At 72.6% G+C, this 54,004-nt stretch carries 55 protein-coding genes and 1 tRNA gene (1 of these 56 running past the window's edge); 30 read left to right on the forward strand and 26 right to left on the reverse strand.

Annotation, left to right across the window (positions count from 1 at the left end; translation table 11 throughout):
• Positions 1–224: 224 nt before the first annotated feature.
• Entirely contained in the window at positions 225–611 is a 387-nt protein-coding gene (locus U5911_RS15410; RefSeq protein WP_336037944.1) for a DUF5820 family protein, read from the forward strand.
• 56 nt (positions 612–667) lie between these two features.
• On the forward strand, positions 668–1,114 hold the full coding sequence (locus U5911_RS15415) for a UPF0179 family protein (protein WP_336037945.1): 447 nt from the start codon (positions 668–670) through the stop codon (positions 1,112–1,114).
• 56 nt (positions 1,115–1,170) lie between these two features.
• Here U5911_RS15415 and U5911_RS15420 read toward each other — a convergent pair whose 3' ends face one another.
• Complete coding sequence (locus tag U5911_RS15420; RefSeq protein ID WP_336037946.1) at positions 1,171–1,971, reverse strand: M14 family metallopeptidase; 801 nt, start codon at positions 1,969–1,971, stop codon at positions 1,171–1,173.
• A 129-nt stretch (positions 1,972–2,100) separates the two neighbouring features.
• Between U5911_RS15420 and U5911_RS15425 the strand changes: the two genes are divergently transcribed.
• From U5911_RS15425 to U5911_RS15450, 6 genes are all read left to right on the forward strand, one after another.
• A complete protein-coding gene (locus U5911_RS15425) occupies positions 2,101–2,583 on the forward strand; it encodes a DUF309 domain-containing protein (protein ID WP_336037947.1) in 483 nt (160 codons plus the stop codon).
• 40 nt (positions 2,584–2,623) lie between these two features.
• Positions 2,624–3,769: a galactonate dehydratase gene (gene dgoD, locus U5911_RS15430; RefSeq protein ID WP_336037948.1), complete on the forward strand. Its 1,146-nt coding sequence runs from the start codon at positions 2,624–2,626 to the stop codon at positions 3,767–3,769.
• A gap of 262 nt (positions 3,770–4,031) precedes the next feature.
• Positions 4,032–7,781, forward strand: a complete 3,750-nt coding sequence (locus tag U5911_RS15435) for an MMPL family transporter (protein WP_336037949.1) — start codon at positions 4,032–4,034, stop codon at positions 7,779–7,781.
• Positions 7,778–8,545, forward strand: coding sequence for a TrmB family transcriptional regulator (locus tag U5911_RS15440; RefSeq protein ID WP_336037950.1), 768 nt, complete (start codon positions 7,778–7,780; stop codon positions 8,543–8,545). The genes U5911_RS15435 and U5911_RS15440 overlap by 4 nt, the downstream gene beginning before the upstream one ends.
• Before the next feature lie 58 nt (positions 8,546–8,603).
• Positions 8,604–9,032, forward strand: a complete 429-nt coding sequence (locus U5911_RS15445; protein ID WP_336037951.1) for a GNAT family N-acetyltransferase — start codon at positions 8,604–8,606, stop codon at positions 9,030–9,032.
• Between the two features lie 65 nt (positions 9,033–9,097).
• On the forward strand, positions 9,098–10,048 hold the full coding sequence (locus U5911_RS15450; RefSeq protein WP_336037952.1) for an AAA family ATPase: 951 nt from the start codon (positions 9,098–9,100) through the stop codon (positions 10,046–10,048).
• Between the two features lie 42 nt (positions 10,049–10,090).
• Here U5911_RS15450 and U5911_RS15455 read toward each other — a convergent pair whose 3' ends face one another.
• The 6 genes from U5911_RS15455 to U5911_RS15480 form a co-directional block, all read right to left on the reverse strand.
• Positions 10,091–11,605 (reverse strand): DUF7519 family protein, encoded by a 1,515-nt coding sequence (locus tag U5911_RS15455; protein WP_336037953.1) that lies wholly within the window; start codon positions 11,603–11,605, stop codon positions 10,091–10,093.
• On the reverse strand, positions 11,602–13,059 hold the full coding sequence (locus U5911_RS15460) for a DUF58 domain-containing protein (protein WP_336037954.1): 1,458 nt from the start codon (positions 13,057–13,059) through the stop codon (positions 11,602–11,604). Before U5911_RS15460 ends, U5911_RS15455 begins: the two co-directional genes overlap by 4 nt.
• The gene (locus U5911_RS15465) at positions 13,056–13,697 is read right to left on the reverse strand and encodes a DUF7269 family protein (protein ID WP_336037955.1); all 642 of its coding nucleotides are present in this window, start codon (positions 13,695–13,697) and stop codon (positions 13,056–13,058) included. The genes U5911_RS15460 and U5911_RS15465 overlap by 4 nt, the downstream gene beginning before the upstream one ends.
• Positions 13,694–16,423: a transglutaminase domain-containing protein gene (locus tag U5911_RS15470; protein WP_336037956.1), complete on the reverse strand. Its 2,730-nt coding sequence runs from the start codon at positions 16,421–16,423 to the stop codon at positions 13,694–13,696. Before U5911_RS15470 ends, U5911_RS15465 begins: the two co-directional genes overlap by 4 nt.
• A 114-nt stretch (positions 16,424–16,537) precedes the next feature.
• Positions 16,538–16,759: a hypothetical protein gene (locus tag U5911_RS15475; protein ID WP_336037957.1), complete on the reverse strand. Its 222-nt coding sequence runs from the start codon at positions 16,757–16,759 to the stop codon at positions 16,538–16,540.
• Positions 16,760–17,350, reverse strand: a complete 591-nt coding sequence (locus U5911_RS15480) for an AsnC family transcriptional regulator (protein WP_336037958.1) — start codon at positions 17,348–17,350, stop codon at positions 16,760–16,762. It abuts the gene before it with no gap.
• 128 nt (positions 17,351–17,478) lie between these two features.
• Between U5911_RS15480 and U5911_RS15485 the strand changes: the two genes are divergently transcribed.
• Both U5911_RS15485 and msrA read left to right on the forward strand, forming a co-directional pair.
• A complete protein-coding gene (locus U5911_RS15485; protein ID WP_336037959.1) occupies positions 17,479–17,682 on the forward strand; it encodes a heavy-metal-associated domain-containing protein in 204 nt (67 codons plus the stop codon).
• A gap of 204 nt (positions 17,683–17,886) precedes the next feature.
• Positions 17,887–18,417, forward strand: a complete 531-nt coding sequence (gene msrA / locus U5911_RS15490; RefSeq protein ID WP_336037960.1) for a peptide-methionine (S)-S-oxide reductase MsrA — start codon at positions 17,887–17,889, stop codon at positions 18,415–18,417.
• A gap of 135 nt (positions 18,418–18,552) precedes the next feature.
• On the opposite strand, the gene U5911_RS15495 is transcribed toward msrA, so the two are convergent.
• Positions 18,553–20,868: a heavy metal translocating P-type ATPase gene (locus tag U5911_RS15495; RefSeq protein WP_336037961.1), complete on the reverse strand. Its 2,316-nt coding sequence runs from the start codon at positions 20,866–20,868 to the stop codon at positions 18,553–18,555.
• A gap of 172 nt (positions 20,869–21,040) precedes the next feature.
• Here U5911_RS15495 and U5911_RS15500 point away from each other — a divergent pair, with 172 nt between their 5' ends.
• The gene (locus U5911_RS15500) at positions 21,041–21,505 is read left to right on the forward strand and encodes a pyridoxamine 5'-phosphate oxidase family protein (protein WP_336037962.1); all 465 of its coding nucleotides are present in this window, start codon (positions 21,041–21,043) and stop codon (positions 21,503–21,505) included.
• A gap of 16 nt (positions 21,506–21,521) precedes the next feature.
• Here U5911_RS15500 and U5911_RS15505 read toward each other — a convergent pair whose 3' ends face one another.
• A complete protein-coding gene (locus tag U5911_RS15505) occupies positions 21,522–21,800 on the reverse strand; it encodes a DUF2249 domain-containing protein (RefSeq protein ID WP_336037963.1) in 279 nt (92 codons plus the stop codon).
• Between the two features lie 109 nt (positions 21,801–21,909).
• Here U5911_RS15505 and U5911_RS15510 point away from each other — a divergent pair, with 109 nt between their 5' ends.
• Positions 21,910–22,563: a helix-turn-helix domain-containing protein gene (locus U5911_RS15510; protein WP_336037964.1), complete on the forward strand. Its 654-nt coding sequence runs from the start codon at positions 21,910–21,912 to the stop codon at positions 22,561–22,563.
• Between the two features lie 136 nt (positions 22,564–22,699).
• The gene (locus U5911_RS15515; protein WP_336037965.1) at positions 22,700–24,022 is read left to right on the forward strand and encodes a hypothetical protein; all 1,323 of its coding nucleotides are present in this window, start codon (positions 22,700–22,702) and stop codon (positions 24,020–24,022) included.
• 32 nt (positions 24,023–24,054) lie between these two features.
• Here the strand turns inward: U5911_RS15515 and U5911_RS15520 are convergent, their stop codons facing one another.
• Together U5911_RS15520 and U5911_RS15525 are read right to left on the reverse strand one after the other, a co-directional pair.
• Positions 24,055–24,951: an ABC transporter substrate-binding protein gene (locus U5911_RS15520; RefSeq protein WP_336037966.1), complete on the reverse strand. Its 897-nt coding sequence runs from the start codon at positions 24,949–24,951 to the stop codon at positions 24,055–24,057.
• A gap of 95 nt (positions 24,952–25,046) precedes the next feature.
• Positions 25,047–25,355 carry a CGCGG family putative rSAM-modified RiPP protein gene (locus U5911_RS15525; RefSeq protein ID WP_336037967.1) on the reverse strand — a complete coding sequence of 103 codons (309 nt, stop codon included), beginning with the start codon at positions 25,353–25,355 and terminating at the stop codon, positions 25,047–25,049.
• A 209-nt stretch (positions 25,356–25,564) separates the two neighbouring features.
• On the opposite strand from U5911_RS15525, the gene nirK reads away from it, so the two are divergent.
• From nirK to U5911_RS15545, 4 genes are all read left to right on the forward strand, one after another.
• A complete protein-coding gene (gene nirK / locus U5911_RS15530) occupies positions 25,565–26,638 on the forward strand; it encodes a copper-containing nitrite reductase (protein ID WP_336037968.1) in 1,074 nt (357 codons plus the stop codon).
• 59 nt (positions 26,639–26,697) lie between these two features.
• Entirely contained in the window at positions 26,698–27,270 is a 573-nt protein-coding gene (locus U5911_RS15535) for a DUF7998 family protein (RefSeq protein WP_336037969.1), read from the forward strand.
• A gap of 2 nt (positions 27,271–27,272) precedes the next feature.
• A complete protein-coding gene (locus U5911_RS15540; protein ID WP_336037970.1) occupies positions 27,273–27,446 on the forward strand; it encodes a hypothetical protein in 174 nt (57 codons plus the stop codon).
• A 126-nt stretch (positions 27,447–27,572) separates the two neighbouring features.
• Complete coding sequence (locus U5911_RS15545) at positions 27,573–27,803, forward strand: DUF2249 domain-containing protein (RefSeq protein ID WP_336037971.1); 231 nt, start codon at positions 27,573–27,575, stop codon at positions 27,801–27,803.
• Positions 27,804–27,815: 12 nt separating this feature from the next.
• Here the strand turns inward: U5911_RS15545 and U5911_RS15550 are convergent, their stop codons facing one another.
• Together U5911_RS15550 and U5911_RS15555 are read right to left on the reverse strand one after the other, a co-directional pair.
• Positions 27,816–29,030 carry a TIGR04347 family pseudo-SAM/SPASM protein gene (locus U5911_RS15550; protein WP_336037972.1) on the reverse strand — a complete coding sequence of 405 codons (1,215 nt, stop codon included), beginning with the start codon at positions 29,028–29,030 and terminating at the stop codon, positions 27,816–27,818.
• Positions 29,027–29,335, reverse strand: coding sequence for an Htur_1727 family rSAM-partnered candidate RiPP (locus tag U5911_RS15555; protein WP_336037973.1), 309 nt, complete (start codon positions 29,333–29,335; stop codon positions 29,027–29,029). Before U5911_RS15555 ends, U5911_RS15550 begins: the two co-directional genes overlap by 4 nt.
• A gap of 152 nt (positions 29,336–29,487) precedes the next feature.
• Here U5911_RS15555 and U5911_RS15560 point away from each other — a divergent pair, with 152 nt between their 5' ends.
• Entirely contained in the window at positions 29,488–30,576 is a 1,089-nt protein-coding gene (locus tag U5911_RS15560) for a radical SAM protein (RefSeq protein WP_336037974.1), read from the forward strand.
• Between the two features lie 96 nt (positions 30,577–30,672).
• Here U5911_RS15560 and U5911_RS15565 read toward each other — a convergent pair whose 3' ends face one another.
• Positions 30,673–31,059, reverse strand: a complete 387-nt coding sequence (locus tag U5911_RS15565; protein WP_336037975.1) for a helix-turn-helix domain-containing protein — start codon at positions 31,057–31,059, stop codon at positions 30,673–30,675.
• Positions 31,060–31,198: 139 nt separating this feature from the next.
• Here U5911_RS15565 and U5911_RS15570 point away from each other — a divergent pair, with 139 nt between their 5' ends.
• Both U5911_RS15570 and U5911_RS15575 read left to right on the forward strand, forming a co-directional pair.
• Positions 31,199–32,356, forward strand: coding sequence for a multicopper oxidase domain-containing protein (locus U5911_RS15570; RefSeq protein ID WP_336037976.1), 1,158 nt, complete (start codon positions 31,199–31,201; stop codon positions 32,354–32,356).
• A 40-nt stretch (positions 32,357–32,396) separates the two neighbouring features.
• Positions 32,397–33,452 carry a halocyanin domain-containing protein gene (locus tag U5911_RS15575; RefSeq protein WP_336037977.1) on the forward strand — a complete coding sequence of 352 codons (1,056 nt, stop codon included), beginning with the start codon at positions 32,397–32,399 and terminating at the stop codon, positions 33,450–33,452.
• Positions 33,453–33,498: 46 nt separating this feature from the next.
• On the opposite strand, the gene U5911_RS15580 is transcribed toward U5911_RS15575, so the two are convergent.
• A complete protein-coding gene (locus U5911_RS15580; RefSeq protein ID WP_336037978.1) occupies positions 33,499–33,852 on the reverse strand; it encodes an SHOCT domain-containing protein in 354 nt (117 codons plus the stop codon).
• Positions 33,853–33,945: 93 nt separating this feature from the next.
• Here U5911_RS15580 and U5911_RS15585 point away from each other — a divergent pair, with 93 nt between their 5' ends.
• A complete protein-coding gene (locus U5911_RS15585) occupies positions 33,946–34,173 on the forward strand; it encodes a hypothetical protein (RefSeq protein WP_336037979.1) in 228 nt (75 codons plus the stop codon).
• A 131-nt stretch (positions 34,174–34,304) separates the two neighbouring features.
• Here U5911_RS15585 and sod read toward each other — a convergent pair whose 3' ends face one another.
• Positions 34,305–34,907, reverse strand: a complete 603-nt coding sequence (gene sod, locus U5911_RS15590; protein WP_336038089.1) for a superoxide dismutase — start codon at positions 34,905–34,907, stop codon at positions 34,305–34,307.
• A gap of 286 nt (positions 34,908–35,193) precedes the next feature.
• On the opposite strand from sod, the gene U5911_RS15595 reads away from it, so the two are divergent.
• From U5911_RS15595 to U5911_RS15605, 3 genes are all read left to right on the forward strand, one after another.
• On the forward strand, positions 35,194–36,339 hold the full coding sequence (locus U5911_RS15595) for an acyl-CoA dehydrogenase family protein (protein WP_336037980.1): 1,146 nt from the start codon (positions 35,194–35,196) through the stop codon (positions 36,337–36,339).
• Between the two features lie 121 nt (positions 36,340–36,460).
• Positions 36,461–36,880 (forward strand): OsmC family peroxiredoxin, encoded by a 420-nt coding sequence (locus U5911_RS15600; RefSeq protein WP_336037981.1) that lies wholly within the window; start codon positions 36,461–36,463, stop codon positions 36,878–36,880.
• A gap of 120 nt (positions 36,881–37,000) precedes the next feature.
• Positions 37,001–39,289, forward strand: coding sequence for a nitric-oxide reductase large subunit (locus tag U5911_RS15605; RefSeq protein WP_336037982.1), 2,289 nt, complete (start codon positions 37,001–37,003; stop codon positions 39,287–39,289).
• Between the two features lie 63 nt (positions 39,290–39,352).
• Here the strand turns inward: U5911_RS15605 and rdfA are convergent, their stop codons facing one another.
• Positions 39,353–39,970 carry a rod-determining factor RdfA gene (gene rdfA / locus U5911_RS15610; RefSeq protein WP_336037983.1) on the reverse strand — a complete coding sequence of 206 codons (618 nt, stop codon included), beginning with the start codon at positions 39,968–39,970 and terminating at the stop codon, positions 39,353–39,355.
• A 104-nt stretch (positions 39,971–40,074) separates the two neighbouring features.
• Between rdfA and U5911_RS15615 the strand changes: the two genes are divergently transcribed.
• The 5 genes from U5911_RS15615 to U5911_RS15635 all read left to right on the forward strand — a co-directional run bounded on the left by U5911_RS15615 (position 40,075) and on the right by U5911_RS15635 (position 43,389).
• A tRNA-Leu gene (locus tag U5911_RS15615) sits at positions 40,075–40,159 on the forward strand.
• 280 nt (positions 40,160–40,439) lie between these two features.
• On the forward strand, positions 40,440–40,811 hold the full coding sequence (locus U5911_RS15620; RefSeq protein WP_336037984.1) for a group I truncated hemoglobin: 372 nt from the start codon (positions 40,440–40,442) through the stop codon (positions 40,809–40,811).
• 62 nt (positions 40,812–40,873) lie between these two features.
• Positions 40,874–41,665, forward strand: coding sequence for an inositol monophosphatase family protein (locus tag U5911_RS15625; RefSeq protein WP_336037985.1), 792 nt, complete (start codon positions 40,874–40,876; stop codon positions 41,663–41,665).
• A 60-nt stretch (positions 41,666–41,725) separates the two neighbouring features.
• Positions 41,726–42,175: an Lrp/AsnC family transcriptional regulator gene (locus tag U5911_RS15630; protein WP_336037986.1), complete on the forward strand. Its 450-nt coding sequence runs from the start codon at positions 41,726–41,728 to the stop codon at positions 42,173–42,175.
• 74 nt (positions 42,176–42,249) lie between these two features.
• The gene (locus U5911_RS15635) at positions 42,250–43,389 is read left to right on the forward strand and encodes a DUF63 family protein (protein ID WP_336037987.1); all 1,140 of its coding nucleotides are present in this window, start codon (positions 42,250–42,252) and stop codon (positions 43,387–43,389) included.
• Between the two features lie 243 nt (positions 43,390–43,632).
• Here U5911_RS15635 and U5911_RS15640 read toward each other — a convergent pair whose 3' ends face one another.
• From U5911_RS15640 to U5911_RS15670, 7 genes are all read right to left on the reverse strand, one after another.
• Positions 43,633–45,279, reverse strand: a complete 1,647-nt coding sequence (locus tag U5911_RS15640) for a tRNA uridine(34) 5-carboxymethylaminomethyl modification radical SAM/GNAT enzyme Elp3 (RefSeq protein WP_336037988.1) — start codon at positions 45,277–45,279, stop codon at positions 43,633–43,635.
• A 49-nt stretch (positions 45,280–45,328) separates the two neighbouring features.
• A complete protein-coding gene (locus U5911_RS15645; protein WP_336037989.1) occupies positions 45,329–47,476 on the reverse strand; it encodes an OB-fold nucleic acid binding domain-containing protein in 2,148 nt (715 codons plus the stop codon).
• A gap of 187 nt (positions 47,477–47,663) precedes the next feature.
• A complete protein-coding gene (locus U5911_RS15650; RefSeq protein ID WP_418771551.1) occupies positions 47,664–47,900 on the reverse strand; it encodes a hypothetical protein in 237 nt (78 codons plus the stop codon).
• A 51-nt stretch (positions 47,901–47,951) separates the two neighbouring features.
• Positions 47,952–48,617: a YIP1 family protein gene (locus U5911_RS15655; RefSeq protein WP_336037991.1), complete on the reverse strand. Its 666-nt coding sequence runs from the start codon at positions 48,615–48,617 to the stop codon at positions 47,952–47,954.
• 49 nt (positions 48,618–48,666) lie between these two features.
• Positions 48,667–49,254, reverse strand: a complete 588-nt coding sequence (locus U5911_RS15660; RefSeq protein ID WP_336037992.1) for a thymidine kinase — start codon at positions 49,252–49,254, stop codon at positions 48,667–48,669.
• Positions 49,255–49,321: 67 nt separating this feature from the next.
• On the reverse strand, positions 49,322–49,897 hold the full coding sequence (locus U5911_RS15665; protein WP_336037993.1) for an NADPH-dependent FMN reductase: 576 nt from the start codon (positions 49,895–49,897) through the stop codon (positions 49,322–49,324).
• 942 nt (positions 49,898–50,839) lie between these two features.
• Positions 50,840–51,640, reverse strand: coding sequence for a TrmB family transcriptional regulator (locus U5911_RS15670; protein WP_336037994.1), 801 nt, complete (start codon positions 51,638–51,640; stop codon positions 50,840–50,842).
• A 390-nt stretch (positions 51,641–52,030) separates the two neighbouring features.
• Between U5911_RS15670 and U5911_RS15675 the strand changes: the two genes are divergently transcribed.
• Entirely contained in the window at positions 52,031–52,837 is an 807-nt protein-coding gene (locus tag U5911_RS15675) for a TrmB family transcriptional regulator (protein ID WP_336037995.1), read from the forward strand.
• A gap of 96 nt (positions 52,838–52,933) precedes the next feature.
• Here U5911_RS15675 and U5911_RS15680 read toward each other — a convergent pair whose 3' ends face one another.
• Both U5911_RS15680 and U5911_RS15685 read right to left on the reverse strand, forming a co-directional pair.
• Complete coding sequence (locus tag U5911_RS15680; RefSeq protein ID WP_336037996.1) at positions 52,934–53,284, reverse strand: hypothetical protein; 351 nt, start codon at positions 53,282–53,284, stop codon at positions 52,934–52,936.
• A gap of 107 nt (positions 53,285–53,391) precedes the next feature.
• Positions 53,392–54,004, reverse strand: the 3' portion of a protein-coding gene (locus tag U5911_RS15685; protein ID WP_336037997.1) for a universal stress protein. 233 nt of this gene lie beyond the right edge of the window; the window shows 613 of its 846 coding nt (coding positions 234–846); its start codon lies beyond the right edge, outside the window — the gene reads right to left on this strand; it ends in the stop codon at positions 53,392–53,394.

Raw genomic sequence — 54,004 nt, forward strand, 5'->3', positions numbered from 1 at the left:
GAGAACGCCAAATCGACGCGTCGGATAAGGCATCGCCTGGTGCGCGGTGAAAGTGAAACCTCGGTCCGGGGACGCCGGAGCTGTCGAATCTGGCGGCGACGCGCTCGCTCCCGGCGCGTCGTGCGTGCGGCGGTCGGCGTTCCACTTTCACTTGCAGACCGGTGGGGGACACAGCGGCGCCGCGAACCGGCAGGCCTTACGTCGCCGCGCCGTACCCTCCGACGATGACCGCGCGCGACGGCCTCCCCGAGGGCTGGCAGGTGTGGAACGACGACGAGAGCGGCACCATCCTCGTCTACCGGCCGGACGTCTTCGACACCCGGCAGTTCGACGCCGCCTGCCTGCCGACCATCCGCGTCACCCGGCGTCCGCCCAGCGAGCGCAAGCGCCGCCCGGGCTCGACGCCCTCGGGCTGGTTCGTCTCCCTCCGCCTCGAGCCCGAGGTCCGCGTGCGGAGCGCGGACGCCCACTTCGACACCCGGGACGCCGCCGAGGCGGGCGCCGTCGACCTCGCCGAGCGGTTCGCGGCCGGCGAGGTCGACTACCGCGGCGCCTACCAGCTCCCCCGCGAGGACTACCTCGACGAACTCGACGACCTGACCGGGGGGTGACCGCGGCGAGCCGAGGCGTCGGGACGCTTAACCGCGTCCGCGCCGAACGCCCGGCCATGGGAATCACGCTGCTCGGTTCGCGGCTCGCCGAACCGGGCACCGAGTTCGTCTACCGGGGCGAGTCGTCGGCCTGCGAGGGGTGTCCGTACCGCCAGCAGTGCCTGAACCTCGCGGAGGGCGTCCGCTACGAGGTGACCGACGTCCGCGAGGGCGGCCAGGTACTGGACTGCGCGGTCCACGACGAGGGCGTCGTCGCGGTGGACGTCGAACCCGCGGCCGTGACGGCGAACGTCCCCTCGAAGGGCGCGTACGCCGGCAGCAAGGGCAAGCTCGCGGGGCCGTGCCCGCACACGGAGTGCCCGAGCCACGAGTTCTGCGAGCCGCTGGGCGCGGACTTCGAGGAGGAGTACCAGATCCGGGAGGTCGTCGGCGACCCGCCCCACGACCACTGCGCGCTCGACCGCGAGTTGACGCTCGTGGAGTTCGCGGCCGGCGAGGAGTGACGGGCGGCGACGCGACCGCTCACAGCGCCACGCCTTGGTACGAGCTCTCGGCGCGCCTACCGCACCGCTTCCGCGTCGCCGAGGACGCCGAGCCGGTCGCCGCGGTAGCCGAACTGGCCGGGGTAGCCGTACGGCGAGAGGAGCACGGGGTAGAAGGGGTCGTCGGCGACCAGGGGGTCGCCGTCCGCGGCGGCGAACGTCTCGCCGGCGTCGACGCGCTCGAAGTTCTCCACGAACACCTCGTACTCGTCGGCGGGCGGCTTCGGGATGGCCTCGCCCATCTCGAAGACCGGGACCTCGCGCGCGACGGGGTCGCCGGGGAGCGCGCCGACGACGGTGAGGAACTCGCGGACGAGCCGCGAGGCGTTCTCGGCGGCGGTCTCGGTGCCCTGGAGGCCGGCCTCGGCCTCGACGATGTCGGCGTCCGACGCGAACAGCCGGCCCTCGCCGAACCCCCGGGTGTCGACGAGGGCGGCGACGGGGAGCGCGCGCACGACGTCCGCGACGCCGCCGTCCAGGCCCGCGGTGATGGCGAACGGGTCGGCGTGGGACTGCGTGGAGTGCAGCGACAGCACCGTACAGCCCTGGATCTCGTCGGCGAGGCGCCGGGAGAGCGCGCGCTCGTGGGCGCCCTCGGGGACGTCCTCGCCGATGGAGCGGTTGAGGTCGGCGTCGACGTACCGGACGCCGCGCTCGAGGGCGAGCTCGTTCGCGACGACCAGCTTGACGGGCCGGAGGACGTCGGGGTCCGCGTCGAGGAGGCGTTCGACGGCCCGCGCGCCGCAGGGCTCGTCGCCGTGCACGCCGCCGACGACTGCGACCTCCGGGTCGCCGTCACCCAGCTGTTCGACTCGCATCACGCTCCCGTAGCGCTCGCGGCTTCAAAGGGGTTGCCGTTGCGGAGGACGGGTGCCGCGGCCGCGAGCGAGCGGCGGACGCGCGGCCGACCGACGACGTTACGACCGGGGAGGCCGAAGGTGCCGGTGATGGACGACCACACCCGCGACCCGAGCGTCGCGCCGCCGCTCGGGAACCCGACCGGCTGGCACGCGGACCGGCGGGTGTGGGAGCACGCGACGCTGCGGCGCGCGACCGAGCACGGCGTCCGCCTGTACAACAGCGGGGAGTTCCACGCGAGCCACGACTGCTTCGAGGCCGAGTGGTACAACTACGGCAGCGGGACGACGGAGTCGGCGTTCCTGCACGGGATGGTGCAGGTGGCGGCGGGCGCGTACAAGCACTACGACTTCGAGGACGACGACGGGATGCGCAGCCTCTTCCGGACGGCGCTGCAGTACCTCGACGGCGTCCCCGGGGACTTCTACGGCGTGGACGTCGAGGACGTGCGCGCGACGCTGCGGGCGGCCCTGGAGGACCCGGACGCGCTGGACGGCTGGGGCGTCACGATCGACGACGCGGCGCCGACGGCGTACCCGGCGGACTACGAGTACGTCGACGACCTGGCGTGACCGGAACCACTATCGGCGGCGCGCGCCCTCGTAGGTGGCGATGCGCATCACCGACTACGAGCTGTTCCACGCGCCGCCGCGGTGGCTGTTCCTGAAGGTCACCACGAGCGACGGGACCGTCGGCTGGGGGGAGCCGGTGCTCGAGGGGCGCGCGCGGACGGTCGAGACGGCGGTCGAGGAGCTGTTCGAGCACCACCTGCTCGGGGCGGACCCGGGTCGGATCGAGGACCACTGGCAGGCGATGCACCGCGGCGGGTTCTACCGCGGCGGCCCCGTCCTGCTGTCGGCCATCGCGGGCGTCGACCAGGCGCTCTGGGACGTCAAGGGCAAGCAGTTCGGCGCGCCCGTCCACGAGCTGCTCGGCGGCGCCGTCCGCGACTCGGTCCGCGTCTACCAGTGGGTCGGCGGCGACCGGCCGGGCGACGTCGTCGACGCCGCCCGGGAGAAGGTCGACGCCGGGTTCACGGCGCTGAAGATGAACGCGACGGCGGAGCTGCGGCGCGTCGACACGCCGGCGGCGGTCGCCGAGGCGGCCGACCGGCTGGCGGCGGTCCGCGAGGCGGTCGGCGACGACGTGGACGTGGCCGTGGACTTCCACGGGCGCGCGTCGAAGTCGATGGCGGAGCGCCTGGTCGAGGCGCTGGCGCCGTACGAGCCGTTCTTCGTCGAGGAGCCGGTGCTGCCGGAGCACAACGACGCGCTGCCGGCGGTCGCGGCGCGGACGTCGACGCCGCTGGCGACGGGCGAGCGCATGTACTCGCGGTGGGACTTCAAGGAGGTGCTCGAGCAGGGGTGCGTCGACGTCGTCCAGCCGGACGTCTCGCACGCCGGCGGCATCACGGAGGTGCGGAAGATCGCGGCGATGGCGGCGGCCTACGACGTGGCGCTGGCGCCGCACTGTCCGCTCGGGCCGGTGGCGCTGGCGGCCTGCCTGCAGGTGGACGCCGTCGCGCCGAACGCGCTCGTCCAGGAGCAGAGCCTCGACATCCACTACAACGAGACCCGGGACGTCCGCGACTACCTCGCGGACCCGTCGGTGTTCGACTACGAGGACGGCCACGTGTCGGTCCCGGACGGCCCGGGTCTGGGCGTGGAGGTCGACGAGGACGCGCTCCGCGCCGCCGAGGACCCGGACTGGCGGAACCCGGTGTGGCGCCGCGACGACGGCAGCGTCGCGGAGTGGTAGGGAGCGGTGGCTGGGTCGCGGAGTGGTAGGGAGCGGTGGCTGGGTCGCGGAGTGGTAGGGAGCGGTGGCTGGGTCGCGGAGTGGTAGGGGGGTGGCTGGGTCGCGAAGCGGACGGCCCCGTCGGCGTTCCCGCAGTGCGCGCTCCTATCGCTGCGTTTATGTGCGCTGTCGATAACACTCCGGCAGAGAAGACTGTCAGTATGTTCCTACCAACAACCCTCCGGCGCGCGTCGCCGTCCGCGCCGAACGCGGGGTGGCTGCCGTGAGCCGCATCGGCGACGTCGCCGCGTTCGTGACCAGGCACAGCAAGGCCGCCATCGCGGTGATGCTCGTCCTGACCGTGGTGGTCGGCGCGGGCGCGCCGATGGTCGGCCAGTCGTCGTCGCTGGACCAGTTCCAGTCCGAGAGCCCCGAGTCCGAGAAGCTCGACTACATCGAGCGGAACTTCCGGGCCGGCGACGAGAACACCACGACCGCGCAGGTCGTCGTCCGCGGTGACAACGTCCTCTCGAAGGACGCGCTCGTGAACACTCTCGAGTACGAGCGCGCGCTCTACGACAACGAGACCGTCGAACGGACGCTCGCCGACGAGGACGCCGTCACCGGCATCGCGAACGTCGTCGCGACGGCGTCCATCCAGCGCGAGGAGAGCCGCGAGCTCCGGGCGCTCGCCGCGGAGTTCGAGGAGCTGAACGCGACCCTGCGGAGCGAGCGGCGGGCCCTCGAACAGCGGTCCGCGGCGCTGAACGAGACCGCCGACCTGCTGCGCGGCGAACTCACCTACCTCCGCGAGAACCCGGACGCGAGCGTCGACGCGGCGTTCGAGCGCGTCCGCGCGAACGCCACCGTCGAACTCGGCGACGACCACTCCGCGACGTTCCAGCGCGCGGCCGACGACCTCCGGGCCGCCGACAGCGAGTCCGACGCGGAGGCCGCCTACCGCCTCGGCACGCGTGGCGTGCTCGCCGACGAGTACGACGCGCTCGCCGAGCGCAGCGAGGCCCTCGACGAGCGCGCCGACGACCTCCGGGCGCTCGGCGAGGACGTCCGCGAGCAGCGCGCCGTCGTCGAGAACGCCAGCGACGCCTCGCTGGCCGACCAGCTCGCCCACCTGGAGTCGCTGAACGACTCCGAGGTCGAGTCCGTCGTCGCGGCCGTCCTCGCCGAGGACGGGACCGGCGGCGCCGGCCAGTCCGTGTTCGGCCTGATGCCCTCGGGCTACGAGCCCGGGTCGACGACCGCCGAGGCGACGATGCTCGTCGTCACCCAGCAGGCCGACGAGGAGGTCCCCGCCGGCGGCCAGGTCACCAGCGACCGCATCGTCGACGCCCAGCTCGCGATGCAGGACCTCGGCGAGGACCGCGACCAGGACTACCTCGTGTTCGGCGGCGGCCTCATCACCGACGAGATCAACTCCTCGATGACCGACAGCCTCCTCATCGTCGGGCCGCTCGCCGTCCTCTTCGTGCTGGTGGCGCTGGCGGTCGCGTACCGGGACGTCCTCGACATCCTCCTCGGGCTGTTCGGCATCGGCGCGGTGCTGACGTGGACGTTCGGCTTCATGGGGTGGGCGGACATCGCGTTCAACCAGATCTTCATCGCGGTGCCCGTGCTCCTCATCGGCCTCAGCATCGACTACGCCATCCACATCTTCATGCGGCACCGCGAGGAGCGCGTCGGGCGGGCCGCGACCGACGGCGGCGCGCCCGACGGCCCCCGGGGGTCGATGCGGGTGGCGCTCGCCGGCGTCGGCGTCGCGCTCGTCTGGGTGACCGCGACCACCGTCATCGGGTTCCTCTCGAACCTCACGAGCCCCGTGCCGCCAATCCGGGAGTTCGGCGTCGTCTCCAGCGTCGGCATCACGGCCGCCCTGCTGGTGTTCGGCGTGCTGGTGCCAGCGCTGAAAGTCGAGATCGACGGGTTCCTGGAGGCGCGCGGCTGGGACCGCCGGAAGCGCGCGTTCGGCACCGGCGGCGGCCGGTTCAGCCAGGTGCTGTCGGTCGGCTCGACGGCCGCGCGGAAGGCGCCCGCCGTCGTGCTCGTGTTGACGCTGCTGGTCACCGCCTCGGGCGCGTACGGCGCGACCCAGGTGGACACGTCCTTCGCGCAGGAGGACTTCCTGGCGGAGGACCCCGAGGAGTGGATGACCGAGCTCCCGGAGCCGTTCGCGCCCGGCGAGTACACGGCCAAGGAGAACCTCGAGTACGTCAACGACCGGTTCGTGCGCGAGGACTCGCAGGCTCAGATCCTGCTCGAGGGCGACGTCGTCGGGGACGACGCGCTGGAGCGCGTGCAGGCGGCCAGGGACGCGTCCGCCGAGCAGGACGTGACGAAGATCCTGCCGAACGGCGAGCCCGCCATCCAGGGGCCGCTGTCCGCGATGCGCGGCGCCGCGGCGACCAACGAGACGTTCAACGCGACGTTCCACGCGGCGGACACGGACGGCGACGGCGTCCCCGACCGGGACGTCGAGGCGGTCTACGACGCGTTCTACGAGACCGCGCCCGAGCAGGCCGGCTCGTACGTCCACCGGACCGACGGCGGCGAGTACGAGGCGGTGCGGCTGGTCGTCTCCGTGTCCGGCGGCGCGTCCGGCGGGGACGTCACCGAGCAGATGCGCGCGGTCGCCGACGCGACGAGCGGCGGCGGCGTCGAGGCGACCGCGACCGGCCAGTCCGTCCTGTTCAAGATCGTCCAGGACCAGCTGCTGGAGACGGTCGTCGAGAGCCTGCTCGTCACGCTCGTCGCCGTGTTCGTGTTCCTGATGCTGACCTACCGGCTCACCGACGGGAGCGCGACGCTGGGCGCGGTGACCCTGTTGCCCGTGGTGTTCAGCGTGTCGTGGATCCTCGGCACGATGTACCTCGCGGACATCCCGTTCAACATCCTGACGGGGATGATCACGAGCCTCACGGTGGGCCTCGGGGTGGCGTACAGCATCCACCTCAGCGAGCGGTACATGCAGGAACTGGAGCGCCAGGGCGGCGTCTGGCCGGCGATGCGGACCGCCGTCACGGGCACGGGCGGCGCGCTCCTCGGGAGCGCGGCGACCACGGTCGGCGGGTTCGGCGTGCTCGTGTTCGCCATCCTGCCGCCGCTCCAGCAGTTCGGCATCATCACCGGCCTCACCATCATCTACGCGTTCCTCGCGGCGGTGCTGGTGCTGCCGACGCTGCTCGTCGTGTGGACGCGGTACCTCGGCCCGGACTGGGCGTCCTTCGAGGACGACGCCGGCGACCTGCCTGACGCGGGCGGCGACTCCGCGGCGGCGCCCGGCAGCGACGCCGACGCCGACGGGACTGCCGCAGTCGAGACCGCGGACGCCGGCGGCGAGCCGTCGGACGGTGACACCACGGCGAGCGGCGATGCGGACGCCAGCGACGGCACGGGCGCGGCCGGCGCGGACGCCGACACGGCCGGCGGTGCGGGCGCGGACGGCGCCACGGACACCGACGACGCGGCCGGCGCGGCTGCCGCTGTCGGCGCCGCGGCGGCCGGTACGGCACGGAGTCCGCCGCCGGAGGCGGCGCGGACGCTCGACCGCGACCTCGTCGAGCCGGGCGGCAGGCTCGCCGCGACTGTCGAGGTGCCGGCGCGCGACGGCCGCGTCGTGGTCTCGGAGACCGTCCGCGGCGGCACCGTCGCGGACCTCGACGCGTCCCCGGAGCCGGTCGACGCCGTCCTCGCCGGCGACACCGTCTACGTCGCGTGGCGGCTGAACGGCGAGCCGGCGACCGCGACATACGAGGTGGCGGTCTCGGAGACGGCGCCGGACGGCAGCGACGTCACCGTAGACGGGCGCGTGCTCGCGGCGGGCGACGAGGCTGCCGTCGGCGGCGACGACGCGGCGAGGGTCGTCGCGGACATCTTCGAGCGCGTGTTCGCGCAGGCCGAGGTGACCGACGACGACCTCGCGGCGGCGAGCGCGGCGTTCGAGGGCGGCGAGCTCTCCGCCGAGCAGTACGAACGCGTCGTCGGGGAGTGGGCGCGCGACCGCCCGGGGGACGAATGAACGACGAGGAGGCCGTCGCGGCGCTGAAGCGCCTCGGCCTCACGACGTACGAGGCCCGGGTGTTCGTCGCGCTCCAGAAGCTCGGCACCGGCACCGCCAGCGAGGTCGCGGAGGTCGCGGACGTGCCGCGCTCGCAGGTGTACGGCGCCGCCGACGACCTCGAGGCGCGCGGGCTCGTCGACGTCGAGCAGTCGAACCCCACGCGGTACCGGCCCGTCGACGCCGGCGAGGCGCGACAGCGGCTGTACCGCCAGCTCCGCTCGGAGAGCGACGCGGCCTTCGACTACCTCGAGACGGTGCAGGCCGAACGCCAGCCCGGCGAGGAGAGCGAGTCCATCTGGACGGTCCGCGGCCGGGAGAACGTCGCGTCCCGCGCGGCCGAACTGCTCGCGTCCGCGGACGACCGCGCGGTCTACGGGAGCGAGACCGTCGAGGCGCCGATCAGGGAGGCGCTCGCGGCGGCCGTCGACGCGGGCGCCGCCGTCACCGTCCTCAGCGAGGACGCGGACGTCCTCGACGTCGCGCGGGACGTCGGCGCGCGCGGCGTCCAGGTCCGCCACCCGCCGGCCGCGGACGCCGGCGAGGGGATGCCGGACGTCGGCGCCGAGCGCGTGGTGATGGTCGACGACGGCGCCGTGCTCGTGAGCGTCATCGGCGAGGACGGCGAGGAGGCGGCGTTCTGGAGCCGCGGCACGGCGTTCGCGTCGATGCTGTCGACGCTGCTGTCGGAGTTCACCGCGAGCGTCAGCGACGACGCGGAGTAGGCGTCCTCACCGGCGGCGGACAGCAGGGGTTTTCAGCGTCCGCGCGCTCACGTCGCGTATGCCAGTCGAGCGCGCGGACACCGACGCTCGCTACGAGGACGCGCTCGGCGTCCGGTACGCCGTGTTCGTCGACGAGCAGGGCGTCCCCGAGGACCTGGAGGTCGACGACCACGAGGCCGACGCCGTCCACTTCGTCGCGTACGACGACGACGGCGACCCGGTGGGTGCGGCGCGGCTCCGCGAGTACGCGGACGGCGTCGGGAAGGTCGAGCGCGTCGCCGTCCTCGAGTCGCGGCGCGGCGAGGGCTGGGGGGACGCGCTGATGGACGCCGTCGAGGCCGCCGCCCGCGAGCGCTACGACGAGCTCTACCTGCACGCCCAGCTGCCGGCGGCGGGCTTCTACGACCGCCGCGGCTACGAGCGCGAGGGCGAGGCGTTCGAGGAGGCCGGCATCCCGCACGTCGCGATGCGGAAGCGCCTCGCGTAGGCGTTCGATGCGGACGGGCACAGCGGGGACAGGTACAAGGTGCGTCGCGGCGTCCCACCGCGTGAATGGACGTCGACACAGCCGCCCAGACGTGCACCGACGTCGTCGACGCGGTGAGCGAGGCCGTGGTCACCGACCGCGCGTTCCTCGAGACCGTGCTCGCCGGCGCGCTCGCTCGCGGCCACGTCCTCCTCGAGGACGTCCCCGGGACCGGGAAGACGCTGACCGCGCGCAGCATCGCGACGGCGTTCGGCCTCGCGTTCAACCGCGTGCAGTTCACGCCCGACCTCCTCCCCGCGGATATCACCGGCTCGCACGTCTACGACGCCCGCACCGAGTCGTTCGACTTCAACCCCGGTCCAGTGTTCGCGAACGTGGTGCTCGCCGACGAGATCAACCGCGCGCCGCCGAAGACCCAGGCCGCGCTCCTCGAGGCGATGGAGGAGGGGCAGGTGAGCGTGGACGGCGAGAGCCACCAGCTCCCCGAGCCGTTCTTCGTCATCGCGACCCAGAACCCCGTCGAGCAGGAGGGGACGTTCCGGCTGCCGGAGGCCCAGCGCGACCGGTTCGCGGTGAAGGCCGGCATCGGGTACCCCGACCGCGCCGGCGAGCGCGAACTCGTCGACCGGCGAGCCGACCGCCACACCACCGCCCCGGAGGTGTCCCAGGTCGTGCCGGACGACGCGCTCGCCGCCCTCCAGCAGGTGCCGGAGACCGTCTCGGTCAGCGACGGCGTCCGCGACTACGTGGTCGACGTCGGACGCGCCACGCGCGAGGACGACCGCGTGGACGTCGGCGTGAGCCCGCGCGGCACCCAGCGGCTGTTCGAGGTCGCTCGCGCCCGCGCGGTCGTCCACGGGCGCGACTACGTCGCACCGGACGACGTGAAGCAGATCGCCCTCCCCGTGCTCGTCCACCGCCTCGTCCTCACCGGCGAAGCCGCCGTCGAGGGCGTCGACCCCGCCGACGTCGTGCGGGACGTCCTCGACCGCGTGCAGGTGCCGGCGGTCTCGTAGCCGCCACCCTGACCGATCGCCTAACGCGGTCGACGGACGCGGTCACTCCGCGAGCGCGCCGACCAGCGCCGCGAGGCCGACGCCGCCGGCGACGAGCACGGCGAGCGCGGCGCCGGTGGACGGCGCCGCGGCGCCCCTGGTGAGGTCGTGGACGAACAGCGCGCCGTAGTACGCGAGGGCGCCGACGCCGACGGCGGCGGCGGCGTGCACGAGTTCGGCGCGCGTCGTGGGCGCGCCGCGGTCGAGTTCCGCGGCGAGGCCGACGCCGTACTCGCCGACGTCCCAGGCGACCATGCCGGCGGCGACGAGGCCGAACACGAACTCGCGGGGCGCGTCCTGGACGCCGGCGGCGGCCGCGGCGAGCACGAGGCCTGCGGCGGCGACGGCCGCGGGCGCGCCGCGCTGTGGGACCGCGCGGAGCCGACCGAGCCCGGCGAACAGCAACAGGAGGGCGGCGAGGCCGGCCAGCGGCGCGAGCAGGCCGGCGAGCGCGAGCACTGGGTCGCCGAAGGCGGCGGCCGCGTCGTCGAGGGCGGGTCGCGCCGTCTCGGGGAGCGCGCGGCGCGCTCGCGCGACGACGCGGTCGGCGAACGCGACCCCGAAGGCGACGGCGAGCACGCCGCCGGCGGCGGTCGGCGCGACGCGACGCAGGCTCTCGCGGTGGTCGCCGGCGACGAGGCGCGCGGACTTCAGCGCGACGACCACGAGCACGGACGCCGCGATGGCGGCGAGCGCGAGCACGCGCACCGGTCCGGAGGACGCCAGCGCGCCGACGAGCGCGACCAGGGGGTCCGGGACCCCCTCGACGACCGAGCGCGACAGCCCGGCGACGAACCCGACGAAGACGAGCGTCCACGACAGCGCGGCCAGCCGCCAGACCGACAGGCAGACGGCGACCGCGTACCGGGACGCGCGCGCGACCCGGAGGCGGTGCTCGCGGGGCGCGAGTTCGACGAGCGGCGCGGCGTCGACGCCGGCCGCGAGCGCGCGCGCCGTCGCGGCGATCACTACGACGAACACCACGACGTCGACGGGGCCGCCGGTCGGCGACACCACGAGGTCGGCGAGCAGGCGCGCGACGCCGGGGACGCGGCCGAGCAGACCGGTCCCGGCGCCCAGTTGCGAGACGAGCGCGGCGACGGCCGCGAGGAACGGCAGCACGGTGGTCGCGACGACGACGGAGAACGCGCGGCCGACCGCGCCGCCGCCGACGCCGCCCGTGAAGGCCGCGGCGGCGCCGAAGCCGCCGGCTGCGACGCCGAGCAACACGACGGGGTCGAGGACGCCCTCCAGCAGCGGGAAGTCGGCGACCGAGAGCCCCATCGCGGCGAACACGGCGGCGCCGCCCGCCGGCGCGAGGACGGACGCCGCGAACACGGCCGCGGGCTCGTCGCGCGTCGCCAGCCCCGTGGAGACGGCGAGCAGGCCGCCGCCGACGGCGGCGACGAGCGCGAGGCCCCCGTACGCGGCGGTGGCGTCGTTCGCGGCGAACGCCACGACGGCGACCAGCGCAGCGCCCGAGAGCAGCGTCGGCCGCCTGACGGTCGCCGCGCTCATCGCTGTCCCTCCCTGACGGCCGTCGTGGCGCGCGCCACCGCGCTCGCCAGGGACTCCTCGGGCGGCCAGTCGACGACGCGCGAGCCGACCGCGCGCAGGTCGTCCAGCGCGAGCGCGCGCTCCGCGGCGGCCAGCGTCCCGCCCGGCGTGTCGGTCGCCGTGACGTCCGGGCAGACGGCGGTCACGCGGTGGCCGTCCGCGGCCAGCCGCCGCGCGAGCGACGCCGGGAACGCGTCCAGCGCCGGCGAACACACCACCACCTGCGTCCCCGGGGAGACGCGCGCCGCGAACCGCCGGACGCGGGCGTCGTCCTGCTCGTCGGCGTCGGTCGGCGCGTGGTCGTCGGTGTCCTGTACGTCGGCGTCGGTCGGCCCCTCTCCGTCCGGCCAGCCGCCGCCGTCTGCGGTCGGCGTGGGCGCGCGCCGTTCGCCCCCCTCCGCGGCCGCTGGCTCCGCCGCGGTGTCCTGTACGTCGGCGTCCTCGCTGTCGCTGGCGGCCGCTCCCGCACCGCCGGCGACGGCCGCGTCCAGCAGCGTGGCGACGCGCGCGTGGTGGGCGTCCCCCGTGCCGGGCGGCACCCACGCCGGCTCGGTGGCGTCGCCCCAGTCGAGGCCGAACACCGCGACCCCCACCTGGTGGCCGGCGTCCGACAGCGGCTCGACCGCCTGCGCGGCCGCGTACGCGGACAGGGCGGCGCCCGACGGCGTGCCCGCGCGAGCGGCGACGTCGGCCTCGTCGCGAGCGTCGACGGCGAGCACGACGGCGGCGGCGCGGCGCTCCCGGTAGTTCACCGTCGAGAGGTCGCCGGTCTTCGCGTACCGCCGCCAGTTGATGCGGCTCGCCGGGTCGCCGCGCTGGTAGTCCCGCGTCGAGTGGAACTCGATGCCGGGGCCGCCGGAGTCCGTCGGGAGCGTGCCGGCGTGCGTGGTGGTCTGCTGGCGCAGCGGCACGCCCGCGACGGTCACGCGGCAGTCGAGGCGGTCCGCGCCCGCCGCCGACACGTCCAGTGTGCGCGCGTCGCCGCCGCTCGTGCCGCGGAGCCGGACCGTCACCGCATCGAACGGGAACGTCCCCCGGTCGGCGACCACCGCGTACTCGACGGTCGCGGACCCGCCCGCGGGCAGCGCGAGCGCGGCGTCGGGCGTCCCCTCGACGACGCGGAGCCCGGCGGGCACGCCGTCGGCGACCCGGACGTCCGGGAGCGCGCTGTCGCCGCGGTTCTCGACGGTGAGGGTCACGCGCACGCGGTCGCCGGGCATCGGGTCGTCCGTCGACAGCGACCGCGCCGCGACCAGGGACTCGCCGCCGCGGGGCGCGGAGAGCGCGCCGTACAGCACGAACGCGAGCGGGACGGCGGCGGCGACCAGCAGCGTCGGCCGGCCGCTGGCGACGCCGGCACCGGCGAGCGCGAGCGTCGCCAGGAGGCCGCCGGTGAACCGCGACTGGCCGGTCACCGCGACCCCTCCGCGCGCGTCCACGTCGGGCGTCTCCGCCGCCCGCCGGCGCGCGACGCCCCGTCGGTGGCGAGCGCGTGGACGGCCGCGGCGGCGCGCTCGGCGCGCCGCTCGAACGCTCGCTCGGGGACCACCCAGCCGCGGAGGCGCTCCCGGAGCGGGTAGTGGGGCGCGCGCTCGTCGCCGACGAACGCCGCCGCGACGCGGTCGTCCGTCCACTCGCCGGCCGCGACGGCCGCCGCCGCGTCGTCCTCGTCGACGTCCGCGCGGCTGGCGTACGCGCGCACCGCGGTCTCCCTGACTGCGGCGCGCACTTCGCCGCGAGCGTCCCGCGTGCCCGTGGTCCCGTACTCGCGGACGAGGTCGACCGCGTCGTCGACGGCCCGCCCGGGGGCGTCCGGGCCGTCGTCGGACCGGACGTCGACCAGGGGTCGGTCGCTCGCCGGCGGCGACCTGCGGCGCTTCCGGAGCGCGTAGCCGAGCAGTCCCGCTCCCAGCAGCCCGGTCGCGAGCGTCGCGTCCACGGCGTCCGCGGCGCCGACGACCGACGACGGCGCGACGCCGACGGCCACGCCGACCGCGACCGCGACCGCGGCGACGCCGACCGCCGCGAGCACGGTGCGGAGCGCGGCCGTCACGCCCCACCACCTCGCTCGTCGTCCGCGTCCGCCGCGTCGCTCGCGCCGTCAGTTCCGCCCGCGCCGTCCGCGCCGTCCGAGACGTCCGCTCCGTCCACACCGTCCGCGCCGCCGCGGAGCGCGTCGAGGGCGTCGCTGGCGCGCTCCAGCCCGCTGGCGGCCGGGCGGCCGCCGTACGCGGCGTCCCGGAACGCGCCCGTCACCGCGTACACCGGCCGCCGCGGGAAGCCGCGACGGACCGCCTCGCGGGCGACCTCGCCGGGCGTCTTCGTCTCCCAGCGCTCGACGCCCACGACGCCCACGAACCGCCGCCAGACGGCCTGCAGGCTGCCGGCCCCGGCGTCCGCGCCGGCGTCCGCGGCCGGCGGCTGTCCCGCCGTCTGGTCCTCGTTCGTGGCGGCGCGCGCGGCGGCGACGACCGACGCCGCCCAGGCGCGGACGTCCGGCAGGCTGACCCGCCCGGGCAGCGACGCGAGCCACGCGAGCACGCCGCGCCAGCCGTCCCGCGCGGCCTCGCGGAACTCCGCGGCGAGCTCGTCGACGGCGTCCGCGAGGCCGACGAGGGCGCCGACCGCTGCGGAGACCGCCCGTCTGGCGGCCTCGCCGGCCACCGCGAGGACGAGCGCGAGCGTGACGCCGCGGCGGCTCGCCGCGACCGTGACGGCGGCCAGCGCGCCCGCCGCGAGCAGCGCCGCCAGCGCCGCGGACGGGAGCACCCCGTCGACGTACGCGGTCGCGTGCTTGCCGCTGGCCGACGCCGCGACCGCCGGCGCGCGCGTCCACGGGATCTCGAAGCCGACGCGGCCGCCCTCGTCGGTCGCGCCGACGCGCTCGCCCGCCACGGTCACGGGCGCGTCCGCGACCGCCTCGCCGCCAGCGGTCACGCGCGCTGTCGCCTCGGCCCCCGGCAGCGGCGCGACCAGTGACGGCGACACCGAGACGGACAGCGCCTCCACTGGGTAGGTCGCGGTCTCGCTGAGCTCGCCGCGGCTCGCGGTCACCGCGACCACGCCGCTGGCGTCCGCCGGAATCTCGACGGTGACGCGGCCGTCCTCGCCGGTGACGCCCTGTTCGACGCCCTCGACGGACACCGTCGCTCCCGCGAACGGCTTGCCCGCGACGCGCGCCTCGAGCGTGCGCCGTGCGCCCGGTTCGGCGTCCCCCTCGAAGGCGAACTGGACGTCCGAGGAGACGTCGATGCGCTGGACCGTCTCGTTGTCCTCGCCGTCCGCCTGCGTCGTCGCGGCTCCGGTGGCCGACTGCCCGCCGAACGACGGCTCGCCGACGCTGAACGCGGCGTCCGCGGTCGAGCCGCTCGACAGCACGCTCGACGGCATGCTCGACGGCGCGCTCGCCGCGGTCGGCGTCGCGACCGCCGAACCGGCGTCGGTGAGGTTCACGGTCGTGTCCACGGAGACGCGCAGTTCCTCCGCGTACGGGACGACGAACTCGACCTGGCCGCGCTCGTCGGTCCGGCCGACGCGGTCGCCGTTCACGACGAGCGCGACGTCGCTGGCCGGCACGCCAGCGGCGGTCACGTTCGCGGTGACGCGCTCGCCGGGGACCGCGGTCCGGTTCAGCGCGACGCGGAAGTCCGGGTCCTCGCTGTGCAGCGCGTCGCGTGCGTCCGAGCGCTCGTCGCTCGGCGTCGGGTCGAAGCGCACCCAGCCGACGTCCTCGAAGTACACCTCCACCCACGCGTGGGCGTCCGCGCCCCGCACGAGGTAGTCGCCGTCGCCGACGTACTCGCCGCCGGCGTACCCCACGACGTACCGCGCGGGCACGTCCTGCGAGCGGAGCATCACTGCCATCGTCGTCGCGAAGTACTCGCAGTAGCCCGCGGACTGCTCGAAGAGGAACTCGTCGGCGACGTTCGACCCGGGCTCGGGGACGTCCGTCAGCGAGTAGTTCTTCTCGGACTCGAGGTAGGCTTCGACGCGCTCGGCGGCCTCGTAGCGGTTCTCGGCGTCGCCGACGACGCGCTCGGCCGTCTCCCGGACGCGGTCGGTCGTCTGCACGGTCGAGTACTCGGTGTCGGTGACCGAGCCCGCCACCCGCGAGTCCGAGAGGGTCGCGGCGTCGGCGGGCGGCGAGACGCTCTGCACGCGGTAGGTCGCGCCCGCCTCCAGGGGCGGCGTCGCCTCGATGCCCGACGCCGCGGTGAGGTCGTACTCCTGGCTGCACGGGATCGCGTCGCCGCAGTCCTGGTCGATGTCGACGGGCCGCCACGGCGTCGGGAGCTTCGAGGCCGGCCGCCGCAGGGTCACCTCGCTCCAGGAGGCCTCCCGGGTGTCGATAGGGCGCGGGGCCTGCACGCGGTTCACGGGCTCCTGCGTCCAGCCCGAGCCGGTGTACGTCGTGTAGGCGTCAGTGCGCCAGTACCGGTCGCCGGCGGCCTCCGCGACGAAGTGCGGCGTCGCCGCGTCCCGCTGCTGTTCGGCGGACAGCGCGCCGCCGACGCTCGCGGACTGTCCCGGGGAGAGCGCGCCGAGCGCGGACGCGCCGTCGACGCGGGACTGCGCGTCGGGCTGGCCGAGCAGCGACTGGAGGTCCGCGAGGTTCCGCGCGAACGACGGGACCTCGCTGGGCGCCGGCGGCTGGTCGAGGCCGCCCAGCGGCGCCTGGCTGGACAGCGCGGGCGCGGCCGTCGACGCGGCGACGAGGCCGAGCACGCAGACGACCGCGAGGAGGGCGCGGCGAGCGTCGGGACCGGGGGCGTCGCTCATTAGGGCCAGTCTTCGCGCGCACGCTACCTATATTCGGCGGCTCGGTGCGCGTCTCGGTTCGGCGGCTCGGTGCGCGTCTCGTCGGCGGTTCTCTGCGCGCCGTCGGTCGGCGAGTCAGCCCGCGTCGTCGTCCGGCCGGCCGCCGCGGACGGCGTCGAGGACTGCGACTGCGAGCAGTCCGACGACGAGCAGCGCGCCGGCGAACAAAAGCGGCGCCGCGAGCAGGCGCGCGACCCGGTACGGGAGGACGAGCCGACTGAACCCGAGGACGACGAAGCTCGCGGCGACGAGCGCGAACGCCAGCAGCGCCCGGGAGACGAACGCGTTCCGGTCCATTCAGGCCTCCGCGTCGTGTCGCTCGTAGCGCTCCCGGAACGCCGCCTCGCAGGACGAACAGCAGAAGTGGTAGCGGTCGCCGCCGACGCGTGCCGTCTCGCCCTCGCTGGTGACGGTGTTCCCGCACTCGTCGCAGGCCATCGCGAACTCCGCGCCGCCGACGCTCGGCCGCCACGCCGACGCCGCGAGCAGCGTCACGTCGAAGTCGGTGATGGCGTCCGTGCCGACGGTGTCGGTCACCCACGCCCGGACGTCCGCCGCGGCCAGCCGCGCCGTGCAGAGCACGTCGCCGTCCGCGGTCACGAACACGTGCTCGACGGCGTCCGCGCCCTCGACGGCCGCCCGCACGTCGTCGACGTTCCCGGGCGGCACGGACAGCGTCACGAGGACGTGTGCGCCCTCCCGGAGCTGCGAGCGGTCGAGGTCGACCGTGAACCGCTCCACGACGCCGCTCTCCTCGAGGGCGGTCACGCGGTCCGAGACCGCCGGCGCCGACAGCCCCACCTCGTCGGCGATGTCGCTGTACGGACGGCGGGCGTCCGCGGCGAGCAGCTCGAGGATGCGGCGGTCCGTCTCGTCGAGTTCGCCCATGCGTGTACTCGACGCCGGGAACACAAAGTCGTACCGCCCGGGAGCGTTCGAAATCAAACCGAGTGGCGCCATCTGCCTCCGGGACGCGAGGAGAAACTGCATTAGGCGTGGCGACGCTACCCCGACGTATGGCCCAGACACTCACCGTCCGAGGGATGAGCTGTGGCGGCTGCGAGTCGACCGTCGAGGACGCGCTCCGCGGCGTCGACGGCGTCACCGGCGCGTCGGCCGACCGCGAGACCGACACCGCGACCGTCGAGGGCGACGCCGACCCCGGGGCGCTCGTCGCCGCCGTCGAGGACGCCGGCTACGACGCCGCGGTCGCGAACTGAGCGCGCACCGAGCGCGCGCTTCGACGTTTTCCAACGGCGCGGGCCGGAGGGCGCGCTCCGACGAGCGCGCAATCCGACGAGCGCGCAATCCGACGAGCGCGCGCTCCGACGTTCCGTCCCGCCGCGTCCGGGCGCGTCGGGGACCGACCGGTCCGCGTCGCCGGCGTCGTCGCCGTTAACTTCGCGCGCACCGAACTGTCCGGTATGACGGCGACAGCGACGTTCGGCGGCGGCTGCTTCTGGTGCGTCGAGGCGGCGTTCGAGGAACTCGCGGGCGTCACCGACGTCACCTCGGGGTACGCCGGCGGCCACGTCGAGGCCCCCTCCTACCGGGAGGTCTGCGAGGGCACCACCGGCCACGCGGAGGTCGTACAGGTCGAGTACGACCCCGGCGTCGTGTCCTACGCGGACCTCCTGGAGGTGTTCTTCGCGGTCCACGACCCGACGACCGTGGACCGCCAGGGGCCGGACGTCGGCGAGCAGTACCGGTCGATCGTCCTCTACCACGACGACGACCAGCGCGAGACCGTCGAGGCGATCGTCGACGAACTCGAATCGAGCGGCGCGTACGACGACCCGATCGTCACCGAGGTCGAGCCCCTCGAGGCGTTCTACCGCGCCGAGGAGAAACACCAGAACTACTTCGAGAAACACCCCGACCAGGCGTACTGCTCGGTGAACGTCGCGCCGAAGGTCGCGAAGGTCCGCGAGCAGTTCGCCGACCGCGTGGAGTAGCCGACGGACGCGCGGCGGAGGCGAGCAAAACGAGTAGCTGACGGACGGTGGAGCGGCGACCGCCTGACGGTGCCGCGGAAGCGCGGCGAACCGCCGACCGCCAGCGCGTCCGTCGACCGACCGCCAGCGAGCCGGTCAGGCGTCGGCAGCGTCGAGGTCCGGCGTCACGCGCGACAGCCGCATCGCGTTCGCGGTGACGGCCGTGGTCATGCCGGCGTCGCCGGCCAGCACGGCCAGCCAGATGGGGACGTAGCCCAGCGGCACGCCCGCCGCGAGGACGGCCTTCGCGGCGAGGCTCGACCAGACGTTCTGCCGGATGACGCCGTTCGCGCGGTTCGAGAGGTCGTAGAGGTAGGGGAGCCGCGAGAGGTCGTCGCCCATCAGCGCGATGTCCGCGGTCTCCAGTGCGGTGTCGGTGCCGGCGGCGCCCATCGCGACGCCGACCGTGGCGGTGGCGAGCGCGGGCGCGTCGTTGACGCCGTCGCCGACCATCGCGACCGCGTCGTACTCGGCGGTGAGCGCCTCGACGGCGTCGACCTTCTCCTCGGGGAGCAGCTCCGCGCGGTAGTCGTCGACGCCGACCTGCTCGGCGATGGCGGCGGCGGTGCGCTCGTTGTCGCCGGTGAGCATCACCGTGTGTTCGACGCCGAGCTCGCGGAGCCGCCGGACGGCCGCCTCGGCCTCCGGTCTGACCTCGTCGGCGACCGCGATCACGCCCTCGAGTTCCTCGTCGGTGCCGACGAGCACGACCGTCTTCCCCTCGGCCTGGAGCCGGGGGACGACGTCCTCGAGGAGGTCGAGGCAGTCGTTGCGCTCGCAGAGCCGGCGCGTGGTCTGGGTGACGACGCCGCCGTCCGTGGCGGCGTGGACGTGCGAGAGGTCGAACCCGAGCTCCTGGAAGTAGCCGGGCTTGCCGGCGTAGTGCGTGGTGCCGTCGAGGTCCGCGCGGACGCCCTTCCCGGTGACGCTCTCGAAGTCCGAGACCGCGCCCGCGTCGACGCCGCGGTCGGCGGCCTCCTCGACGATGGCGTCCCCGATGGGGTGCTCGCTGCGGGATTCGAGGCCGCGCGCGCACCGCAGCACGTCGCGTTCGGCGTTCTCGCCGAGCGGCACGACGTCCGTGACGGTGAGTTCGCCCTTCGTGAGCGTGCCCGTCTTGTCGAACGCGACGGCGTCGACGGCGCCCATCGACTCGAGGTGGTTGCCGCCCTTCACGAGGACGCCGTTCTTCGCGGCGCTCGTGACGCCGGAGACCACGGAGACGGGCGTGGAGATGACGAACGCGCACGGGCAGGCGAGCACGAACAGCGTGAGGCCGCGGAGGATCCACGTCGGCCACGCGCCGCCGAACAGCAGCGGCGGGACGACGCCGACGAGTACGCCGGCGCCGACGACGAGCGGCGTGTAGTAGGCGGCGAAGCGCTCGACGAACTGCTCGCGCTCGGTCTGGTTGGCCTGCGCGTCCTCGACCATGTCGACGATGCGCGAGAGCGTGTTCTCGGCGGCCGCCGCGGTCACCTCGACCTCGAGGTAGCCCTCCTCGTTGACGGTGCCGGCGTACACTTCGTCGCCGTCGGTCTTGTCGACGGGGACGCTCTCGCCCGTGATGGGCGCCTGGTTGACGGCGCTCTCGCCGCCGACGACGACGCCGTCCATGGGGAGCTTCTCGCCCGGCCGGACGACCACGACGTCGCCGACGACCACGTCCTCGACGGGGACCGTGACCTCCTCGCCGCCGCGGCGGACCGTCGCCTCGTCGGGCGAGAGCTCCATGAGCTCCCGGAGGGAGGTGCGCGCGCGGTCCATCGAGTACGTCTCGAGGAGCTCGGAGACGCTGAACAGGACCGCGAGCGTCGCGGCCTCGAAGTAGAGGCGTTCGCCGAACGCGACGCTGGCGGTGACGGCGCCCAGGATGGCGACGGACATCAGGAGGTCGATGTCGAGGTTCAGCTGCTTCAGCGAGTAGTAGCCGCCGCGGACGATGGGCTGGCCGGCGACGGCGATGCCGGCGAGGAAGAACGCGTCCGCGAGCAGGACGTCCGTGCCGAGGACGGTCGCGACGACGCCGTTCAGCGCCGGCAGCAGGAACTCGGCGAGGAAGCCGACCGTGACGAGGACGGCGCTCGCCCACGTCTTGAGGGCGCGCGTGCTGGTCCAGACGGCCTGCGGGCTCGGCGCGGCCTCGTCGCCGCTGTCGGCGTCGCCCGACCGGCCGGTGACCTCGTAGCCGGCGGCCTCGACGGCGGCGACCAGCGCGTCCTCGTCCGTCTCGTCCGGGTCGTAGGTGACGACGACGCGTCCGGTCGCGGCCTGGGTCTCGATGGACCGGACGCCGGCGACGCCGTCGAGGGCACCGTCGACCTTCCCGGCGCAGGACGGACAGTCCATCTCGGGGACCGACAGCCGCGCGGTGACGGACGCGGCGTCGGGCCGCGAGTCGGCGTTGCTCATCTGAGTGGACGTTCGCCCCGCAGAGTTATTAATTCGGCTGTTATCGACGCCGCGTTTGCTGGGTAAACGTAGTAAACCGGCCCGGGTAAGTTAATAATCCGGCCGCCGGTGGTTCCCAGGTCTCTGGAACCGGAACCGCCCTTATCTCGACCCGGCGAAGATGTTCGGCACGATGGCCGACAGTCCGCGCACCTCCCCCGACGAGTCCTGGCCGGACGTCTCGATGACCGACGACGAGGCCGCCGCGTTCCTCGCGCGCGCCGGCGACGGCGTGCTCACCCTCCACGGCGACCCACCGCACTCGTTCCCGGTCTCGTTCGCCTACGACGCCGAGACCGGGCGGTGCCTGCTCCAGTTCGTCTGCCACTCCGCGAGCCGGAAGCGCGCCGTGCTCCGCGACGACCCGGCCGCGACGCTGGTCGCCTACGAGACGACCTCGCCGGACGACTGGGCGAGCGTCGTCGTCGCTGGCGCGCTGGCCGCTCTCGACGCGCCGGACGCGGACGACCGGCGCGCGTACGCCGAGCAGGCGACGCCGATCGGGCTGAGCGTCTTCGACGCCGACCCCGCGGACCTGGACGTCGCCTGGTACGAGCTCCGGCCGGAGTCGGTGTCGGGCCGCCGGAGCCCGGTCTGAGCGCCGTCCGCGGCGGTCAGGCCTCGGGGTCCCAGATGCCGGTGACGACGGCGTCGCCGGCTTCGACGGTGGCGTACTCGTAGCCGCGGTCGTCGAGCTTCGGGTAGAGGTGCTGTGGGGCGCGGTCGTTGACCTGCACCAGCACCGTCTCCGCGGGGAGGTCCGGCAGCGCCTCCAGCGTCTCCACCATCGGGTTCGGCGGCCCCAGGTCGCGGACGTCGAGGAGTTCGGCGTCGCGGTCGTCGGGCACGTCTGTGTCCGCGAGGTGGCCCCGCCAGTCGGTCGTGGTCGCCATGGGCGAACGGAGGCGCGCCGCCCGCCCGACCGTTCCGCCGAACAGGTTCGGCCGAACACGTTCGGGAAGAGCCTTTGGGCGTGGGTGCCCTACGTCCGAACATCTTCGCATGGCCCGCGCCCAACTCACCATCGACCTGCCAGACGCGGTGTGGATCTCGGAGGTGTCCTCGCAGTACCCGGACACGCTGTTCCGCGTGCTCGCGGCGTTCCCGGACGACGACAGCGGCGTCGCGCTGCTCGAACTCGCTGGGCCGGACGTCGTCGAGGTGCTCCGCTGGATGGACGACCACGAGTCGGTCGTCGACCTGGAGCCGCTGGAGCGCGACGACGACGGCGTGCTCGTGCAGTTCGAGACCAGCCAGCCGCTGTTGCTGTGGTCGCTGCAGGAGGCGGGCCTCCCCCTCGAGCCGCCCCTGGAGATCGTCGGCGGCGACGCCTCCCTCGAGGTCGTCGCCCCGCACAGCAAGCTCTCGGCGCTCCGCGAGCAACTGGACGCCTTCGGCATGGACTTCGAGGTGGGCTACCTCTACGAGTCCGGGGACTCAGAGCGCCTGCTGACGCCGCGCCAGCAGGAACTGCTCGCGACCGCCATCGAGGCCGGCTACTACGACACCCCCCGGGACTGCACGCTCACCGACCTCGCCGAGGAACTGGGCACCGCGAAGTCCACGCTCAGCGAGACGCTGCACCGCGCCGAGGAGACCGCGATCAAGCAGTTCGCGTCGAACCTCCCGCAGTTCGCCGACCGGGAACTCGTCTGAGTGCAGCGGGCCGCGACCGCGGCTCGCTCACCGCCGTTCGCCGTCTCCTCCCGTTTCTCACCGCCGCTCGCCGCCGCCCGACGCCCCGAACAAGTTCGGGAGAACGCGCAGGCGGCGGACCGCCCACAGTCCACCCATGAGCGCCGTCCCCGCCAGACTCGCGACCGACCAGCAGCCGCCGATGACGGTGCCGCTGCGGTACTTCCTCGCCGGCCTCGCGTTCCTCCTGGCCGGCGGCGCCGTCGGCGTCGCCAGCGCGCTGGACGCCGCCGGCGGGTTCGCGCGCCTCGCACACGTCCACCTCCTGCTCGCCGGCTGGGTGTGTCTCACCATCATGGGCGCGATGACGCAGTTCGTGCCCGTCTGGTCGAACGTCCCCCTGCACTCGCGGCGCCTCGCGAACGCCGCGCTCGCGCTCACGGCCGTCGGCGTCGCCGGAATGGCGTGGGCGTTCCTCGCCGCGAACGTCCACTGGATCCACGGCTTCGGCGGCCTGCTCGTCCTCGGCGTCTGGGCGTTCGCGTACAACCTCGCGCGCAGCCTCCCGCCGGTCCGCACGTTCGACCGGACGGAGGCCCACTTCGCGTTCGCGCTCGCGTGCTTCGCCGTCCTCGCGGCGCTCGGCTTCCTGCTCGCGTTCGACCTCTCGACGCCGGTCCTCCCCGCCGGCGGCGTCGCGCGCCCCCAGGTGGTCGGCGCGCACGCCACGCTCGCCGTCTTCGGCGCGGTCCTCTCGACGGTCTTCGGCGCGCTCTACCAGCTCGCGACGATGTTCACCCAGACCGAACTCGAGGGCGTCGACCGCCACCTCGCGCGCGCCGAGTACGCCTACCCGGTCGGCGTCGTCGCGCTCGCGGCCGGCCGCCTGTTCGCCGTCGCGCCCCTCGCGACCGCGGGCGGCCTCGCGATGGCGGCCGGCGCGTTCGCGTTCGCGGTCCTGCTCGCGAAGAAGCTCCACGAGGGCCGCGTCGACCGCACGCCGATGCTGACGCGGTACGCCGTCGTCGCCGTCGCCCTCGCCGCGTGGAGCCCGCTCGCGGCGCGCGCCTGGCTCGCGGACCCCCTCTCGCGGAGCGCGCTGTTCGGGCCGCCGACCGCCGTCCACCTCCTGTTCGTCGGCGTCGTCGGATTCGTCGTGATGGGGTCGCTGTACCACGTCGTCCCGTTCATCGTCTGGGTGCACCGGTACAGCGACCGCCTCGGCTTCGAGCCGGTGCCCATGATCGACGACCTCTACAGCGACCGCCTCGCCGCCCTCGACGGTGCGCTCGTCGTCGCCGGCACGGGGGTCCTCGTGCTCGCGCGCGTCGGCGTCGCACCCGAGACGGGCGTCCTCGCCGGCGGCCTGCTGCTCGCCGCCGGCCTCGTCGCCTTCACGGCGAACCTCGTCGGCGTCGTCCACCGCCACGGCCGCGTGCTCCCCGAGCGCTTCCGCGGCCGCGCGGAGAACGCGGACTGAGAACCCACCGAAGACAGTTCCCCGCGGCCCGGTCACCGCTCCCAGTCGCTGGGCACGTACTGCTCGAAGTTCGGGCCCTCGCGCCGGCCGATTGGCCGGAACGCGCGCTCGCCGTCCACGCGGAAGTCGGCGATCGTTCGCTGGCCGGGGCCGGTGAGGTGGCCGACGAACGCCATCGCGAGCACGTACGCGGCGTCGTGGCGCGCCGGGTTCGTGGGGATGACGGCGTACGCGTTCCGGAGCAGCGGCGGCGGGTCGTCGATGCCGCGGTCGACGTGCGCGACGAGGTCCCCGGACGCGACGTTCAGGAAGGTGCCGCGGTCGACGAGCGTGTACGCGTCGACCCTGCGCGCGGCGACGAGCGTGTCCCCCATGCCCTGGCCGGTCTCGCTGTACCAGCCGCCGCCCGGGTCGACGCCGGCGGCGTCCCAGATCTCGCGCTCGCGGACGTGCGTGCCCGACCCGTCGCCCCGCGAGAGGAACTGCGCGCCGGCGTCGGCGACCGCGGCGAACGCGTCCGGGGGGTCCCGCCCCGCGGCGTCGGCGGGGTCGTCGGGCGGGCCGACGACCAGGAAGTCGTTGACCATGAGCGCGCGGCGGTTGACGCCGTGGCCGTCGCGGAGGAACGCGTCCTCCAGGGAGCGCGCGTGGACGAGGACGACGTCGGCGTCGCCGTCGCGGGCGGTGCGGAGCGCGCCCGAACTGCCGCGCGCGACGGCGCGGACGTCCGCGCCGAGCGCGTCCTCGAACTCGGGGACGAGGGCGTCGAGGAGGCCGCTGTCGTGGGTCGTCGTCGCGGCCGCGAGCGTCAGCGTCCCGCCGGCGCGGCCGCGCTCACCGCCGTTCCCGCCGTCTCCGACGCCGAGACAGCCCGCGACCGAGAGCGCGCCGCCCGCGCCGAGCGCCTGGAGGTACCGCCGCCTGTCCATGCCCTGGACAACCACGCACCGTTACAAAGAGTTTTGGAAGAAACCGGTATCGTTTACTTCCCACGGCCGGGCGAGACGGCTCGCGCCGCGAGCGCTCACGCGGTCACGTGGACGCGGGTGACGTGGCCGCCGCAGCCGCACTGCTCGACGTACTCCCAGTCGGCGTCGTCGCCGACGGCCGACTCGAGTTCCTCGTAGAGGTAGCGCTCGGGGTGGCCGTGGTCGCCGTGCGTGACGAGGTTGACGTGGTGGCCCGGGGCGGTGTGTTCGACGGCGTCGACGGCCTGCGCGACGACGAGGTCCCGGTCGTCGGCGTGCTGTGGCTTCTCGAGGTTCGCGGACCACGAGTTCTCGTGGACGCGGTCGGTGACGGCTTCGACGTCGTCGTGGGAGACGGAACTCATGCCCGGACGTTGGCGGCGAGCCCCCGAGTGGTGCGCCCCGAATATGTTCGCCGCTCCCGAGGGCGACGGCGGCGGCGCTCGAGGGATAAGCGACTCGGGAACACGTTCGCGTCGGTCCCCAGTGCGCTGGAACGCCCGTCAGAAGTCGGGAATTATCGTCTCGGTTGAAGGAGGGTCGGCGGGAACTCCCGAGTGAGAGGTGACCACCGATGCTAGACACCACCCGCCGACGCGTGCTGCAGGGCCTCGGGATGGGCGGCACCGCCGCCGTCGCCGGCTGTACGGCGCCCAGCGGCGAGAGCCCAGCGACCGAGACGGTCCGCGAGGGGCAGGCCAGCCAGCCACAGCGCGACCAGGTCGAGCGGGTCGCCGCCGACCCCGCCGACGTCCCCGACCCCGTCGACTACTCGAGCCCGAGACACCACGAGGTCGAACTCACCGCCAGGGAGGTGACCGCCGAGATCGAGCCCGGCGTCACGTTCGACTTCATGACCTTCGACGGCCAGATCCCGGGGCCGATGATCCGCGTGCGCCGCGGCGACACCGTCTCGTTCACGCTCGAGAGCGACGAGGGCAACGGGATGCCGCACAACGTCGACTTCCACGCCGTCTACGGCACCGGCGGCGGCGCGGAGGCGACGAACGTCACGCCCGGCGAGTCCAACGGCGTCGACTTCACCGCGACGTACCCGGGCGCGTTCATCTACCACTGCGCCGTCCCGAACATGGACTACCACATCTCCAGTGGCATGTTCGGGATGATACTGGTCGAACCCGAGGACGGCCTCCCCGAGGTCGACCGGGAGTTCTACCTCGGCCAGCACGAGCTGTACACGGACAGGCCGGTCGGCGAGGAGGGCCACCACAAGTTCGACATGGCCGCGATGGCGGACGAGGACCCGACGTACGTCCTGTTCAACGGCGCGAAGTACCCGTTCACGCCGGACCGCTACGGGCGGATGCAGGCCGAGACCGGCGAGTCCGTCCGCGTCTACCTGGTGGTCGGCGGCCCGAACCTCTCCTCGAACTTCCACCCCATCGGGAACGTCTGGACTTCCGCCCACCGCGACGGCGCCCTCGGCACCCCCGAGGAGTACGTCCAGACGATGAAGGTGCCGCCGGGCAGCTGCATGACCGGGACGATGGACACGCCCGTCCCGGAGACCGTCAAGCTCGTCGACCACGCGCTCAGCCGCGTCGCCCGGAAGGGCCTGCTCGCGGAGGTCGAGGTGAGCGGCGAGCCCGACGAGGCGGTCTTCGACCCGGACCCCGGCAGCGAGTAGCGACCGCGGCGAACACGTTCGGGGCCACGCATAGCGGCGCGCGAGCCGTCGTCTCGGGTATGTTCGGCCTCGGCTCCCAGTCAGACGACGCGCTCGCCGCGAGCGGCGAGTTCGACCCCGCCGTGAACCCCACGCCCGGGTCGTTCCTCGACGGCCACGACGTGATCGCCGGCGACGACCACGTCGCGTTCCACGAGGTCACCAGGGACCTCTTCGAGGAGCGCGGCGTCTACGACATGACCTTCGGCTACAACCTCGCGGACCTGAACCTGGACACGCGTCACACCGAAGCGGGCTACCGGTACGCCGAGGACGCCGACGACCCCTCGGTGCTGCGCGCGGAGTTCACGCCCACGACGCCGTTCTGCCCGCAGAGCCACACGCTCACCACCGGGTCGTTCCGCGCGTGGAACGGCCTCCGCGAGCGCCACGACTACGACCTCGTCTGCGTCCGCGTCGACGACGTGCACCAGCGCGCCGCCGCGATCAACGAGGCGCTCCGGTCGCTGGAGACCGAGTTCCGCGAGACCGGCGACCTCCCGGACGCCGACGGCGAGGTCGCGGGCCGCGCCGGCGGCCGACCGGACGGCGCGTCGCCGGCGACCGAGCCCGGCGGCGACGCCCCGTTCTGACCGTGTCCGGGACCCTCACGCGCCTCGCCGCGGCCCGCCGCCTCGAGGCCGCCGCCGTCACTGCCGGCGCCGCGGCCGGATACCTCCCCGGCGGCGTCGACGCCGCCGTCCTCGGCGCCGCTACCGGTTTCTTCGCCGCGAAGTCCCTCGGCAGCCTGCGGCGCGCGTTCACGTGACCGGCGCGCTCCACCGCGCGACGGACTGACCGCCGCCGTGCCGTCGACGGCGGCCGCGAGGCGGCTGCGCGCCGTGCGAACATTTTCGGCGAAACCGCCCTGTCCGTGGCCGCCGTCACCGGACGTATGGCAACGACTGCTGACGCCGACGCGCACCTCGACGCCCGGGAGGTCGACGGCGCGCCCTTCGACGACATCGCCGCGGCGCTGGACGCCCTCGCACCCGACGAGACCCTCCTCCTCGTGAACAGCTTCGAACCCGAGCCCCTCTACGACGTCCTCGAGGAGCGTGGGTTCGCGTACGAGACCGAGCAGGTCGCCGCCGACGAGTGGCACGTCCTCGTCGAGCACGCCTGAATCCGGCGGCGGTCAGTCCGCCGCGGCGTCGCCAGCCGAACCGGCTCCGTCCGGGCGGCGCTCGCGCTCCGTGAGGTAGCACTTCGGGTCCGGGTCGAACGGCCCGCCGGCGGCGAGCGCGCGCAGCCGCGACCCGCCGCGGCAGACCGACCGGTACCGGCAGTCCGCACACCGGCCGGTGAGGCGGTCCGCGCGGTCGCGGAGGCCGGCCAGGAGGGGGTTGTGGTCGTCCGTCCACAGCTCGCCGAACGGCCGGTCGCGGACGTTCCCCAGCGAGTACCCCTGCCAGAACTGCGTGAGGTGGACGTTCCCCTGGTAGTCGACGTCCGCGATGCGCTCGCCGGTCGGGTCGCCGCCGTTCGCCTCGAGGTAGCTGTGGACGCGGTCGGCGCGCGCGTCGCCGAGCTCCTCGCGGGCGTACTCCACGAGGAAGCCAGCGTCCGCGTAGTTCCCCACCAGGAGGGTCTCGATCTCCTCGCCCTGCGCGTGGTACTCGCGCGTGAGGTCACAGACCGCCCGCACGGCCTCGCGGGTGTCCGCCGGGGAGAGGTCGGCGTCGCTGATGGCGGCGCCGCGGCCGCCGTAGTCGAGGTGGTAGAAGCAGAACCGGTCGACGCCGACGTCGTGGAGGAGGTCGACGACGCCGGGCAGGTCGGGCGCGTTCGCCTCCGTGATGGTGTACCGCAGCCCCGTCTTCAGGCCGGCGTCGAGGCTGTGCTCGATGCCGCGGACGGCGGCGTCGAACGCGCCGTCCTGGCCCCTGAAGGCGTCGTTTCGCTCCGGGAGGCCGTCGACGGAGACGCCAGCGTACCGCAGGCCGGCGTCCTTCAGGGCTTCGGCGCGCTCCTCGGTGAGCAGCGTGCCGTTCGTCGAGAGCACGGGCCGGACGCCGGCGTCGCTGGCGTACGCGACGAGCTCTTCGAGGTCGTCCCGCACGAGCGGTTCGCCGCCGGAGAACAGGACGACCGGGACGCCGAACTCCGCGAGGTCGTCGAGGAGGGCTTTGCCCTCGGCGGTCGAGAGCTCCCCGGGCGCGGTCTCGGTGTCGGCGGCGGCGTAGCAGTGCGAGCAGTAGAGGTTGCACTGCTTCGTGAGGTTCCAGACGACGACGGGGCGGCGCTGCTTGTCCTCGGTGATCTGGTCCTCGCTGGACTCGTCGGCGGCGTCGTACCGGAGGCCGTCGCTCTCCGCGTCCAGCCCGCAGAGCAGCTTGCTCACCGAGATCACGCAGACTCACCTCCCGACGCGCCGTCCGCGGCACCGTCGCCCCGCGCGTCCTCGGCTGCCTCGTCCTCGACGAGCGCGTGCGTCGTGTACCGCCGCGTCTCGTCGGCGGGACACAGCCAGACGTCGCGGGCCGCCCAGCCGAACAGCCGGCCGGCGTGCTCGTGGGCGGCGTCGGCGTCGGCCGCGGTGACGCTGCCGACGTGCTTCAGGGGGCCGTCGTTCGTCTCGCGCACGAACACCTCCCACTCTCGGCCCGTCGCCGTCCGCGGCGCGTCCGCGACCCGGGTTCGGTCCTCGGTTCCCATGCGCTGGCGTAGCCGTCCGGCCGCCAAAACCGCCCGCGGACGTTCCCGGAGACTGGGAACGCGACTGCCGAACGAAGTGGGCCGCCGGCGTCCGTCCGCGTGGGGCGGCGACGCCGAGACCTGTCACCTGCCAGCCGCCCCGCCGAGCAACGATGACGCCAGTAGACACCGACGAGCGCCCGTTCGTGCTCATCTGGGAAGTGACGCAGGCCTGCGAGCTCGCGTGCGAGCACTGCCGCGCGGACGCGACGCCGGAGCGCCACCCCGACGAACTGTCGACCGAGGAGGGGAAGGCGCTGCTCGACGACGTCCGTCGCTTCGGCGACGGCCAGCTCGTCGTGCTGTCGGGCGGCGACCCGCTCGCGCGCGACGACGCGGTCGAGCTGATCGAGTACGGCACGGACGCCGGCCTCCGGATGACGGTGACGCCGAGCGGCACGCGGTCGCTGTCGCCGGCGGCCGTCGGGGCGCTCGCGGACGCTGGCGTGAAGCGACTGGCAGTCAGCCTCGACGGTGCGACGCCGGCGTCCCACGACTCGTTCCGCGGGGAGGCCGGGAGTTTCGAGCAGACGCTGCGGGCCGCGCGAGCCGCCAGCGAGGCGGGCGTGCCGCTGCAGGTGAACACGACGGTCTGTGCGGGGACCGTCGGCGACCTGCCGGCCGTCCGCGACCTCGTGCGGGAGCTCGGCGCGGTGCTGTGGAGCGTGTTCTTCCTCGTGCCCGTGGGCCGAGGCCGCGTCCTCGACCCGGTCTCGCCGCGGACCGCCGAGCGCGTGATGGCGTTCCTCGACGACGTCCGCCGCGAGGAGGGCTTCGGCGTGAAGACGACGGAGGCGCCGCACTTCCGGCGCGTGAAGGCCCAGCGGGCGCGCGAGCGCGGCGACGACGGCGGGCCGACGCGCCGCGGCGGCATCACGGCCGGCGACGGGTTCGCGTTCGTCAGCCACACCGGCGACGTCTACCCCTCGGGGTTCCTGCCGGAGTCCGCGGGGAACGTCCGCGAGGAGTCCGTCGTCGACGTCTACCGGCACAGCGACCTCTTCGAGCGACTCCGGGAGACGGACGAGCTCGGCGGGAAGTGCGGCGCCTGCGAGTTCCGGCACGTCTGCGGCGGCAGCCGGTCGCGGGCGTACGCCGCCACGGGCGACCCGATGGCCAGCGACCCGCTCTGCGAGTACGTCCCGGAGGGCTACGACGGGCCGCTGCCGGACCGCCAGGCCCGGGACGTGGCGGGCGACTAATCGCTGGCGGAGCCACTGGCGGGGGACGTAACCGGCGACTAATTACTGACGGAGAGACAGCAGGGGGCGCGGTCGGCGACTGACCGACGGCGGGCGTCAGTCCTCGGCGCGCCGGCGGAGCGTGACGTCGACGCCGTCGCCGTCGCCGCCGACGTGGATGGTGGCCTCGCTGAGCGACGTCCGGTAGCGGGTCGTGTGGTAGCCGTCCTCGCGGATCTCGGTCTGGGTCTCCAGGAGGCCGGCGTCGGTGAGCGTCTCGAGTTTGCGGTACGTGGTCGACGTCGAGCAGTCGGTGGCCGACGCCACCTCACGGGCGGTCACGGGGTCGGTCGCACAGCCCAGCACGCGCCTGCAGAGCGGGTCGCTGAGCGCGTCGAGGACGTCCCCGGGGTCGGCGTCGGTCGCGGTCTCGAACGGGCCCCGGAGCAGCGTGGCGGCGTCCGGGGCGTCGACGCGCCGGTCGGCCGGCTCGTTCACCTGCATGCGTGGCCCTCGGACCGCGAGACGGGTAGGGGGACGGTCGAACACGTTCGAGCGATTCCCGGCGCGTGAGAACCGTTCCGCGCGGCTGGGAACCGGCGAGCGCGGCATTAGGAGGGGGTGCCAACGCACTCCTGTACCCATGAGTGACCGCATCGGCGCACCCGGTCTCGGCATCTCGCGGCGCGAATTCCTCGCGGCGACGGGCGGCACCGGCGCCGCCGCCCTCGCCGGCTGTACGGCGCCCGTCCGGGAGGGCGCCTCCGTCACGGAGACGACACAGGACACCGGACTCCAGCAGAGCGACGGGTCGGACCTCCCGAAGACGAGTCCGCCGGAGGTCGTCGACGCCACCGAGCGCGGCGGCGAAGTGACGCTGAAGAGCCAGCCCGCCGTCCACGACGTCCACCCGCTCGAGACGATGGGCGGCCCCGTGCAGTTCCCGCGCGTCTGGGCGTTCCAGGCCGACGACGGCGACCTCAGCGTCCCCGGCCCGATCATCCGCACGGCGGAGGGGGAAGACGTCGAGGTCACCCTCGACAACACGGACGGCAAGCGCCCGCACACGCTGCACTTCCACGGCACGCAGAAAGCCTGGGAGGACGACGGCGTCCCCACGACGACCGGCATCCGCGTCGACCCCGGCGAGAAACACACGTACACGATTCCCGCGAACGTCCCCGGCACCCACGTCTACCACTGCCACTACCAGACCCACCGGCACATCGACATGGGGATGTACGGCGTCTTCCGCGTGGACCCGGCGGGCTACGAGCCCGCGGACAAGGAGTACTTCATGACCGTCAAGGACTGGGACTCCCGGCTGAACCGGAAGATGGCCGGCGAGGACGTCGAGTACAGTCCCCGCACGCGCAACCCGGACGTGTTCACGGTGAACGGGAAGTCCGCGCCCCGGACCCTCCACCCCGAGGACGGGTCGCCGATGATCGTCGAACGCGGCGACACCGTCCGCGTCCACTACGTCAACGGCGGCTACATGAACCACCCGCTGCACATCCACAACCACCGGTTCCGGCGCGTGGAGAAGGACGGCGGCGCGATCCCGGAGGCCGCCCAACACGAGATGGACATCACGGATGTCGCGCCCGCCGAGCGCCACACCATCGAGTTCGAGGCGGACGCCGAGCCCGGCATCTACCTGATGCACTGCCACAAGGTCAACCACGTGATGAACGGGTCGTTCTACCCCGGCGGCATGCTCACCGGCCTCGTCTACAAGGAGGCGATGGACACGGACATCTTCGCGAAGCTGATGGAGTACGCGGGCTACGAGGCGTGAGGCACAGCCAGCACACCACCCACCACTCCCCCACAGGACGATGACCCACACCGACACCCCCACGGCAACGAGACGCAGCGTACTGGAGACGACGGCGGCGGTCGGCGCCGCGGCAGCGACCGGCGCGGCCTTCACGGGCGCGGCCGCAGCGCAGGACGCGGACCTGTCGTCGTGGTTCGAGAACACGTCGAACTTCGACGGCGTCGTCGACCAGACCGGCGAGTCCGAGGTCACGGTCGAGGTCGGCGCGGAGGCCAACGGCGGCGCCTACGGGTACGGTCCCGCGGCGGTCCGCGTCGACCCGGGCACGAAGGTGGTCTGGGAGTGGGTGGAGGGCTCGCACAACGTCGTCGCCGACGACGGGAGCTTCGAGAGCGAACTCACTCAGGAGTCGGGGTTCACGTTCAGTCAGACGTTCGAGGAAGAGGGCGTGACGAAGTACTACTGCACCCCTCACGAGTCGATGGGCATGAAAGGCGCCGTCGTCGTCGGCGACGTCGAGGTCGAGGGTGCGTCCGGGAGCGGCGACGGCGGCGGCGACGAGGCGTCCGGCGGCAGTCCGGACGTGGACTTCGACGGCTGGTTCGAGAACGTCGGGAACTTCGACGGCGTCGTCGACGAGACAGGCAGCGACGAGGTGACCGTGGAGGTCGGCGCGGAGGCCAACGGCGGCGCGTACGGCTTCGGGCCGGCCGCCGTCCAGGTCGACCCGGGCACGAAGGTGGTCTGGGAGTGGGTGGAGGGCTCGCACAACGTCGTCGCCGACGACGGGAGCTTCGAGAGCGAGCTGACCGAGGAGTCGGGGTTCACGTTCAGTCAGACGTTCGAGGAGGAGGGCGTGACGAAGTACTACTGCACGCCCCACGAGTCGATGGGCATGAAGGGAGCGGTCGTCGTCGGGAGCGGCGGGTCGAGTGCCGGCGGCGAGAGCGGCGGGGCTGGCGACGGCGGGAGTGGTAGCGACGGGACTGGCGCCGGCGGCATGTCGATGTCGGACGTCGGTGTGCTCGCGTTCGCGGGCGCGCTCGTCGGCGGCCTGCTGTCGCCGTTCGCGCTGCGCGCCTCGAAGGGGTCGTCGTCTCCCGGTCGTCGGTGAGTGCGCCGGTCGGTCCTCAGTGAGTGCGCCGGTCGGTCGTCGGTGACTACTCCTCGCGGAGTCGCTCGCGGCGCCGCTCGTACTCCTCGTCGGTGATGTCGCCGCGCGCGTACGCCGAACGCAGTTCCTCGAGCGCCGGGTCGCGGTCCTCGCCGCGGTCGCTCCCGCCGCCGGCGACCGCGCGGTACGCGAGGTAGCCGAGCGCGGCGACGAGGACCACCCAGAACAGCGGCATCGCCAGCCACAGCGGCGACCGCGCGGCACCGACGTGGCCGCCGGACATCCACCCCATCGTCCCGGCCATCGGGACGAACAGCGCCATCGCGAGCGCGGGCAGGAGGACGAACGCCGCCAGCAGTACGACGACGACTCGCAGGAGGTCGCTGTCCGATTGTGCCATGCCCGACAGTTCGCGGGGCACGGCCGTAAACGTATCCCAGGCGAACCGGCGGCCACACGGCATAAGTGGCGCCGCGGTCTCTCCCCGCCTGCCATGGACGAAGTCCTCGAAGTCGCGGACGTCGCGGCGGACGCGGGGCTCGAGTCGGCGCTCGCGTGGCTGGTCAGGCTGGTCGGCGTGGTGGTGCTGCTGGCCGGCGGTGCCCTCTGGCTGTACACCGATTTCGGACTCCTGTGGGTCCCCGCGCTGCTGCTGGTCGCTGGCGTCGCGTTGCTCGCCGCCCCGAGCGTCCTGTTCGGGCTGGTGGAACTGGTGGAGTAGCCCGGGCACGGCCACGCCGCCGGCGACGCTCAAGAAAGCTAACCGGGCGATCTGGCGCGAAGAGACTGAACGATTCGGCGCGAAGCGGACCGACGGTCGGGTGGCCGGACGTCCGGTCGCGCGCGGCGCCGTTACTCGAACTTCTCGACGACGTCCGCGTAGCGGCTGGACGGCTCCTCCCAGTCGACGACGTCGAAGAAGTTGTCGACGAAGTCGCCGCGGTCGGGGCCGTAGTCGTAGTAGTAGGAGTGCTCCCAGACGTCGAGGGCGAGGATGGGGTGGGAGCCCCAGAGGGCGCCCTGGTCGTGTTTGTCGACGACGACGTTCCGGAGCTGTTCGGAGTGGGTGTCGTAGACGAGGAGCGCCCAGCCGCCGGCGGCGGAGGCGGCGGCGCGGAACTCGCCCTCCCAGGCGTCGTAGGAGCCGAAGTCCGCCTCGATGCGGTCCCGGAGGTCGCCGTCTGGCTCGTCGCCGCCCTCGGGGCTCATCGACTGCCAGAACAGGTCGTGGAGGACGTGGCCGGAGCCGTTGTGGGTGACGTTGCGGATGGCGCCGGCGGACGAGGAGAAGTCGCCGTTCTGGCGGTTCTGTTCGAGGGTGTCTTCGGCGGTGTTCCAGCCGTCGACGTAGCCCTGGTGGTGGGTGTCGTGGTGCCAGGTCAGCACCTGCTCGCTGACGTGCGGTTCGAGTGCGTCGTAGTCGTAGGGAAGCGCCGGCAGTTCGTAGTCGGACATCGCAGTTAACCGGGACAACGCCGCGCCACTTGGTGGTTTCCGGAAGCTCGTTTTAGTTGGATTCCTGACGTTCTGGGGGTCGGCGTTCGACTCGCGGTCCTCGAAGCCGGTCGGCGTCGGGGAGTCGTAGCAGTCCGTCCGTGTCGGGTGGTCGTAGCAGTCGGTCCGCAGTCGGCCGACTTCCCCCGGGACCACGGCGGCGTCCGCCGGCGGCGACGCGAAGAACTGTCCGGGCATTGTCCGGCGTTTACGAGGGCTTTTGTCCCGGTGTTCGGTACGGTCACACATGGACTTCGGACTCACCGACGAGCAGCGAGCCATCCAGGAGGAGGTCCGCCGCTTCGCGGACAACGAGATCAAGCCGGTCGCCTCCGAGTACGACGAGGCCGAGGAGTACCCCTACGAGGTCATGGAGAAGGCCGCGGACGCGGGCCTGCTCGGCCCCTCCATCCCGATGGAGTACGGCGGCGCCGGCTACTCGCCGGTCGAGGCGGCCATCATCATCGAGGAGCTGTTCGCCGCCGACCCCGGCATCGGCCTCTGCGTCGCCAGCGCGGGCTTCGGCGCCGAGTCCATCATCGCGTTCGGCACCGACGACCAGAAGGAGCGTTGGCTGCCGCCCATCGCGTCCGGCGAGCAGGTGATGGGGTCGGCCATCAGCGAACCCGACGTCGGCTCCGACGTCTCCAGCGTCTCCACGAGCGCCGAGAAGGACGGCGACGAGTGGGTCATCAACGGCAACAAGATGTGGATCACGAACGGCTCGGTCGGGGACTTCTTCGTCGTGCTCTGCCAGACCGACCCCGACGCGAGCGGCCGGTACAACGGCTTCAGCCAGATCGTCGTCGAGGCCGACCGCGACGGCTTCGAGGCCGACAAGATCACGGGCAAGCTCGGCATCCGCGCCTCCGACACCGCGGAGCTCATCTTCGACGACGTGCGCGTCCCCGAGGAGAACCTCGTCGGCACGGAGGGCGGCGGCTTCCTCCAGCTGATGCAGTTCTTCGACGAGACGCGGACGATGGTCGCCGCCCAGGGCGTCGGCATCGCGAAGGGCGCCGCCGAGCGCGCCCTCGAGTACGCCCAGGAGCGCGAGCAGTTCGGCCGGCCAATCAGCGACTTCCAGGCCATCGAACACAAGCTCGCGGAGATGCACACGCAGACGGAGGCCGCGCGCACGCTCACGCGGAAGTCCGCGTGGAGCGTCGAGAACGAGGGCGGCCAGCTCACCGCGCTCGCGTCGATGGCCAAGGAGTTCGCGTCCAGGGTCGCCGTCGAGGTCGCCGACGACGCCGTCCAGATCCACGGCGGCGCCGGCTACGTCAACGACTTCGACGTCGAGCGGTTCTACCGCGACGCGAAGATCACCCAGATCTACGAGGGTACCACGGAGATCCAGAAGAACATCATCGCGCGCGAACTCCTGGAGTAGGGCGGGCCGACGCCGGCCTCGTCCGGCCCTGAGCGACGAGTCGTCCACTAACTCCTCGCCCGCTCTCGACCGAACACGTTCGGCGGTCGTCCGATGTGTTCTCGCGCCGACTAGTCGGTCGATGCCCACGAGAACTGCGTCCGCGGTCTGGAACGGCACGCTGCACGACGGCGAGGGTGCGCTCTCCCTGGAGAGCGGCGCGTACGACGGCCCGTACTCGTTCGCGTCCCGCTTCGCCGACGCCGACACCACGAACCCCGAGGAGCTGCTCGGCGCCGCCGAAGCCGGCTGTTACGCGATGGCGCTCGCGCTCCACCTCGGCGAGGCCGGCTACGACCCCCAGCGCGTCCAGGCCGAGGCCGCCGTCACGCTCGACGCGGACGCCCTCGAGATCACCGGCGTCGAACTCGACGTCACCGGCGAGGTCCCCGGCGTGGACGAGGCCGAGTTCCGGGAACACGCCGCCGACGCCGCCGAGGGCTGTCCCGTCTCGAAGGCACTCGGCGGCACCGACGTCGACGTCGACGCGTCGCTGGCGTAACGCGACAGCGGCAGGGGCGTCGGCGCGTCGCTTGCGTAGCGTGGCGGCGCCGACCGGACGATTCCTGCGGCCTCGAAACGCGCACCAGCTTTTACGTTCGACTCGCCGGACGCTGCAAACATGGAGGTCACGCGCAAGACCCTCGCGAAACTCCTGGTCGCGGTGTTCGTCGCGAACCTCGTCGTGATGGGCGCCGGTGCGGCGTACTCCTACCAGCACCAGCCGCCCACTCCCGACGCGGTCGTCGGCCCGGACGGCGACACCGTGTTCACGCACGCCCAGGTCGACGAGGGTAAGGTCGTCTTCCAGTCGAACGCGCTGATGAACCACGGCTCCATCCTCGGGAACGGCGCGTACTTCGGCGAGGACTACACCGCCGACGCCCTCGACCTGAAGACGGAGTTCATGCGCGAGTACTACGCGCGGGAACGCCACGGCGCGGCGTACGCCGACCTCTCGGCCGGCGAGCGGGCGAGCGTCGACAGCCGCGTCACCGACGACCTCGACCGCACCATCAGCGGCGGCACCGCCGAGTACTCCGCGGCCGAGGCCTACGCCCACGAGCAGGTCCGCGAGGTGTACGTCCAGCGGTACTACGAGGGCGCCCGCGACCGCGGCGTCCCCGAGGGCATGGTCGAGTCCCGCGAGGACGCCCGCCGGTTCGCGGACTTCGCGATGTGGACGGCGCTCGTCTCCCACGCCGAACGCCCCGGCGCCGACCACAGCTACACGAACGACTGGCCGTACAACCCCCTCGCCGGCAACGAGCCGACCGGCGCGACGATGGTCTGGTCGGCCGTCTCCATGGTCCTGCTCATCGGCGGCGCCGGCGTCGGCGTCTGGCTGTACAACAGCGTCGACCTCCCCGAACCCACCACGAAGGGCGTACAGGTCCCCGACCCCGGCGAGGTCTCCCTGCTGCCGAGCCAGCGGGCCGCCACGCGGTTCATCCCCCTCGCCGCGGTGCTGTTCGTCGTGCAGGTGCTGCTCGGCGCGCTGCTCGCGCACTACTACGTCGAACGCGACGCCTTCTTCGGCGTCGCCGAGGCCCTCGGGGTCGACGTGCTGGAGTGGCTGCCGTTCGCGCTCGCGAAGACCTATCACCTCGACCTCGGCATCCTCTGGATCGCCACGCTGTGGATCGGCGCGGGCCTGTTCCTCCCCGGCCTGCTGACCGGCCACGAACCCGACCGGCAGGTGCCCGCCATCAACGGCCTGCTCGGCGCGTTGCTGGTCGTCGTCGTCGGCGGGTTCGCCGGCATCTACCTCGGCTCCCAGGGGTTCTTCGACGGGCCGCTGTGGTGGCTGCTCGGCAACGAGGGCCTCGAGTACGTCGAGGTCGGCCGCGTCTGGCAGGTCGGCCTGCTCGCCGGCTTCGCCGGCTGGGCGTACCTCTCCTACCGCGGCTTCCGCCCGCTGCTCGCCCGCGAGCAGAAGTTCGGGCTCGCGCACATGATCCTGTACGCCGGCGCGTCCATCGGGCTGCTGTTCGTCGCCGGGATGCTGTACACGCCGGACACCAGCATCGTCATGACGGAGTTCTGGCGGTGGTGGGTCGTCCACATGTGGGTCGAGGGCGCCTTCGAGTTCTTCATCGTCGCCATCGTCGGCATCACGCTCGTCTCGATGGGGCTGTTGCGGAAGCGCTCCGCCGAGAAGGCAGTCGCCCTCCAGGTGCTGTTCGTGATGGGCAGCGGCGTCGTCGGCGTCAGCCACCACTACTGGTGGATCGGCCAGCCCGACGTCTGGGTGCCCCTCGGCAGCGTGTTCTCCACGCTCGAACTCGTCCCCCTGGTTCTCATCCTCTTCGAGGCCCTCGGCCAGTACCGCGCGCTCGCGGCCAGCGACGAGACCTTCCACTACAGGCTCCCGTTCGCGTTCATCGTCGCGTCGGGCGCGTGGAACTTCGTCGGTGCGGGCGTGCTCGGGTTCTTCATCAACCTCCCGCTCATCAACTACTACGAGCACGGCACCTACCTCACCGTCGCGCACGCCCACGCGGCGATGTTCGGCGCGTTCGGCTTCCTCGCGCTCGGCATGGCGACGTACATGCTCCGGCTGTCCGTCGACCCAGAGGCGTGGAACGGCCGGCGGCTCCGCTGGGCGTTCTGGCTGTGGAACGTCGGCCTCGCGGTCATGGTCGGCCTCTCGCTGCTGCCCGTGGGATTCCTCCAGCTCGAGGTCGCGTTCACGGAGGGGTACGCCGCCGCGCGCTCGCTGGGGTTCTACAACCGCGAGCTCGTCCAGTTGCTGTTCTGGGCGCGGTTCCCCGGGGACACCCTGCTCATCCTCGGCACGGTCGTGTTCGCGTACGACGTTCTCAAGAAGCGGTTCGTCCTCCGGTCGGTCACCAGCGGCGACGCGACCGGGCCGGTCTCCGAGCGCGTGCTCGCCGAAGACGACGACTAGGGCCGCGCTGCCGTTCTCGCCGTCGTGGCCGTGGCGTTACTGTTCGCCGTCGTGGCCGTCGCGTTACTGTTCGCAATCGCAGCCGCCGCGCTGCAGGAGCTCTTTCGCGTCGAAGTCCCGGCCGCAGTCCTTGCAGTACACGCGGACGTTCACGAGCACGTCGACCTCGCCGACGTCGATGCGGCCCGTGTTCGCCGACCGCTCGACGGCGTCCGCGGTCACCGACTCCGCCCGGGACTGCAGGCGCCGCAGCGTCTCGACGTCGCTGGCGAGCTGGTCGTCGTCGCTGCGCTCGGCGCGCTCGACGCCGCGGTAGTCCCGGAGGTACGTGTGCACCGCCTGGTGGGAGACGAAGTCCGAGAGCAGCCCGTCGACGTCCACGCCTTCACGGGAGAGCTCGAGGCGCTTCTGCGTGCGCTCGCCCTCGCTCTCGTCGTCGTCGGTCAGCACGCGGTACGCCGTCTCCAGGTCCGCCGAGACCGGGTTCGACCCGGCGTCGTCGAGGGCCGCCGCCAGCAGCTCGCGGTTGAACTCGTCGGCGAGCTCCCGGAGGCTCGCGCGCTCGACGCCGTCGCCGAGCCACCGCCGCTCCAGTCGCTCGCCCTCCCCCTCGAGGCCGTAGGACTCGATGAGTCGACCGACCTTGCAGCGCGTCGCGTCCGGGGACTGGGCCTCCGTCATCACGTCGACTCAGACGCCGCGGCGAGAAAAACGCCCCGGTCGCCAGGGTGGCGACCGCGCATTCGCAACGCCTAAACCGACCACAGACGGAGTGACAGACGCGTGCGAGGGTAGCCAAGCTCGGCCAACGGCGACGGACTCAAGATCCGTTCTCGTAGGAGTTCGAGGGTTCGAATCCCTTCCCTCGCATCGTACTCGCGCCACCCGGCGCGAGATAGATGCAGGGGGTTCGAACGCCGTCGGGCCACCGACGGAAGTTCGAATCCCTCCCCTCGCATCCGTTCGCGCCCGTCGACGCGACGCGTCCGTCGCGGGACGCGGACGGATGCGGGAAGTCCGCGAGGCGGACTTCCCTCGCAAAACTACCGCCGCGACGAACCGGACAGCGACGCCGCCGACCCTGGCGGCGTCGGTCCAGGATCCCTGGAAGCGGCGGAGCGTTTATTCGCCGTGCTGCCCCGGTTCCGCCATGGACGAGATCCTGTACGAGCGGCTCGGGGGGCGCGAGGGGATTCGCGCCGTCGTCGACGACTTCTACGACCGGCTCGTCGCCGACGACCGGCTCGGGCCGTACTTCGAGGGCGCGGACGTCGACTCCCTGCGACGCACGCAGACGGACTTCCTCTGCGAGGCGGCCGGCGGGCCGGAGACCTACGACGCGGCGCCCGTGAGAGAAGCACACCGCCACGTGCCGTTCACGCCCGCGGACGTCGAGCGCGCGGTCGAACTGCTGTCCGCGAGCCTGGACGCCTTCGACGTCCCCGAGGAAGACGCCGACCGCGTGGTTGCGGCCGTCGCGGCCCACGAGGCGGACCTGCTGGCGCGCCCGGACGAGGACTGACGTCAGCGTCCGCGCCGGCGCGGACCGACGACTCTTTGGGGTGCCGGGCCGGTGCTGTGCGCATGAGCGAGGACCGGGTGAGCGTCGCGGAGCGCGCCGCGCGAGCGGGCGCCGAGGTGGCGCTGGCGGCGTTCCGGACGGGCATCGACGTCGAGACGAAGTCCGGGAAGACGGACGTGGTGACCCAGGCCGACCGGGACGCCCAGCGCCGCGTCATCGAGGTCATCCGGGAGACCCACCCCGAGGACGCGGTCGTCGGCGAGGAGGAGGACGAACTGAAGTCCGTCCCCGAGAGCGGCGCGGCGTGGGTCATCGACCCCATCGACGGCACGAACAACTTCGTGCGGGACACGCCGGTGTGGGCGACGTCCGTCGCCGCCGTGAAGGACGGCGAGACGCTCGCCGCGGTGAACGTGCTGCCGGCGCTCGGCGACGTCTACGTCGCCGGCGACGGCGAGGTCACGCGGAACGGCGACGCGATGTCCGTCAGCGCGAAGACCGACCCGGAGACGTTCGCGGTCGTGCCGACGATCTGGTGGGGGTTCGACGAGCGCGAGGAGTACGCGCGGGCCTGCCGCGCCATCGTCGAGCGGTTCGCGGACATGCGGCGGTACGGCTGCGCGCAGGCGGTGCTGTCGATGGTCGCCAGCGGCCAGCTCGAGGGCGCCGTCACGAACGTCGACGTCAACCCCTGGGACTCGGTCGCCGGCGTCCACCTCGTCCGGCGTGCCGGCGGCGTCGTCACGGACGTGCACGGCGACCGCTGGCAGCCCGGCAGCCACGGGCTGGTCGCGTCGAACGGCGAAGCACACGACGTCGTCCTCGAGGCCGCCCGCGAGATCGAGTCCGCGTGAGCGGCCGGCGCGCGCCGCGAGTAGTAAGCGTATTGGTGGTCGTGTCCGACCCCGACTAGTATGGACCTGGACGACACGGACCGCGCCATCCTCCGCGCGCTGCAGGCCGACGCCCGCAAGCCGTTCAGCGAGATCGCGCGCGAGATCGACATGTCGAGTGCAACGGTCCACGACCGCGTCAACCGCATGGAGGACGCCGGCGTCATCCGCGGCTACCACGCGGACGTCGACCCGAAGGCCGTCGGCTTCGGCACCTCGGCGATAGTCGGCCTCCGCATCGAACAGGGACGGGAGGACGAGGCCCTCGACCGCCTCGCCGACATCGACGGCGTCCAGGAACTCCACCTGACGACCGGCGAGTGGGACATCATCCTCCGCGTGTACGCCGAGAACACCGACCACCTCCGCGACCTCATGTTCGAGGAGATCGCGGACATGGACGGGTTCGCGCGCTCCCAGACGATGGTCGTCCTCGGCACGGAGTACGAGTCCCGGGAACTGCCGGTCTGAGCGCGCCGGCGGCGACCGGGGCGGCGCTGGCCGAGACCGCAACCCTGAAACCCTCACCGGCCACGTCTCCGTACATGAGTTTCCCCGAGACCGGCCGCGAGCGCGCGTGGACCGCGGTCGCCGTCGCCGCCCTCGCGGCCCTGGTCGGCGGGTCGCTGCTGTTTCCCGACACCGTCTACGGCGGTTTCGTCTGGCACTACTTCTGGGGGCCGGTGTACGCGGACGCCCACGGCGCGACCTGCGTCGCCTGGAACGGCGGCAACGTCGAACTCCTCTACAACACCGCCGCCTGCGGCGGGGCCAGCGAACCGGTCGCCTACCCCGGGTACACCATCGTCTCCGAGGTCGGGTACGCCGTCACGCTGCTCGTCTCGCTGGTCGGCGTCAGCTTCCTCCTGAACCGCCTCGAGATCGGCGAGCGAATCGAGTTCCTCTACGCGCTGTTCCCGTTCGTCCTGCTCGGCGGCGCCCTCCGCGTCGTCGAGGACGCCAACAACGCCGCCGAACTGTTCGGCAACGAGGAGCCGTTCATCTCCTACCCCCTGAACGCGCTCATCATCAGCCCCGTCATCTACTTCGTGATGTTCGGCATCACGCTCGCAGCGGTCGTCGCGTGGGTGTACGCGGCCCGGCGCACGGACCTCGTCGAGGACTTCCACCGGCCGCTCGCCGCGACCGGAGCGGCCCTCCTCGCCGCGGCCCTCCTTGTCCCCGCCTCCCTCGCGGCGACGACCGACTACGTCGTCTTCATCCCCGTGTTCACGGTGCTGACGCTCGGGCTCGCGACCGTCATCACGGCCGCCGTCTGGTGGGCGGTGCGCCGGTGGCTGCCGGGCGTCACGAGCGGCACCGAGCGGTCGGGCGCGCTCGTCCTCTGGGGGCACTGCGTGGACGGCGTCGCGAACGTCCTCGGCCTCGACTGGGGCGCGGAACTCGGCTACCCGCGCGGCGACCTCGGGTCGAAACACCCCCTGAACCAGTACATCGTCGACTTCACGCACGGCGTCCTCCCCGAGTCCGTCATCCACTACACGGGCGACACGTGGCCGTTCGTGATCGTGAAAGTCCTCGCCGTCCTGTTCGTGCTCTCGCTGTTCGACCAGCAGCTCCGCGAGGAAGCCCCGCGGTACTTCACGCTGATGCTCGTCGCCGTCCTGGCCGTCGGCCTCGGCCCGGGCACCCGGGACATGCTCCGCGCGACCTTCGGCATCTGAGGGCGACCGAACGTTCAAGTACTGGACCGGGAGCAACCCGGGCCGTGACCTGACCCCCCGACGCGGAGCGCTCCGAGCCGACCCCGGTCGGTACGGCGAGCGCGGCACCCGCTCCGCGACCGCACCGTCAGTCGCCGCCTGCGAGCCCCCCGATCCGGACGAACGACCGCCTCGCGCCCGCTCGCCGAGCGAGCGGCGAATCGACCGCCTCGGGCTCGTTCGAGCCGCTCGCTGCTCGAACGCTCACAGCCGCTTGCTCACGTAGGGACCGTCCTGGTGGTACCCGAGCTTCCGCTTGTAGTACTGGCGCGCGCCGATGCCCGAGATCACCGAGAGCTTCCCGTACCCGGCGTCGGCAGCCAGCTCTTCGGCGCGCTCCATCAGGCGGCGACCGTACCCCCGATGCTGGTGCTGGTCGTCGCCCGTCTCGTCCCCCACGCCGACCTCGCTCCCGTACACGTGGAGCTCCCGGAGGAGCGCGGCGTCCGCCAGTTCCTCCCGCACTGGGTCGTTCGGGAACCGCAGGCGCGCGAACCCCACGAGGAGGTCCCGCTCGAAGTCCTCGAAGCTGATGAAGTGCTCGGTGCCGCCCGCCGCGTCGTACGTGAGCACGTCGAGCTCGACGTCCCCGGGGTCCTCGTCGTTCATCCCGGCCTCCCGGCAGCGGATGCACTCGCAGGTCCAGCCGTGGTCGTCCATCCGCTGGCGCGCGAGCTGCCGGAGGTTCGACTTCCAGACGCCGGCGTCGATGTGGTCGGCGGGGATGTCCCGCTGCACGCGCTGGAGGCGCGTGTACCGCGGGATCATGTCCTTGATCTCTGCGACGAGCTCGGCGGCCTCCTCGTTCCGGAGCGGCTGGAACTCGTCGCGGCGCCACATGTCGTAGGTGGCGGTGTCGCGGACGACCAGCGTCGGGTAGATCTTGAGGTAGTCCGGCTTCCAGCGCTCGTCCTCGAACAGCCGCCGGAAGTCCTCGAGGACCATCTCCTCGCTCATCCCGGGCTGGCCGGGCATCATGTGGAACCCGACCTTGAACGCGGCGTCCCGCAGCCGGCGGTTCGCGTCGATGGACGCCTGCACGCCGTGGCCGCGGTGCATCTCGCGGTTCACGCGCTCGAAGGTCGTCTGCACGCCGACCTCCACCTTGGTGCCGCCGAGGTCGAGCATCCGGTCGACCTGCTCGGGGTCACACCAGTCCGGCTTCGTCTCGAACGTCGTGCCGACGTTCCGGATGTCGCCGAACTCGTTGTCGGTCTTCACGTCCTCGAGGTACCGGAACTCGTACTCCCCGGGGTCCTGTGCGAACGACTCCGTCTCGCTTGGCTCGGGGTCCGCGTCGAGGTCGTAGTCGTTGAGCGCCTCGAGTGCGCGCTTCACGAACCACTCCTGGTAGTCGTGGCTGCGCGCGGTCATCGTCCCGCCCATCAGGATGAGCTCGACCTTGTCCACGGGGTGGCCGATCTCGCGGAGCTGGTGGAGGCGCAGCGTCACCTGCCCGTAGGGGTCGTAGTCGTTCTGCACGCCGCGGGCCGCCGCGGGCTCGTGGCCGGTGTACGACTGGCTCGAGGAGAACTCGCTCGCCGGGCCGCCGGGGCAGTACAGGCACTTGCCGTGCGGGCACGTGTGCGGACTCGTCATGATGGCGACCGGCGTCACGCCGGACGCGGTCCGCACGGGCTTGCGCTGCAGGACCGCCTCCAGTTCCTCCCGGCGGCCGTCGGGCGCGTGGTCGAGGAGGTCGGAGTGCTTGGGCACCTTCGGCGACGAGTACTCCGAGCAGACGTCGAGCTTCGCGCTCTCGACGTCGTCCTCGCCGACCTCGCCGTCGAGGATGCGGGCGACGAGCTCCTCGCAGGCGGCCTCGAACGCGCTGTCGGCGTCCGCGCTCATTGCCGTGAACGAGCGCCCGCGAGCGAAAAAGCGTGTCGTTGCGGCCGCGCTAGTGGCCGCGCTGGTCCGCGATGGCCTCGACGACGGCGTCAACGACGCGGTCCTGTTCGCCGGACAGGAACTCGATGCGGCCGTCGCGTGCGCCCCTCGGGACGACGCCGGCGTCCGGCAGTTCGTCGGCGACCGTCTCGCCGACCGCGTGGACGTCGACCGTGTCGCCGCTGCGCACGCGGATCTCGTCGCCGCTCACGCCGACGAGGACGTCGGCGCGGTCGCGGCGACGGTAGAGCGCGTCCAGCAGCAGGTCGACGGGCGGGAAGTCGTACTGGTGGGTGTAGTCGTCGACGTCGAGGACCTCGAAGGCGACGCCGTCCTCGCCGCGGACCGCGAGGTGGGGCTCCGCGGTCGCGATCTCGGTCTCGAGGCGCTCGCTGAACTGGTCGGAGACGTGCTCGATGAGCGAGTCCTCGGCGTCCCCCCAGAGGAGGTCGGCGATGAGCTCGCGCTTGTCCTCGTAGGACTGGTAGAACGCCTCCAGCGCGATGGCGTCCCGGAGGTCCGCGAGTGTCTCGGGGCTGTAGTCGGTCCGCGCGGCGAGCTCCGCGTATGCGTCCGGGAGCTCGTCCCAGTACGCGATGGCGGGCAGGTGGTAGAGGTCCTCGCGGACGTCCGTGTTCACGAGTGCGGCGAGCTGCGCGCCGAGAGCGCCCGTGTTCACGGGGTCCTCGCCGGCCTTCGTCGGGCTGACGAGCACGTCGGCCGCGGCGGCCTCGTGCGTGTAGCCGCCGTCGACGGCGACCGCGTCGGCGTCGTAGACGTCCAGCAGTTCGAGGGCGTCGGTGGACTCGTCGGTGGACCCCGCGCCGACGAGCACGAACAGCGGGTGCTTCTCGCCGTGGCGCTCGGCGGCCTCGAGCATGTCCGTGACGTCGCCCGTGGCGTCGTCGATGGTGTAGAAGGCGTCGTCGAGGGGGCGCCGGTCGACGTAGTGGTACTCGGCGTCCTCGCGGGCGTGTTCGTCCCGGATCAGCGGGAGGAGCGCGCGCTCGATGGCGGTGCCGGCGACGTAGCCCTCCGCGGTCGCGGTGTGCCGGACGATGACCGGGCGGGCTTCGACGACGGCGCGCCGGATGGCGGTCGCGGCGGCCACGAGGTCGTCCGTGATGGCCTGCACCGCCGGGTCGTCGGCGAGCAGGTCCGTGGTCTCGGGGGCGGCGCGCTCGTCGAGCGCCTCGTCCATCCGCGCCCGGACGGCCCGGGCGTCCTCGCCGTCGAGTTCGACGAGGTCCTCGGTCTCCACCTGGAGTTCGCCGCGGCGGCGCTCGACCTCGCCGACGACGCGCACCACGTCGCCGGCCTCGGTGTCGGGGTAGGCGCGCACGCCGGCCTCGACGAACGCCGCGCAGTCGACGGTGCCGGTCTCGTCGGCGAGCTCGAAGACGGTCGGACCGCTGGTCTGCCGGGCGCTCGCGAGTTCGCCCTCGACGCGCACGCGGTCGCCGACGCGGTCGTCGAGGTCGGCGACGGGTACGCGCTCGGGGGCGTCGCCGGCCTCGTCATCGGGTTCGGCGCGCTCCTCGGTGGCTGGGCCCGATCGTTCGCGGTCCTCGGGTGCCTCGCTCTCGGTCGCGGGTGCTTCGGCCGCGTCCGCGTCCGGACCGGTCTCGTCGGCGAACTCGAAGCCGGCATCGGCGTCGCCGACCGGCTGGCCGCCGTCGGCGGTGCTCGCCTCGGAGTCGTCCTGTTCGTCGCCCGCCTCCGCCTCGGCTCCGGAGTCGGCTTCGGCTCCGGCTTCCCCTTCGGCGTCGTCCTCGGGGAGTTCGGCGTTCGACTCCGCGTCGGGGTCGTCGACGAGGTGGCCGCGGAAGTCGCGGTCGGCCTGCCGGATCGACCAGCCGAGGTCGACGTTGTCGTTGTCGTGGACGTCCGTGACCTGCACGTAGACCTCGTCGCCGGCGTCCCAGCCGAGGGACTCGAGGCGACCCGGGACTTCGCTCCGGTGGAGGAGTCCGGTGACGGAGTCGCCGATGTCGACGAACACGCCGAAGTCGGCGAACCCGTCGACGGTGCCGCGGTAGTAGCGGCCGGGCGTCAGTTGGCTGGGCGAGCGTCCGCGGAACTCGAACGCGACGTCCTCCTCGTGGGTGTCGCAGACGCGACCGTCCGTGGAGGTGCCGCAGATGATACACGTACCCATTTGCTTCGAGAAAGCGGGTGCTCCCGTAAACGATTATCGAAAGCGCCACGCCGTGGGAACCGCCGGAAACGACGGGCGCTCGGGTCTCGGTCCGTGCTCTGTTTGCGGTGATTCGGGCGTCGGTCCGTGCTCCGTTCGGGAGCGATTCGGGCGTCGGCCCGTGCCTCGATTGGGCTGTTCCGGCCGGTCACTCGAACACCGGGCTGTCGTCCTCGAGGCGCTCGACGTCCCGCGTGATGCTGCGGACGTCCTCGGGGAACAGCGCGACCTGGACCTCGTTGCCGTCGTCGTCCTCGAAGACGAGTTTCACGCGCTTGTCGCCGAACTCCCGGGCGACCGCTGTCTCGACGTCGAAGAGCTTCGCTTCCGCCGTCTTGTTCGACGGGCCGACGTTCTTGATGGCGCCGTCTTTCAGTTCCACCATGAACGAGGAGAGGTTGATGTTGAGCACGCTAGCCCGTTCGTGGTCCCGCCACTAAACTCCGGGCGCCGGTCCGGCGGCGAGCGCGAGCGCGGTCCGCGCGGACTGCTCGACCCACGGCATGTACTCGCCGGTCCACGGGAACAGCGCGGCGGTGGCGGCGAACCACCCGAACCCGGAGCCGTACGCGAGCACGCCGGGCGCGGCGGCGGCCAGCACCGCGCGCGGCAGGGAGACATCGTGGACGACGCGCGTGCCGAGGACGAGCAGCGCGAACGCCCACAGCCCGCAGACGAACGTCACTGCGGGCGCGGACACGCCGACGAACGCGCAGGGCGCGCTGGCGTACGCGAGCACCTGGACCGTCTCGCTGACGCCGCCGCGGTCGGGCGCGACCGCGGCGAGTACGAGCGTCTGCACCGCCGAGAGCGCGTGCAGCGCCGCGGGCGCGACCAGCAGCACCGCGAGCGCGACCGTGAGCGCGACCGACACGGCCGTCGGCGCTGGGAACCCGAGCGCGCGCTCCGGGGCGAGCGCGAGCCGCGTGGTCTCCTCGACGAGCACGACCGCCATCGCGAACGCCAGCCCGGGCGCCTGGTCGCCCGGCGAGACCGCCTCCGCGAAGAACGTCCGCGGGTTCACGAGCACCTGCGTGAACGACTTCGCGAGCCCGACCGGGCCGCGCTCGCGGCCGCCCTCCGGCTCGACCCACGTCGTCACGCGCGCCCACCTCGCGTCTGGCCGGTCTGGACGGTCGCGGTCATCGGCGTCACTCCCGCCTGACGACGTGGCAGTTCCGGCACCGCGCCTCGTAGGACTCCTCGGCGCCGACCATGATGGTGGGGTCGTCGTAGTGGGCGGGCTCGCCCTCGATGAGGCGCTGGTTCCTCGTCGCCGGTTCGCCGCACTGCGTGCAGATCGCCTGGAACTTCTCGACGTACTCCGCGACCGCCATCAGCTGGGGGATGGGTTCGAACGGCTCGCCGCGGTACGTCTGGTCGGTGCCGGAGACGACGACGCGGCGGTCGTCGTCCGCGAGCTCCTGGCAGACCGAGACGAGCTCGCGGGGGAAGAAGTTCGCCTCGTCGACGGCGACGACCGCCTCGCCGTTCAGGTAGTTCGGGATCTGCGCGACGCCCTCCGCGGTGGTGTCGACGACGGTCGCCTCCCACGTCCGGCCGGCGTGGGACCCGAGCGTCGACTCGCCGTACCGGTCGTCGACGGCGGGCGTGAACGCCGCGACGTCCTGGCCCGCGATCTCCGCGCGCCGCAGCCGCCGGAGGAGTTCCTCCGTCTTCCCGGAGAACATCGACCCCGTGATGACCTCCACCCACCCGGAGTTCGTGATGGCGTGCATGCGAGGAGTGGGGAACGCCGCGGGGCAAAACGCTTGCTCATCTCCGCCGCCGAGTCCGCCTGCGGGGTCAGTCCGCGCCGGTGTTCTGCTCGCTCTCGAAGGACCCGGGGTCGGGTTCGATGTTCGCGTACTGGACGACGCGGTCGCCGAGCGTGGCCACGCGGTCCTCGATGTCCTCGTCGACGAGTTCGCCGTCCGCGACGCGCGAGGACGCGTTCGGGACGGCGGCCTGGTGGGGGAGCACCCAGGCGTCGAGCGCGCGCAGCACCGACCGGAGGTGCTCGAGGGCGGTGATGGGGAAGCTCCCGCCGGAGACGGCGAGCAGGCCGACGGTCTTGTTCTCGAACTCGTCGAACCCGCAGTAGTCGAGGGCGGTCTTCAGCGGCGACGAGTAGCTGCCGTGGTACATCGGCGTCGCGAGGAGGACGGCGTCCGCGCGGCGGACGCGCCGCGCGAGCGCCCGAGCGTCTTCGGGGTCGTCGCTGTCCGGGTCGAAGACGGGGAGGTCGAGCTCGCGGAGGTCCACGAGGTCGGTGTCCGCGCCGCGGTCGCGGGCGGCGGCGAGCGCGCGACGCAGGGCGATTCGGGAGACGCTGGCGTCCCGGAGGCTCCCGCAGACGCCGACGACGCGAGTGTCGGTCATGGTCGCGGCGACGGCGTGCCGCGTGAAAAAGCCACGCCCCGAGTGACGGCCTGCCGGGAGGAGTCAGCGAGAGAGCGTGTTCGCGTCGTGTCTGGGGACGCCGGGTTCAAAGCGGTGGTCGTCGACTGCTCCGTCGGCCACTCCGTGTCGGCTCCGGGGCCGGGGCACCGAATGAGGGTCCGCCGAGAACTGCGATTCCGGACCGCGTGGTGGGTCTCGACGAGGCGCGGACACTGGCCCGGTGACTCAGTTAATCAAAACCGCACGCGCAGTGAAGTTAGTTGGGTTATATACACTTCCGGCGGCCCGGGTAACACGTGTTCGACCGGGTCAAGAAGCGGATCGATCGACTCCGAGGGGGGTCCGGGGAAGCGCACGCCGCGGCCGCACAACGGAGTGCGGCCAGCGGTGAAACTGCAGCGAAACCGTCCCGACAGGCGCGTACGCGGCTGTTCCGGTGTCCGTCCTGCGAAGCGGTGTACATCGCTCGAACCAAGGACACGTGTGGGACGTGTGACACCGCGGTCGCGCAGGTTCGCTCCACGCTCCACGACCGACGGAACCGCAGCGGTGGCCGGTCTCCCGTCGAAGAGCGCCCGTAACAGGTGGGCGCGAGTCGGACCGCTGCAATCGGCGGACGACACGCGTGCGGACGGGGGCGTGGCGGGGCGAAAGGCGTGGTTGAGCCGAGGGACGAGGGACGTGGTGAGCGTGGGAGAGCAGGAGTGTGGGTGAGAAACGAGGGACGTGGTGAGCGTGGGAGAGCAGGAATATGGGTGAGAAACGAGGGACGTGGTGAGCGCGAGGGAGCAGGAGTGTAGTGGGGTCGAGGGGCGGGGTCGGGGGACAGGGGATGTTCTGGGAGTGACCGTTTCGTCCCGAGTCGTCCGCCTGCTGGGTCCGCGACCGGGACAGAACCCGCTCCGGCAGGCGTCCATCGTCTCACTCGGACGCGTCGGCGTTCTCGAGTCGCCACGTGAAGATCGCCTTGAGCACGACCACGAGACTGTTCTTCTCTCCCGACCCCCAGATCGCCGTCTCCGACCGGGGGTCCGTCGGGGACGCGTCGGCGCCGTTGACGAGCACGCTCACGAGCGTCTGCGTCCCGTCGACCATCATGAGCCGGCCCGCGGGCGTGTCCGACCAGACCCACAGCGATTCGAACAGCTCCGCACCGGGGATCTCCGCCTGGATCTGGTCCTGGACGTCGGCCGAGACGCCACCGAGGCTGATCCTCACGCCGCGCTCCGCAGCGTCGTGTAACGCCTCGACGACGTCGTCGGTGAGCAGGTCCTCGACCGTCATGTAGACGATCTCGTCGTCCGCGTCCTGCACGAACTCGATCACGCGGTCGGTGACCGTCGCCTGGCCGTCGACCGTCCAGACGCCGCGTTGTTCCTCCCTGCGTCGCACGGGCTCGAGTTCGTCCAGTGCCGTCGTCAAAGCGGAGAGGCGGTGCTCCATCTCCTGTTCGAACTTCCGGGTGGTGGTTTCCGCCGAGATCGCCCAGAACTCCTTCGGGGAGGACTGCTGGACGTCGACCAGTCCGCGGTCGTAGAGTTCGTCGATGGCGTCGTAGACCCGGGTGCGCGGGACGTCCGAGACGCCGCTGACGTCTTTCGCCGTGCCCGTGCCCAGGCTCACGAGGGCGACGAACGTTCGCGCGGCGTACGCGCTGAGGCCGAACTGTTCGAGCTGTTCGATCGCCGCCGCGCGTGGAGCGTCAACTGGGTCGGGACTCATAGTCCTGGGTCGTCGGTCTGCTGGAAACCCAGCCACCGAAGGTGACTGGGGGCGGCACGCGTCGGTTGTGGTTGGGACACAGGTTCCGGGCCGCGCGCCGGCTTCGAATACGCCCCCGCACAGCATATTTCTTTTGTGATTAAACGAGTGAAATTCCTTAAGTACGGCAGGAGTTTATAAATCACCTATCAACACTCGCGGCACAGACTTGTGACTCTACGAGTTACACCCGCGATCGTCCGGCGTCGGAGTGGCGGTAACGGCGGCACCACCGGGCGCGTAGCCCAGTGCGACCGGTGAATCGACCGCCCGGCCAGTGACAACGCCTTTCGGGCCGGCGCTCTAACGCTCCGAGAATTCCGGACACACCCGGGTTACGAGTTGGGACACATGAGCACAGACGAGACAGTAGAAGAAGCGGTCGAGGTACTCCAGCAGCTCGGCCTGAAAGAGTACGAGGCGCAGTGCTTCGTCGGGCTGTCACGCCTCTCGACCGGAACGGCGAAACAGCTCAGCGAGATCACCGACGTCCCGCGGACGCGGGTCTACGACGCGGTCCGCGTGCTGGAAGCGCAGGGGCTCGTCGAAGTCCAGCACTCCAGTCCGCAGCGGTTCCGGGCCGTGCCGCTCGCGGAGGCGACCGAGACCCTCCGCGACCAGTACGAGGCCCGCGTCGACCGGCTGGCGAACGCCCTCGAACAGGCCGCCCCGGTGGACCCCGCCGGCGAGGACCCCGTCCAGGAGGTCTGGTCGATGTCCGGGACGGACGCGATCGCGAACCGGTCGAACCAGCTCATCGCGGACGCGACCGAGGAGGTCGTGCTGGTGCTCGGTGACGACGCGCTGCTGACCGAGCAACTGGTCGACAGCCTGAACGAACTCGGACCCGAGGTGGACCTGCTGGTCGGCGCGGTGACCGAGTCCCTCGAAGCGAGCATCCACGACAGCGTCCCGAACGCCACCACGTTCCTCTCCGGGCTGGACTGGCTGCGCAACGGGGAGGGACCCGACGAGAACCTGGCGATCGGACGCCTCCTGCTCGTCGACCGGTCGACCGTCCTCGTCAGTACGATCGTCCCCAGTACACGCGAGGAACAGGCCGTCTTCGGCGGCGGGTTCCGCAACGGCCTCATCGTGATCTCGCGTCGGTTGCTGGCCCAGGGCCTGCTGCCGCAACGCGATCCACGCCCGGAATAGGGGCGACCGTCGAGTCCGGGCGAGCGCGGGTCTCCCCGGCCGCCACGCACTCGCTCGATTCCCCACGGGTCCACGACGTCCAGTCCGAACGAGCGGTCACTGCCGCAGCCGCGGCTGGTGCAGCCAGTCGTCGGCCAACTGCTCGCGGTTCGCGTCGAGGAGTTCGAGCAGCGGTCGGATCTCGTCGAAGCGAGGGCCCGTGGTCACGGCGTCGCCGTCCGCGTCCGCGTCGACGAAGCCGTAGTCGTCGAGTTTCGGGAGGTGGACGTGGTGCATCGACAGCCCGCCGTCCGTCTCCGCGGCGCCGTGGGCCACCTGGCTGACCTCGACCGGGAGGTCGCCGTCCGCCCTCGCGTCGAGGAGTGCGAGGAGCAGGCGTCGCCGGTCGACGTGGCCCAGTGCGTCGAGGTGGGAGTCGAACGACGGTGACGTGCCTTCCCTGGTCATGCGAGACGATACGGCGTCCTCGTCCGTGAAGCCCCGCGCTTTTCACACGGAGCGTCCTTTTGATTATCGGGGTGAAACCGCGGCGCGCGGGTCGGCGACCGCGCCGGTCACTCCCGGTCGCCGCGCGCGTTCACGGCGACGACCGGCACCGGCGAGTGCCGGATGACGCGCTCGGCGGTGCTCCCGAGGAGGAACCGCGTCAGCCCGGATTCGCCCCTGGTCCCCATCACGGTGAGGTCGACGCCGTGGTCGTCGACGTAGTCGAGGATGCCCTCCGCGGCGTGTCCCTCGTGGACGTACGTGGTGGCGTTCACGCCGGCGTCCCGGGCGCGCTCGGCGACGTCCTCGACGACCCGCTGGCCGGCCGCCTCGAGTTCGGCGACCATCTCCCTGGTGAGCTCGTAGGTCGGGCTGGCGTGCGTGCCGCCCGTGTCCACGACGTTGACGACGTGAACGGTGGCGTCGAATGCGTCCGCGATGGCGACGCCGTGGTCGACCGCCGCGTCGGCGGTGGGTGTGCCGTCCGTCGGGACGAGCACGTCCTCGTAGCTCCGGGGTCGGCTCTCCTCGGTCGCGCGCACCGCGAGCACGGGCGCGTCGGCGTGCCGGACGACGGCCTCGGTGACGCTGCCAGCGACGTAGCGATCGACGCCCGTGCGGCCGTGCGTCCCCATCGCGACGAGGTCCGCGCCGTGGTCGTCGGCGTACGCGAGAATCGCG

The organism is Halobacterium yunchengense, from assembly GCF_037031165.1.
GTDB classification, from domain to species: Archaea; Halobacteriota; Halobacteria; order Halobacteriales; family Halobacteriaceae; genus Halobacterium; species Halobacterium yunchengense.

What these genes read in the sequence shown, in the direction of transcription:
- U5911_RS15410 (WP_336037944.1), top strand. Translation starts at nt 225, where the DNA reads ATGACCGCGCGCGACGGCCTCCCCGAGGGCTGGCAGGTGTGGAACGAC.
- U5911_RS15415 (WP_336037945.1), top strand. Translation starts at nt 668, where the DNA reads ATGGGAATCACGCTGCTCGGTTCGCGGCTCGCCGAACCGGGCACCGAG.
- U5911_RS15420 (WP_336037946.1), bottom strand. Translation starts at nt 1,971, where the DNA reads ATGCGAGTCGAACAGCTGGGTGACGGCGACCCGGAGGTCGCAGTCGTC.
- U5911_RS15425 (WP_336037947.1), top strand. Translation starts at nt 2,101, where the DNA reads ATGGACGACCACACCCGCGACCCGAGCGTCGCGCCGCCGCTCGGGAAC.
- dgoD (WP_336037948.1), top strand. Translation starts at nt 2,624, where the DNA reads ATGCGCATCACCGACTACGAGCTGTTCCACGCGCCGCCGCGGTGGCTG.
- U5911_RS15440 (WP_336037950.1), top strand. Translation starts at nt 7,778, where the DNA reads ATGAACGACGAGGAGGCCGTCGCGGCGCTGAAGCGCCTCGGCCTCACG.
- U5911_RS15445 (WP_336037951.1), top strand. Translation starts at nt 8,604, where the DNA reads ATGCCAGTCGAGCGCGCGGACACCGACGCTCGCTACGAGGACGCGCTC.
- U5911_RS15450 (WP_336037952.1), top strand. Translation starts at nt 9,098, where the DNA reads ATGGACGTCGACACAGCCGCCCAGACGTGCACCGACGTCGTCGACGCG.
- U5911_RS15455 (WP_336037953.1), bottom strand. Translation starts at nt 11,605, where the DNA reads ATGAGCGCGGCGACCGTCAGGCGGCCGACGCTGCTCTCGGGCGCTGCG.
- U5911_RS15470 (WP_336037956.1), bottom strand. Translation starts at nt 16,423, where the DNA reads ATGAGCGACGCCCCCGGTCCCGACGCTCGCCGCGCCCTCCTCGCGGTC.
- U5911_RS15475 (WP_336037957.1), bottom strand. Translation starts at nt 16,759, where the DNA reads ATGGACCGGAACGCGTTCGTCTCCCGGGCGCTGCTGGCGTTCGCGCTC.
- U5911_RS15480 (WP_336037958.1), bottom strand. Translation starts at nt 17,350, where the DNA reads ATGGGCGAACTCGACGAGACGGACCGCCGCATCCTCGAGCTGCTCGCC.
- U5911_RS15485 (WP_336037959.1), top strand. Translation starts at nt 17,479, where the DNA reads ATGGCCCAGACACTCACCGTCCGAGGGATGAGCTGTGGCGGCTGCGAG.
- msrA (WP_336037960.1), top strand. Translation starts at nt 17,887, where the DNA reads ATGACGGCGACAGCGACGTTCGGCGGCGGCTGCTTCTGGTGCGTCGAG.
- U5911_RS15495 (WP_336037961.1), bottom strand. Translation starts at nt 20,868, where the DNA reads ATGAGCAACGCCGACTCGCGGCCCGACGCCGCGTCCGTCACCGCGCGG.
- U5911_RS15500 (WP_336037962.1), top strand. Translation starts at nt 21,041, where the DNA reads ATGGCCGACAGTCCGCGCACCTCCCCCGACGAGTCCTGGCCGGACGTC.
- U5911_RS15505 (WP_336037963.1), bottom strand. Translation starts at nt 21,800, where the DNA reads ATGGCGACCACGACCGACTGGCGGGGCCACCTCGCGGACACAGACGTG.
- U5911_RS15510 (WP_336037964.1), top strand. Translation starts at nt 21,910, where the DNA reads ATGGCCCGCGCCCAACTCACCATCGACCTGCCAGACGCGGTGTGGATC.
- U5911_RS15515 (WP_336037965.1), top strand. Translation starts at nt 22,700, where the DNA reads ATGAGCGCCGTCCCCGCCAGACTCGCGACCGACCAGCAGCCGCCGATG.
- U5911_RS15520 (WP_336037966.1), bottom strand. Translation starts at nt 24,951, where the DNA reads ATGGACAGGCGGCGGTACCTCCAGGCGCTCGGCGCGGGCGGCGCGCTC.
- U5911_RS15525 (WP_336037967.1), bottom strand. Translation starts at nt 25,355, where the DNA reads ATGAGTTCCGTCTCCCACGACGACGTCGAAGCCGTCACCGACCGCGTC.
- nirK (WP_336037968.1), top strand. Translation starts at nt 25,565, where the DNA reads ATGCTAGACACCACCCGCCGACGCGTGCTGCAGGGCCTCGGGATGGGC.
- U5911_RS15535 (WP_336037969.1), top strand. Translation starts at nt 26,698, where the DNA reads ATGTTCGGCCTCGGCTCCCAGTCAGACGACGCGCTCGCCGCGAGCGGC.
- U5911_RS15545 (WP_336037971.1), top strand. Translation starts at nt 27,573, where the DNA reads ATGGCAACGACTGCTGACGCCGACGCGCACCTCGACGCCCGGGAGGTC.
- U5911_RS15555 (WP_336037973.1), bottom strand. Translation starts at nt 29,335, where the DNA reads ATGGGAACCGAGGACCGAACCCGGGTCGCGGACGCGCCGCGGACGGCG.
- U5911_RS15560 (WP_336037974.1), top strand. Translation starts at nt 29,488, where the DNA reads ATGACGCCAGTAGACACCGACGAGCGCCCGTTCGTGCTCATCTGGGAA.
- U5911_RS15565 (WP_336037975.1), bottom strand. Translation starts at nt 31,059, where the DNA reads ATGCAGGTGAACGAGCCGGCCGACCGGCGCGTCGACGCCCCGGACGCC.
- U5911_RS15570 (WP_336037976.1), top strand. Translation starts at nt 31,199, where the DNA reads ATGAGTGACCGCATCGGCGCACCCGGTCTCGGCATCTCGCGGCGCGAA.
- U5911_RS15575 (WP_336037977.1), top strand. Translation starts at nt 32,397, where the DNA reads ATGACCCACACCGACACCCCCACGGCAACGAGACGCAGCGTACTGGAG.
- U5911_RS15580 (WP_336037978.1), bottom strand. Translation starts at nt 33,852, where the DNA reads ATGGCACAATCGGACAGCGACCTCCTGCGAGTCGTCGTCGTACTGCTG.
- U5911_RS15585 (WP_336037979.1), top strand. Translation starts at nt 33,946, where the DNA reads ATGGACGAAGTCCTCGAAGTCGCGGACGTCGCGGCGGACGCGGGGCTC.
- sod (WP_336038089.1), bottom strand. Translation starts at nt 34,907, where the DNA reads ATGTCCGACTACGAACTGCCGGCGCTTCCCTACGACTACGACGCACTC.
- U5911_RS15595 (WP_336037980.1), top strand. Translation starts at nt 35,194, where the DNA reads ATGGACTTCGGACTCACCGACGAGCAGCGAGCCATCCAGGAGGAGGTC.
- U5911_RS15600 (WP_336037981.1), top strand. Translation starts at nt 36,461, where the DNA reads ATGCCCACGAGAACTGCGTCCGCGGTCTGGAACGGCACGCTGCACGAC.
- U5911_RS15605 (WP_336037982.1), top strand. Translation starts at nt 37,001, where the DNA reads ATGGAGGTCACGCGCAAGACCCTCGCGAAACTCCTGGTCGCGGTGTTC.
- rdfA (WP_336037983.1), bottom strand. Translation starts at nt 39,970, where the DNA reads ATGACGGAGGCCCAGTCCCCGGACGCGACGCGCTGCAAGGTCGGTCGA.
- U5911_RS15620 (WP_336037984.1), top strand. Translation starts at nt 40,440, where the DNA reads ATGGACGAGATCCTGTACGAGCGGCTCGGGGGGCGCGAGGGGATTCGC.
- U5911_RS15625 (WP_336037985.1), top strand. Translation starts at nt 40,874, where the DNA reads ATGAGCGAGGACCGGGTGAGCGTCGCGGAGCGCGCCGCGCGAGCGGGC.
- U5911_RS15630 (WP_336037986.1), top strand. Translation starts at nt 41,726, where the DNA reads ATGGACCTGGACGACACGGACCGCGCCATCCTCCGCGCGCTGCAGGCC.
- U5911_RS15635 (WP_336037987.1), top strand. Translation starts at nt 42,250, where the DNA reads ATGAGTTTCCCCGAGACCGGCCGCGAGCGCGCGTGGACCGCGGTCGCC.
- U5911_RS15640 (WP_336037988.1), bottom strand. Translation starts at nt 45,279, where the DNA reads ATGAGCGCGGACGCCGACAGCGCGTTCGAGGCCGCCTGCGAGGAGCTC.
- U5911_RS15645 (WP_336037989.1), bottom strand. Translation starts at nt 47,476, where the DNA reads ATGGGTACGTGTATCATCTGCGGCACCTCCACGGACGGTCGCGTCTGC.
- U5911_RS15650 (WP_418771551.1), bottom strand. Translation starts at nt 47,900, where the DNA reads ATGGTGGAACTGAAAGACGGCGCCATCAAGAACGTCGGCCCGTCGAAC.
- U5911_RS15660 (WP_336037992.1), bottom strand. Translation starts at nt 49,254, where the DNA reads ATGCACGCCATCACGAACTCCGGGTGGGTGGAGGTCATCACGGGGTCG.
- U5911_RS15665 (WP_336037993.1), bottom strand. Translation starts at nt 49,897, where the DNA reads ATGACCGACACTCGCGTCGTCGGCGTCTGCGGGAGCCTCCGGGACGCC.
- U5911_RS15670 (WP_336037994.1), bottom strand. Translation starts at nt 51,640, where the DNA reads ATGAGTCCCGACCCAGTTGACGCTCCACGCGCGGCGGCGATCGAACAG.
- U5911_RS15675 (WP_336037995.1), top strand. Translation starts at nt 52,031, where the DNA reads ATGAGCACAGACGAGACAGTAGAAGAAGCGGTCGAGGTACTCCAGCAG.
- U5911_RS15680 (WP_336037996.1), bottom strand. Translation starts at nt 53,284, where the DNA reads ATGACCAGGGAAGGCACGTCACCGTCGTTCGACTCCCACCTCGACGCA.